Origin of the sequence: Streptomyces sp. NPDC057617, assembly GCF_042800555.1 — a bacterium.
Classification (GTDB): Bacteria; Actinomycetota; Actinomycetes; order Streptomycetales; family Streptomycetaceae; genus Streptomyces.
On record NZ_JBHVGV010000012.1, the window covers coordinates 153,847 to 211,517 of the forward strand.

The window sequence follows — 57,671 nt, forward strand, 5'->3', positions numbered from 1 at the left end:
CGTCGCCAGCGAGAAGCCGACATCGACCGGCCGCAGCCCGGACGGCCGCGACTCGATCAGTGACAGCAGCCGCGCCGCCTGGTCCCGCAGCGCCTCGGGCGACTTCCCCGACAGCACCCACGGCACCACCGCTTCCGCCGCGCCGGCCGGTACCTCCGAGGAGATCCCCGGCTCCGCGGCCTCGGCCGACGGCTGTTCCAGGATGATGTGCGCGTTCGTCCCGCTGATACCGAAGGACGACACACCCGCTCGCCGCGCACGGTCGACCTCCGGCCACGCCGTCTGCTCCGTCAGCAGCTCCACCGCGCCCGCCGACCAGTCGACATGCGACGACGGCTCCGTCACATGCAGTGTCCGCGGCAGAGTCCCGTGCCGCATCGCCAGCACCATCTTGATCACACCGGCCACACCGGCCGCCGCCTGCGTGTGCCCGATGTTGGACTTCACCGACCCCAGAAGCAGTGGACGCGCCGGATCCCGCTCACGGCCATAGGTGGCGAGCAGCGCCTGTGCCTCGATCGGGTCACCCAAGGTCGTACCCGTACCATGCGCCTCCACCACATCGACATCGCCCGCCGACAACCCACCACTGGCCAGCGCCTGCCGGATCACCCGCTGCTGCGAAGGACCATTCGGAGCCGTCAGACCGTTCGACGCACCGTCCTGGTTCACCGCCGAGCCGCGCAGCACGGCCAGCACCTGGTGCCCGTTGCGCCGGGCGTCCGAGAGGCGCTCCAGCACCACCACGCCCACGCCCTCCGACCAGCCGACACCGTCGGCCGACTCGGAGAATGCCTTGGACCGGCCGTCGGGCGCGAGACCGCGCTGCCGCGAGAACTCCACAAAGGTGCTCGGGGTGGACATGACCGTCACACCGCCGGCCAGCGCCAGCGAGCATTCGCCACCGCGCAGCGCCTGCGCGGCGAGGTGCATACCGACCAGGGAGGAGGAGCAGGCGGTGTCCACGGTCACGGCCGGGCCTTCGAGGCCCAGGGTGTACGAGACGCGGCCCGAGGCGATGCTCGGTGCGCTGCCGTTGCCACGGAAGGCTTCGTACTCCTCGCCGGTGAGCATGGGACCGTAGTCGTTGTACATCACACCGGCGAACACACCGGTGCGGCTGTCGCGCAGCGAGAGCGGGTCGATCCCCGCTCGCTCGATCGCCTCCCACGAGGTCTCCAGCAGCAGCCTCTGCTGTGAGTCCGTCGCCATGGCCTCACGCGGTGACATCCCGAAGAAGCCGGGGTCGAACTCGCCCGCCGTGTGCAGGAATCCGCCGTCGCGGACATAGGTCCTGCCGGGCCGGTCGGGGTCCGCGTCGTACAGTCCGTCGATGTCCCAGCCCCGGTTGACCGGGAACGGGGAGATGGCGTCCGTGCCCTCGGTGACCAGGCGCCACAGATCCTCGGGGGAGGTCACCCCGCCCGGGTAGCGGCAGGCCATGCCGACGATCACGACGGGGTCGTCGCCCGCCGGGGGCAGGGCGGCGACCGGAGTCGGGGCCTCGCCGGTCCCCAAGTCGGCTTCGTGGCCGAGGAGTTCGTCGCGCATATGGTCGGCGAGCGCGCTCGGGGTCGGGTGGTCGAAGACCATGGTGGCGGGGAGGCGCAGCCCGGTGACGGTGTTGAGTCCGTTGCGCAGTTCGACGGCCGTGAGGGAGTCGAAGCCGAGGTCCTGGAACTGGCGGGAGGGCTCGACCGCCGCCGGGTCGGTGTGCCCCAGGACATGGGCGACCTGGCCGCGTACGAGATCGAGCAGCAGCTCGCGGCGTTCGGCGGCGTTGAGTCCCGCGAGGCGCTGGGCCAGGCCCCCGGCCGTCTCGGAGACGGCGGCCCGGGCGGCGGCGCGGCGGGCAGGTGCTCGTATCAGGCCGCGGAGCAGCGCCGGGATGTCGCCCTTGGTACGCAGGACCGGAAGGTCGAGCCGTACGGGGGCGAGGGCGGCCTCTCCGGTGGCGAGCGCGGCGTCGAAGAGGGCCATGCCCTGGGTGAGGGAGAGCGGTGGCATGCCGGAGCGTGCGATGCGCTCGACGTCGATGTCGGTGAGTGTGCTGGTCATGCCGACGCTCTGGGTCCACGGTCCCCAGGCGAGGGCGAGTCCGGGCAGTCCGGCGGCCCGCCGGTGCCGGGCCAGGGCGTCGAGGAAGGCGTTGCCGGCCGCGTAGTTGGCCTGTCCGGGGCTGCCGAGGGTGGCGGCGACGGAGGAGAACAGGACGAAGGCTGCGAGGTCCAGTTCGCGGGTCAGCTCGTGCAGATGCCAGGCGGCGTCGGTCTTGGGCCGGAGCACACCGGACAGCCGCTCCGGTGTCAGCGAGCCGATCACACCGTCGTCGACCACGCCCGCGGTGTGGATGACGGCGGTCAGCGGGTGGGTGGCCGGGACGGTCGTCAGGAGTTCGGCGAGTGCGGTGCGGTCGGTGACGTCGCAGGGAGCGACGGTCACCTCGGCGCCCAGCCCGATCAGTTCGGCGGCCAGTGCGCCCGCTCCCTCGGCGGCGAGGCCGCTGCGGCTGACGAGCAGGAGGTGCCGTACGCCGCGCTCGGCGACGAGGTGCCGGGCGAGGGCGCCGCCCAGACCGCCGGTGCCGCCGGTGATCAGCACCGTACCGTCGGCGTTCCATTCAGTGCCCTCGGGGGGGCCGACGGGCGCGGGGACGCGGGTCAGCCGGGCGGCGAGCGGGGCGCCGTCGCGGAGCGCGAGGTCCGGCTCGTCGGGGACGGCCGCCACAGCTGACGCCACTGCCGACGCGACGGCGGCCGGCACGGCCTCCGGGGGGAGTGAGGCCGTGCCGGGGTCCAGGTCCAGGAGGCCGAAGCGCCCCGGGTTCTCGGTGCGGGCCGTCCGTACGAGTCCGTGCACGGAGGCGGCGGCCAGGTCCTCGCCGCCAACGGCGCCGCGGGTCACGAAGACCAGGCGCGAGTCGGCGAACCGGTCCTCGTCCAGCCAGTGCTGGACACGGCCGAGGACGAGTGCGCCGAGGCTGTGGGTCGTCTCGACGACCGAAGCCGCGGCGGTACGGTCGTCCTCCGGCCGGCCGGAGACGGCCATCAGGACCACCTCGGGCACCGGGCCGTCCGCGGCGGCGAGCGACGCCAGGTCGGGGTGGGCCGTCACGGTCGTACCACCGGCGCGCAGCGCGCCGGCGACGCCGAAGGTGTCCGCGCCGACCACGGCCACCGGCCCGCCGGGGCCGGCGGGGGCCGCGCCTCTGAGCCCGGTCCACTCCACGCGGAACAGTGAGTCCGGGTGCACGGCGCCGCTGTCGGGCAGCGGTTCGGCGGGGACCGGGCGGGAGACCAGGGAGTCCACGGAGAGGACCGGACCGCCGGCCATGTCGTACACCGCGATGGTGACGGTGTCGTCGCCGGCCGGGGCGATCCGGGCGCGGACCGAGGAGGCGCCGGAGGCGGTCAGTGACACGCCTTCCCAGGCGAAGGGCAGTCCGCCCGTGCTGATGGCGCCGAGGTCGGTGTAGGCCGCGGCGTGCTGGGCGGCGTCGAGCAGCGCGGGGTGCAGGCCGAAGGCGCTCGCGTCGGGGCCCGCGCCGTCGGGCAGGGCGACCTCGGCGTACACCTCGTCGCCGCGCCGCCAGGCGGCCCGCAGGCCCTGGAACACCGGGCCGTAGTCGAAGCCGAGCCCGGCGAGCCGCTCGTAGCAGCCGTCGAGGTCGACGGGTTCCGCACCGGCCGGGGGCCATACGGTCGCGTCGAAGTCGGGGACGGGGGCGGCACCGGGGGCGAGGAAGCCGCCGGCGTGCTGCGACCAGGGCAGGTCGAAGCCGTCCTCGGCGCGCGAGTGGATGCTCAGCGGGCGGCGGCCGGTGGAGTCGGCGGCGCCGACACGGACCTGGAGCTGTACGGCGCCGTGCTCGGGCAGGGCCAGGGGCGCGGCGAGGGTGAGTTCGTCGATACGGTCGCAGTCGACCTGGTCCCCGGCGCGGACGGCGAGTTCGACGAAGGCGGTGCCCGGCAGCAGTGCGCGGCCCCGGACTCCGTGGTCGGCGAGCCAGGGGTGGGTCTGGACGGACAGCCGGCTGGTGAACAGGGCGCCTTCGCCGTCGGCGAGTTCGACGGCCGCGCCGAGCAGCGGGTGCTCCGCGGAGCCGAGCCCGGCGGCCCGCATGTCGCCGGCCTTGTTGAGGGAGGTGGCGGGCCAGTAGCGCTGTTTCTGGAACGGGTAGGTGGGCAGGTCCACGCGCCGGGCGCCGCAGCCCTCGTACAGGGCGGCCCAGCGTACGGTGGCGCCCCGGACGTGCGCCTGCGCGAGGGCGGTGACGGCGGCGGCTTCCTCGGGGCGGTCCTTGCGGAGCAGCGGTACGGTCAGCGCGCCGTCCGGGAGGGAGTCCTGCGCCATGGCGGAGAGCACTCCGTCGGGGCCCAGTTCCAGCAGGGTGGTGACGCCCCGTCCGGTGAGGGTGCGGACGCCGTCGGCGAACCGTACGGGCTCGGCGACATGCCGTACCCAGTAGTCGGCGGAGCACAGCTCCTCGACGGCGGCGATCCGGCCGGTGAGATGGGAGACGACCGGGATACGGGGCTCGTGGTACGTGAGGCTCTCGGCCACGGCGCGGAAGTCCGCCAGCATGGGCCGCATCAGCGGGGAGTGGAAGGCGTGCGAGACGCGGAGGCGGCTGGTCCTGCGGCCGAGTTCCGTGAAGTGCGCGGCGATCTCCAGTGCGGCGCTCTCGTCGCCCGCGATCACCGTGGACCGGGGGCCGTTGACCGCGGCGACCGACACCTGTCCGGTGAGGAGCGGGGTGATCTCGTCCTCGGTGGCCTGGACGGCGATCATGGCGCCGCCGGGCGGCAGGTCCTGCATCAGTGAGGCGCGCGCGGTCACCAGCCGGCAGGCGTCCTCCAGCGAGAACACGCCCGCCACATGGGCCGCGGCGATCTCGCCGATGGAGTGGCCGCCGACGAAGTCGGGGGTGATGCCGAGGGAGGCGACGAGGCGGAAGAGGGCCACCTCGATGGCGAAGAGCGCGGGCTGGGTCCAGCGGGTCCGGTCGAGTTCGGCGGCGTCGGTTCCCCAGATGATGTCGCGCAGCGGGCGCTCCGGCTCCGGCTGGCCGTCCAGCAGCGCCAGTACGGAGTCCAGGGCTTCGGCGAACACCGGGAAGCGGGCGTGGAGTTCACGGCCCATGCCGAGGCGCTGGGAGCCCTGGCCGGAGAACAGGACGGCGAGCAGACCTTCGTCGGCGACACCACTGGCGGCCTCGGTGACATCGGCGGTGTGATCCGTACCGCTCGGGTCGGCGAACAGCACGGCCCGGTGCTCGAACGCCGAGCGTCCCGTGGCGAGCGAGTGGCCCACATCGACGGGCCGTACACCGGGGTTGCGTTCGATGTACGACAGCAGCCGCGCCCGCTGCGCGTCCAGTGCGGCGGCGGTCCGGCCCGAGAGCGCCCAGGGAACGACCCCGGGCACCACGGAGTCCGTGTCGTCGGCGGCGGCGCTCTCCGCCGTGTCTTCGTCCTCGGCCGGAGCCTGCTCAAGGATCACATGCGCGTTGGTACCGCTGACACCGAAGGAGGAGACGGCGGCCCGCCGGGCCCGGCCGGTCTCCGGCCAGGTGAGGGGCTCGCGCAGCAGCTCCACGGAGCCGGCCGTCCAGTCCACGTCGCCGGACGGCTCGGCCGCGTGCAGGGTGCGCGGCATCAGCCCGTGCCGCATCGCCATGATCATCTTGATCACACCGGCGGCACCGGAGGCGGCCTGCGTGTGCCCGATGTTCGACTTCAGCGATCCCAGCCGCAGCGGGCGTTCGCGGTCCTGGCCGTAGGTGGCGAGCAGTGCCTGCGCCTCGATGGGGTCGCCGAGGGTCGTGCCCGTACCGTGCGCCTCGACGACGTCCACGTCGGCGGGCGTCAGCCGGGCGTTCTCCAGGGCGGCCCGGATGACCCGGCGCTGGGACGGGCCGTGGGGCGCGGACAGGCCGTTGGAGGCACCGTCCTGGTTGATCGCGCTGCCGCGCATGACGGCCAGCACCGGATGCCCGGCGCGCCGGGCGTCGGAGAGCCGCTCCAGTACGAGGACGGCGGCGCCCTCGCCCCAGCCGGTGCCGTCGGCGGTGTCGGCGAACGACTTGCAGCGCCCGTCGGCGGCCATACCGCCCTGCGCGGTGAAGGAGACGAAGGGGCCCGGGGTGGCCATCACGGACGCGCCGCCGGCCAGGGCCATGGTGCACTCGCCGTTGCGCAGGGCCTGGGCCGCCCAGTGCAGGGCGACCAGCGAGGAGGAGCAGGCCGTGTCGACGGTGACGGCGGGCCCTTCGGCGCCGAGGGTGTAGGAGAGCCGGCCCGAGATCACACTGGCGGCGTGCCCGGTCATCGCGTACAGCTCGGTGTCCTCGTCGGACGCCCTGACGACCGTGCCGTAGTCCTGCCCGGCGGTGCCGACGAAGACGCCCGCCCGGCTGCCGCGCAGGGTGCCCGGGTCGATCCCGGCCCGCTCCAGCGCCTCCCAGGCGACCTCCAGCAGCAGCCGCTGCTGGGGGTCCATGGCGACGGCCTCGCGCGGTGAGATCCCGAAGAAGCCGGGGTCGAACTCCGCCATGTCGTAGAGGAATCCGCCCTGCTGGGCGAGGCTGTGGCCGGGTCCCTCACCGGCGAGGCGGTCCAGGTCCCAGCCCCGGTCGGCGGGGAAGTCCGCCATGACGTCGCGGCCCTCGGTGACCAGCTCCCACAGGTCTTCGGGGGAGGTCACCCCGCCGGGGTAGCGGCAGCCGATGCCGACGACGGCGATGGGCTCCTCGGCGGCCGCCACCAGCCGCTGGTTCTGCTGACGGAGCCGCTCGATCTCCTTCAGTGACGACCGCAGCGCCTCGACGTACTTGTTGCTGGACGTGCTCATCGTTCTCTCCAGATCTCTTTCAGTTCGCGTCGCCGGACAGTCCGCGCCAAGCGGTCACTGGATGTCGGTGGCGAGCCGCAGCAGGCTTTCGGCGTCCATGTCGTCGATGTCGTCGAGCGAGCCGTTCCCGTCGGCCGCGGCCGGGGCGGTGGCCCCGTTCGCGGTGTCGGTGTAGGGGGCGGCGAGTTCGAGCACCGTGTCCAGGAGTCCCGCCGTACGGAGCCGGCTGATGGGAACGGAGGCGAGGGCGTCGCGGATCCGCGCGTCCGGGTCGTCCGCGCGGGCCGCGCCGTCGGAGCGGTCCGTGCCGGCCGCGCCGGGGGCGGTTCCGAAGAGCAGCGAGCCGAGGTGGTCCGCGAGGGCCGCCGGGGTGGGGTGGTCGAAGACCAGGGCGGTCGGCAGGGGCAGTCCGAGGGCGGACCGCAGCCGGTTGCGCAGCTCGACGGCGGTCACCGAGTCGAATCCGACGTCACGGAAGGCGCGGCTCGCCGGGATCGCCCCGGCCGACTCGTGGCCGAGTGTCGAGGCGGCGTCGGCCCGTACGGCGTCGAGCAGGGCGCGGCTCCGTTCGGCGGCCGGCAGGGTGTCGAGCCGCTGCCTGAGCGGCGGGGCGGCCGTCGCGCCGTCGCCCTCCGGTACGGCGTCCCCGGCGGCCAGTGCCCGGCCGGCCTCCGGGATCCCGGAGAGCAGCGGGCTGGGGCGGGTCGCGGTGAAGCTGGGGGTGAACCTGTCCCAGTCCATCAGGGTGACGGTGAGCTGTGTGTCGCCGTCCTCCAGCATCCTTTGGAGCGCGGCGATGGCCAGCGGCGGTTCCATCGGCATGACGCCCTGGCGGCGGAGCCGCTCGTGGACCTCGTCGACGGTGGCCATCCCGACCTCGGCCCAGGTGCCCCAGGCGACGGAGGAGGCGGGGAGGCCCTCGGCCCTGCGGTGCTCGGCCAGGGCGTCGAGGAACGCGTTGGCCGCCGCGTAACCGGGCTGGCCGCCGCTGCCCCAGACCGCCGCGCCCGAGGAGAAGAGCACAAACGCGTCCAGGCCGGTGTCGCGGGTCAGTTCGTGCAGATGCAGGGCGGCGGTCAGCTTCGAACGCATCAGCGCGTCGAGCTGTGCCAGTGTCAGCGCCTCTACGGAGTCGTCGCCGTCGGCGACCCCCGCGGCATGGAACACGGAGGTCAGCGGGGTGTCGGCGGGGATCGCGGCGAGTACGGCGGTGAGCGCGTCGCGGTCGGCGGCGTCGCAGGCCGCGATGGTGACCCGGGCGCCCAGCTCCTCCAGTTCGGCGCGGAGTCCGGCCGCGCCGGGCGCTTCTTCGCCGCGCCGGCTGGTGAGCACCACATGCGCGGCGCCGCTCTCGACGAGCCAGCGGGCGACCCGGCCGCCGATACCGCCCGTACCGCCGGTGATCAGCGCCGTGCCGTGGGCTCGCCAGGGGCGGTCGGGGGTGGCGGCCGCGGGCGCGGCGTGCACCAGGCGCCTGGCGTACACACCGGAGGTACGGACGGCGAGCTGGTCCTCGCCGTCCAGACCGGCCAGTACGGCGGTGAGCCGGGCGCAGGCCCTCGCGTCGAGGGTCTCGGGGAGGTCGACGAGACCGCCCCAGCGGTCCGGGTGTTCCAGGGCGACGACCCGGCCGAGGCCCCACAGTGCTCCTTGCACCGGGTGGGCGAGCCGGTCGTCGTGGCCCACGGACACGGCACCGCGGGTGGCGCACCACAGGGGAGCGCGCAGCCCGGCGTCACCGAGCGCCTGGACGAGGGTGAGAGTGAGGGCCAGCCCGGCGGGCACCGAGCCGAAGCCGGTGTGCCGCTCCTCGGCCGGGGCCAGCAGGGACAGTACGCCGGTGAACTCCCCGCCGTCAGCGCCCAGTTCGGCGAGCCGCTTGGCCCAGGCCGCCCGGTCGGCGCCGGGTTCTGCCTCGAACCGTACGGTGTCGGGGCCCAGCGCGGCGAGCGCGGCGGCGGCCCAGGGGTCGTCGTCGGCGCGGCCTGCCGGAACCACCGCGAGCCAGCGGCCGGCGTGGCGCGCGGTGGCGCCGGGGTCGCTCAGCCGGGTCCAGTCGACGCGGTAGCGCCATGCGTTGACGGTGGTGCGCTCGCGCGCCTTGGCGCGCCAGGCGGAGAGGGTGGGCAGGACCGCGCCCAGCGAGGACAGCTCGCCATGCGCGTCGACGCCCAGTTCGTCCGCGAGGGACTCCAGGTCCTGGCTCTCGACGAGCCGCCAGAACGCCGCGTCCGCCTCACTCCCGGATCCGGTGCCGGAGCCGGTGCTGTCGGTTACGGCAGCGGGCTCGGGCCAGTACCGCCGCCGCTGGAACGCGTACGTCGGCAGCTCGACCGGTTCGTAACCGCCCTCGGGGAAGGCGGTGCGCCAGTCGACCGGTGTGCCGTGGACATGGGCCTCGGCGAGGGAGGTCAGGAAGCGCCTGAGGCCGCCCTCGTCCCTGCGCAGCGATCCGAGGACCACCGCTCCGGCCGCGTTCTCCTGGCTCTCCTGGGTCTCCTGGATGGGCGCGGCCAGTACGGGATGCGGGCTCAGCTCGATGAAGACGCGGTGCCCGTCGGCCAGCAGCGCCCGGGTCGCCTCCTCCATCCGTACGGTCTGCCGGAGGTTCGTGTACCAGTAGGCGCCGTCGAAGACCGCGTCCTCCACCCGGCCGCCGGTGACCGTCGAGTAGAACGGCACCTTCGGAGCGGAGGACGTGACCGGAGCGAGGACCCGCGCCAGTTCGTCGCGTACGGCTTCGACATGCGCGCCGTGCGAGGCGTAGTCGACGGAGACCTGGCGGGCCCGTACCCCCTGCTCCTCGCAGACTGCGAGGAGTTCGTCGAGCGCCGCCGTGTCACCGGAGACGATCACCGACGAGGGGCCGTTGACGGCCGCGACGGAGAGCTGCTCGGCCCAGGGGTCGAGCAGTGCGGCGACCTTGTCGACCGGGGCGGCGACCGACATCATGCCGCCGAGACCGGACAGCCGGGGCAGCGCCTGGCTGCGCAGCGCGACCACGGCGGCGGCGTCCTCCAGGGTCAGGGCGCCCGCCACATGGGCGGCGGCGATCTCGCCCTGGGAGTGGCCGACGACCGCCGCGGGCTCGACACCGTACGAACGCCAGAGCGCGGACAGCGCGACCATCATCGAGAAGAGCGCGGGCTGGACCACATCGACCCGTTCGAGCAGTGCGGGGTCCCCCTCACCGGCCAGCACCTCGTGCAGGGACCAGTCGGTGTACGGGGCGAGCGCGGCGGCGCAGGCGTCGACGGACTCCCTGAACACCTCGGAGGTGGCGAGGAGTTCGCGGCCCATGCCCCACCACTGGGAGCCCTGGCCGGGGAAGACGAACACGGGCCGCGCGGAGCCCTCGCCGACGGCGCCGCTCACCACACCGGGCGCGCTGCCCGCGGTGACGACGGCGTCGAGGGAGCGCAGCAGGTCGTCCCGGCTCTCGCCGAGGACCACGGCGCGGTGGTCGAAGGCGCACCGGGTGGTCGCCAGCGACCACCCGATACGCGCGGGCGGCAGCGCGGGGTCGGCGTCGGCGCGGGCGAGCAGCCGGGCCGCCTGCTCGCGCAGGGCCGCCTCGGACTTGGCGGAGATCAGCCAGGGCACGGTGCCCGCTTCCTCCGTGGTGTCCGGGGCATCCAGGGCATCCGGGGCATCTTCCGCAGTCTCCTGAGCGTTCTCCGCCTCGTCGGACTCAAGGGCCTCGGGGGCCTGTTCCAGGATCAGATGCGCGTTGGTGCCGCTGATCCCGAAGGACGACACACCGGCGCGCCTCGGGCGGCCGGCGTCCGGCCACTCGGTCTGCTCGCGCAGCAGTTCCACCGCGCCCGCCGACCAGTCCACATGCGACGACGGAGTCCCGGTGTGCAGTGTCCTGGGCAGGACGCCCTCGCGCATGGCCATGACCATTTTGATCACACCGGCCACACCGGCGGCGGCCTGCGTGTGCCCGATGTTGGACTTCAGCGAACCGAGCCACAGCGGGCGCTCCGGGTCGCGGTCCTGGCCGTACGTGGCGAGCAACGCCTGCGCCTCGATCGGGTCACCGAGCTTCGTCCCCGTACCGTGCGCCTCCACCGCGTCCACCTCGGCGGACGTCAGACCGGCGTTGGCGAGGGCCTGGCGGATGACCCGCTGCTGCGAGGGGCCGTTGGGGGCGGTGAGTCCGTTGGACGCGCCGTCCTGGTTCATCGCCGAGCCCCGTACGACCGCGAGCACCCGGTGCCCGTTGCGCCGCGCGTCCGAGAGCCGCTCCAGCAGCACCACACCGACACCCTCGGCCAGGGTCATCCCGTCGGCGGCCTCGGAGAACGGCTTGCAGCGGCCGTCCAGCGCGAGGGCCCGCTGCCTGCTGAAGCCCACGAAGGCGTGCGGGGTGGCCATCACGGCCGCGCCGCCCGCCAGCGCCAGGGAGCTCTCACCGCTGCGCAGCGACTGGCAGGCGAGATGCATCGCGACGAGCGAGGACGAGCACGCGGTGTCGACGGTGACCGCCGGGCCCTCGAACCCGAAGAGGTACGACACCCGCCCGGACAGCACACTGGCCGCCGTGCCGGTGACCATGTGCACCTCGGACCCCTCGGTGCCGTTCTGCACACTCGACGAGTAGTCCTGGTAGCTGGCGCCGAAGAAGGTGCCGGCCGCGCTGCCGCGCAGGGAGTCCAGTTCGATCCCGGCCCGCTCGAAGGCCTCCCAGGACGTCTCCAGCAGCAGCCGCTGCTGCGGGTCCATGGCGACCGCCTCGCGCGGCGAGATCCCGAAGAAGCCGGGGTCGAACTCCGCGGCCTCGTGCAGGAATCCGCCCTGGAGCGAGTACGTCCTGCCCTGCCGGTCCGGGTCCGGGTCGTAGATTCCGGCTCCGTCCCAGCCGCGGTCGGCGGGGAACTCGGAGATCACGTCGGCGCCGTCCAGGGCGAGCCGCATCAGCTCCTCGGGCGTGCCCGCACCGCCGGGGTAGCGGCAGCTCATGCCGATGATGGCGATCGGATCGTCGTCGGTGCCTGCCGGACCGGTCGGCGCGGGCCGGGCGGACGGGTCGGCGGTACGGTCGCCGCCCAGGGCCGCCGACTTCAGGAAGCCGGCGAGCGCGACGGCGTTGGGGTAGTCGAAGACCATCGTCGACGGCAGCGGCAGACCGGTGGCGGCCACGATGCGGTTGCGCAGGTCCACGGCGGTGACCGAGTCGAAGCCGATGTCGCGGAAGGCGCGCCGCTCGGGGAAAGCCTCGGCCGAGGCATGGCCGAGGACGGCCGCCGCCTCCGTACGGACCAGGGTCAGCAGAAGGCGCTCCTGCTCGGGGGCGGCCAGGTCGCGCAGCCGTGCGGCGAGGTCGCTGGTCTCCGGCCGGGCGGTGGCGCGTTCCTCGTTCTCGGCGAGCCGGCGCGCCACCTCGGGCACCTCGTCGAAGAGACGGGTGGGGCGGCCCGCGGTGAAGACGGCGTGGTACGTGTCCCAGTCGATGTCGGTGAGGCCGATGACGGTCTCGTCGTCGTCCAGAACCTTCTTCAGGCCGTTCAGCGCGAGCTTCGGGTCCAGATAGCGCAGCCCGCTGCGGCGGATGTGGTGCGGGTCGGCCAGTTCGCGCTCGATGTCGTCGGGCCACTTGCCCCAGTGCACCGAGGTGGCGCGCAGCCCGCGGGCGCGCCGGTCGACGGCGAGCGCGGCGAGATAGGCGTTGCCCGCCACATAGGCCGCGTGGTGGCCGCTGCCCCACATGCCGGCCGTGGACGAGTAGAGGATGAAGTCGTCCAGCTCGTCGTTGTCGAGGAGTTCGTCGAGATGGCGGGCCCCGGCGACCTTGGCGTGCACGACGTCGGAGAAGGACTCCATCGTGGTCTCGGCCAGGGTGTACAGCTCGATGACGGCGGCGGTGTGGATGACGGTCCGTACCGTACGGCCTTCGGCCTTGAGTCCTGCCAGCAGCGCGGCGACCGCGTCCCGGTCGGTCACATCGCAGGCGACCGCGACGGCTTCGGTGCCCGACTCGGCGAGTTCCGCGACGAGTTCGGCCGCGCCCGGGGCGTCCATGCCCCGGCGGCTGGCCAGCACCACATGCCCGGCGCCCTGGGCGGCGAGCCAGCGCGCGAGATCGGGGGCGAGTGTCCCGGAACCGCCGGTGACGAGGGTGGTGCCGCGCGGTGTCCAGGTACGGGAGGGGCCCGGGCCGCCGGATCCGGCGCGGACGATACGGCGGGTGAGCACCCCGGAGGACCTGATGGCGAGCTGGTCCTCCGCGCCGGCGGCCCCGGCGAGGACCGAGACGAGCCGGCCGGCGGCGCGGTCGTCCAGGGTCCCGGGCAGGTCGACGACGCCGCCCCAGCGCTGCGGGTGTTCCAGTGCGGTCGTCCAGCCCACTCCGGCCACCTGGGCCTGAACGGGCGAGGTGATCTCGTCGGAGCGGCCGGTGGAGAACGCTCCCCGGGTCAGGAACCACAGCGGGACGTCCACTCCGGCATCGCCCAGCGCCTGTACGACCGAAACGGTCAGGGCCAGTCCGAGCGCGAGGCCCGGGTAGCGCTCGCCCGGCTCCTCGGCCGCGGCGAGCACCGACACGATTCCGGTGATCCCGTTGATCTCTTCAAGCCCGGCCAGCCGCCCGGCGAGCACCTCCCGCTCCACCCATGCCTCGTCGAGGACGAGCCGCCGTACCTCGGCGCCCCGGCCGCTCAGGGCGTTCACGGTCTCGCTGTCGTCGGTGCCCTCGGCGGACACCACCAGCCAGGTGCCGGTCAGCGGTGTCAACGGGACATGGCCCAGCGGGGACCAGGTGACGCGGTAGCGCCAGGAGTCGACGGTCGTACGGTCCTTGCGCGACCTGCGCCACGACGACAGCGCGGGCAGCACCGCCGCCACCGAACCCTCGTCCGTACCGAGCGCCGAGGTCAGCGCGGAGAGGTCCTCCTGCTCGACCGCCGCCCAGAACTGCTCGTCCAGCGGATCGGCGGGGACGGGCTCGTCGGCAACGGACGGGATGTTCCAGAAGCGCTCGCGCTGGAAGGCGTACGTGGGCAGATCCACCCGCCGGGCGTCCGTGCCCGCGAACACCGGAGCCCAGTCGACCTCGACGCCGCGTACGAAGACCTCGGCCGCGGAGAGCAGGAAGCGCGCGAGCCCGCCCCGGTCCCGCCTCAAGGTGCCCGCGACGACGGCCGGTTCGCCGTACTCCTCGATCATGTCCTGTACGGGCATGGCCAGTACGGGGTGCGAGCTGACCTCGATGAAGGCGCGGTGCTCGGCGCCGAGCAGTTCCGTGACGGCGCCGGCGAAGAGGACGCGCTGCCGCAGATTGCGGAACCAGTAGCCCGCGTCCATCTCCTCGGTGTCCTGCCACCCGCCGGTCATCGTCGAGAAGAACGGCACCTCGGACGCGCGAGGACGTACCGGCCCCAGTACATCGAGGAGTTCGTCCCGCAGATCCTCGACCTGCGCCGAGTGCGAGGCGTAGTCGACGGCGATACGACGGACCCGTACCTCCTGGGCGGTCAGCTCGGCGAACAGCTCGTCCAAGGCCCCCGGTTCACCCGAGACGACCACGGAACGCGGGCCGTTGACAGCGGCGACGGAGATTCGGCCGGACCAGGTCTCCAGCCTGCTCTCGACCTCGGCCACCGGCAGCGGAACCGACATCATCCCGCCACGCCCCGCCAGCCGGCGCCCGATCGCCTGGCTCCGCAGCGCCACCACCCGCGCACCGTCCTCCAGGGACAGCGCGCCCGACACCACGGCCGCCGCGATCTCGCCCTGCGAGTGGCCCACCACGGCATCGGGCTCGACACCGTACGAGCGCCACAGCGCCGCGAGGGACACCATCACCGCGAACGAGGCCGGCTGCACCACGTCCACCCGCTCCAGCGAGGGGGCACCCTCGGCCCCGCGCAGCACATCCACCAGCGACCAGTCGACAAACTCACCGAGCGCCGCCGCACATTCGGCGATCCGTGCCGCGAATACCGTTGATTCGTCCAGCAGTTGGGCACCCATGCCCGCCCACTGCGATCCCTGCCCCGGGAAGACGAACACCGTCTTGCCTTCGACATCGGCGACTCCTTCGGCCAGTTCCGCCGAGGAGCGCCCGGCGGCCAACGCCTTGGCCGCGGCGAGGAGTTCGTCGTGGTCCGTACCGACCGCGACGGCGCGGTGCTCGAAGAGCGCGCGGGTCGAGACGAGTGAGAGCCCGGTGTCGGCCGGCCGGGGCCGCGGGGCGGTCTCCAGCCAGGAGACGAGTGCCTCCGCCTGGTCCCGGAGCGCGGACGCACCGCGCCCGGACACCACCCAGGGCACCGGGCCGGTGGCCGGGGCACCCGGCTCGGGTGCCTCCTCGGGCCCGGACTCCGGCTCCTGATCGGCGGGGGCCTGTTCCAGTACCGCGTGGGCGTTGGTGCCGCTGATGCCGAAGGACGACACCGCGCACCGGCGCGGACGGCCCGTATCAGGCCACTCCACCGCCTCCGACAGCAGCCGCACCGCACCCGACGACCAGTCCACATGCGACGACGGATTCTCCGCGTGCAGCGTGCGCGGCAGGACACCGTTCCGCAGCGCCATCACCATCTTGATCACACCGGCCACACCGGCGGCGGCCTGCGTGTGCCCGATGTTGGACTTCAGCGAGCCCAGCCACAGCGGACGCTCCGGATCGCGGTCCCGGCCGTAGGTCGCGAGCAGTGCCTGCGCCTCGATCGGGTCGCCGAGTCTTGTCCCCGTACCGTGCGCCTCCACCGCGTCCACATCGGCGGGCGACAGCCCTGCCGTTGTGAGGACCTGGCGGACCACCCGCTCCTGGGAGGGGCCGTTGGGCGCGGTGAGGCCGTTGGACGCGCCGTCCTGGTTGACCGCGCTGCCGCGCAGCACGGCCAGGATCCGATGCCCGTTGCGCCGGGCGTCGGAGAGGCGTTCCGCGACGAGTACGCCGACGCCCTCGCCCCAGCCCGTACCGTCGGCGTCGTCCGAGAAGGCCTTGCAGCGGCCGTCGGGGGCGAGACCGCCCTGCTTGCTGAACTCGACGAAGACGGACGGTTCGCTCAGTACGGTGACACCGCCGATGACGGCGAGCGAGGACTCACCGTTGCGCAGCGACTGGGCCGCCACATGCAGGGCGACCAGGGAGGAGGAACAGGCGGTGTCGACCGTGATGGCGGGGCCTTCGAGGCCGAGGGTGTAGGCGAGCCGCCCCGACAGCACGCTGGCGGCGGTGCCGGTCAGCGCGTGCCCCTGGAGTTCGCCGGCCGCGGCGGCCGACGGCTGGCCCCAGTGGTAGGCGCCGACGAAGACACCGGTCTGGCTGCCGCGCAGGGAGGTCGGGGCGATTCCGGCGCGCTCCAGCGCCTCCCAGGACACTTCCAGGAGCATGCGCTGCTGGGGGTCCATGGCCAGGGCCTCGCGCGGCGAGATCCCGAAGAATCCGGCGTCGAATTCCGCGGCCTCGTAGAGAAATCCGCCTTCGTGGGTGGCGCTGCTTCCTTCGCCGTCGCCGGTGAGCCGCTCCAGATTCCAGCCGCGGTCGCCGGGGAATCCGGATATGGCGTCGCCACCGGAGTCGACCAGATCCCACAGGGCCTCCGGGGAGCGGACTCCGCCGGGGAGGCGGCAGCTCATTCCCACGAGTGCGATGGGTTCGTTGTTCTTGAGTTCCAGTTCTCCTATGCGCTGGCGCGCGCGGCGGAGATCGGAAGTGACCCGCCTCAGGTAATCGACGACTTTTTCCTGCTGGTCTTCTGGCACCGGTCCGTCCTCGTCATCGGGTCGCGTCGGGTCACGAACGAAAGCAACGAATCTCTAAGTGGTTTCGAACTCTTCATCGATGATGTCGAGCAGCCGGTCGACCGACACCGTCTCGATGTCCTCGGCGGTTGTTTCCGTTTCCGGGGAGGTGAAGGGCGTGGACCGCCGTAGCGAGGAGATGATTTTCTCCAGGCGGTCGGCTATTACCTGGCGTTCGAAACCGTCCGCCGGCACCGACTGGATGACGGACTCGAACCGGGTGAGTTCATCGTCCGCGGAACCCGTCGCGGCGGTGACGGGTTCGGTGAGGACCGCGGCGAGATGGCCGGCGACCAGGACCGGGGTCGGGAAGTTGAAGACGAGCGTGCTGGGGAAGTCGCGGCCGGTGAGGGCGCCCAGCCGGTCGCGGAGTTCGACCCCGGCCAGCGAGTCGAAGCCCATTTCCTTGAAGGCGTGATGGGGACCGACCGCTTCCGGGGTGCCATGGCCCAGGACGGCCGCGGCTTCGGTCCGTACGAGGTCGAGCAGATGGCGGGCCCGCCTGGCCTCGGGCATCTCCGCGAGCAGCCCGATGAGCGTGGGCGTTTCGGTGCCGGCCGCGCCGGGCCGGGCGGCGGGCGGCCGTACGGTCCTGGTGTCCGCGGACGGTGTCCGGCCGCGGGACTCCTGGGCGGCCCGGACCTCCCGGGTCCCCTGAGGCGCGGGGGCCGTCTCCTCCGGGGTGAGCGGCCGTACGCGCAGCTCCTCGACGGTGAGTACCGGCGCCCCCGAGAAGTCGAAGGCCTTCAGCGCGAACGCGCCGTCGTGGCCCGGGGTGAGCCGGATGCGCAGCGCGGTGGCGCCGAAGGCGTGCAGGGACACGCCCCGCCAGCGGGCCGGGAGGGTACCGCCGTCGGTCATGGCGGCGTGCCGGGCGGCGTCCAGCAGGGCGGGGTGCAGCCCGTACGCCTCCGCGTCGGTCATGTCGGCGGGCAGCGCGACCTCGGCGTACAGCTCGTTCCCGTACCGCCAGAGGGCCCGCAGTCCCCGGAAGTTGGGCCCGTAGTCGAAGCCCTGGTCGGCGAGGCGCTCGTAGTGGTCTTCGATGTCGACCGGCTCGGCGCCCTCGGGCGGCCGGCTCTCCAGGTCCTGTCCGGGCTCGCCGTAACCCGGGGTCAGAACGCCGCTGGCGTGCCGGGTCCAGGTCCGGTGGGCGGCCCCTTCGGGCCTGGAGTGGACGGTGACGGTGCGCCAGCCGATTCCGTCCGGCGCGGAGAGGCGTACGTTCAGCCGCACCGCGCCGTGTTCGGGCAGTACGAGCGGTTCCGCGAGGACGAGGTCCTGGACGCGGTCGCAGCCGGCCTCGTCGCCCGCGCGGATCGCCAGTTCCACCAGGGCCGTTCCGGGCAGGGTGATCCGTCCGGCCACGGCGTGCTGGGCGAGCCAGGGGTGGGTGCGGACGGAGATGCTGCCGGTGAACACCAGGCCCTCGCCGGCGGCGAGTTCGAGCGCGAGGCCCAGCAGCGGGTGTCCGGTGGCGCCCGCACCGGTCGCCCCCGCGCCGCCGGGCGGCGGCGGGGCGGGCCAGTAGCGCTCGCGCTGGAAGGCATAGGTCGGCAGGTCCACCCGGCGGGCTCCGGTGCCCGCGAAGAAGGCGGACCAGTCGAGCGGGACGCCCGCGGTGTGGAGCCGGCCCAGGGTGGAGACGAAGGCGGCCTCCTCCGTACGGTCCTTGCGCAGGGCCGGTACGACGGTCATACGGCGGGCGGCCTCGCCGAGGGTGTCCTGGGCCATGGCGGACAGGACGCTGCCGGGCCCCAGTTCCAGCAGGACGTCGATGTTCTCGTCGCGCAGCGCCCGGATGCCGTCGGCGAAGCGTACGGCCTGCCGGACATGCCGTACCCAGTAGCCGGGGGTGCCGAGCTGTCCGGTGGCCGGCTCGCCGGTGAGGTTGGAGACGACCGGGACGGCGGGCTCGTGGAAGGTCAGTGACTCCGCGACGGCCCGGAACTCCGTGAGCATCGGGTCCATCAGCGGGGAGTGGAAGGCGTGCGACACGGGCAGCCTGCTGGTCCTGCGCCCCTGGCCCGCGAAGTGCGCGGCGATCTCCAGGACGGCGCTCTCCTCGCCCGCGACCACGACGGACTCGGGGCCGTTGACGGCGGCGACGGACACCTGGTCCTCGCGGCCGGCCAGCAGGGGTACGACCTCGTCCTCCGCGGCCTGTACGGCGGCCATCGCGCCGCCGGAGGGCAGCGCCTGCATGAGCTTGGCGCGGGCCGCGACCAGCCGGCAGGCGTCCTCCAGCGAGAACACGCCCGCCACATGGGCCGCGGTGATCTCGCCGATCGAGTGTCCGCCGACGACGGCGGGCCGTACGCCCAGCGACTCCACCAGGCGGAAGAGGGCCACTTCGACGGCGAAGAGGGCGGGCTGTGTCCAGCCGGTCCGGTTCAGCGGCTCGGGGTCGTCGCCCCACATGACCGCGCGCAGGGAGCCGTCGAGGTGCCTGTCCAGCTCGGACAGTACGGTGTCGAGCGCGCCCGCGAAGACCGGGAACCGCTCGTACAGCCCACGCCCCATCCCGAGCCGCTGGCTCCCCTGTCCGGAGAACAGCACGGCGGTCGTGCCGTCCCCGGCGGCCCCCCGGGCGACCGGGGTGACCCCGTCCCGGTCGGCGAGCAGAACGGCCCGGTGGCGCATGGCGGCCCTGCCGGTGGCGAGCGAGTAGCCGACGTCGACGGGCTCGGTGCCGGGCCGGGCGGCCACGAAGCCGGTGAGACGGGCGATCTGAGCGTCGAGGGCGGCCTCGGACTTGGCCGACACCAGCCAGGGCACGACCGCGGGTACGACGGAGGCCGGTACGGGCTGCTCGGCCGGGACCGTGACGGGCCCGGAATCCTGCGCGGCGGCAGGGCCGGAAGCGGTGGCCTCTGCCGTACCCGCACCGGAGGGCGGCGCGGGTACGGGACCCTCGCCCGGACCAGGGCTCCCGCCCCGGGTACGAGCGGAATCCGCACGCGGCGCCGGTACGGCCCTCGTGGCCGGAGCAGAGCCGGAGATCCGCGCCGCCGAGAAGCCGGAAGTCTCAATCGGTGGCTGTTCCAGGATCAGGTGCGCGTTCGTGCCGCTGATGCCGAAGGACGACACCCCCGCGCGCCGCGGCCGGCCCGTCTCGGGCCAGGGGGCCGCCTCGGTGAGCAGTTCCACCCCGTCCGACCAGTCCACGTGCGAGGTCCGGCGCCCGGCGTGGAGGGTCCTGGGCAGGACGCCCTCGCGCATCGCCATGACCATCTTGATGACCCCGGCGACACCGGCTGCCGCCTGCGCGTGGCCGATGTTCGACTTGAGGGAGCCGAGCCGCAGCGGCCGCCCGGGGTCGCGGCCGCTGCCATAGGTGGCGAGCAGCGCGTGCGCCTCGATGGGGTCGCCCAGCTTCGTACCCGTGCCGTGCGCCTCGACCGCGTCCACCTCGGCCGGGGAGAGCCCCGCGTCGGCCAGCGCCTGGCGGATCACCCGCTCCTGTGCCGGGCCGCTGGGCGAGGTCAGGCCGTTGGAGGCGCCGTCCTGGTTGATGGCGGAGCCGCGTACCACCGCGAGGACCCGCTGCCCGTCGCGCCGCGCGTCGGAGAGCCGCCGCAGGACGACGATGCCGGCGCCCTCGGCCCAGGCTGTGCCGTCCGCGTCGTCCGAGAACGCCTTGCAGCGCCCGTCGGGCGCGAGACCGCCCTGCCGGGAGTAGCCGATGAAGCCGACCGGAGTGGACATGACGGTCACTCCGCCGGCGAGAGCCGTCGAGCACTCCCCCGCGCGCAGCGAACGCGCCGCCCAGTGCAGGGCGACCAGCGACGAGGAGGACGCGGTGTCGACGGTGACCGCGGGACCTTCGAGACCGAGGGTGTAGGCGAGCCGCCCGGACGCGACACCGGGCGAGAGGCCGGTCATGGCGTGGCCCGCGAGGTCCTCCGCGGAGCGCTGGGTGACGGTGGCGTAGTCCTGCCCGTTGGTGCCGACGAAGACGCCGGTACGGGTGCCACGCAGGCTGTACGGGTCGGTCCCGGCCCGTTCGACCGCTTCCCAGGACGTTTCGAGGATGAGCCGCTGCTGTGGGTCGGTGGAGACCGCCTCGCGCGGTGACATGCCGAAGAATCCGGCGTCGAAGTCGGCGGCGTCGTGCAGGAATCCGCCTTCGCGGGTCACGCTCGCGCCCGGTCCCTCGCCGGCCAGCGCCTCCAGGTCCCAGCCGCGGTCGGCGGGGAATCCGGAGATCGCGTCGCGGCCGGCCAGGACCAGTTCCCACAGTTCCTCCGGGGAACGGACTCCGCCCGGATAACGGCATGCCATCCCGACGACCACTACCGGGTCTTCGTCGGATCCGATCGTCATGACGATGCACACCCCTCGGAAAGTCGGGCCTCGGACACCTCTCCGTGCCGGATCGTATGGGGGGCGGGGCTGTACTTTTCCCTAAGGAATTCAGGGCCCCCGGGCGGAGGACCGCCGAAGACTAGGGATTCTCCGGAGCCTGGTGTGAGACCAAGTAACTGTCCCGCCCGATCGCGCGGCGCGGCCACCCGGCGACCGGCCGGGTGGGTACTTGTGGCGCCGAGCCATCGGACCGTCACTTCCGAAGGGTGTTGTCCATGGGCTCGATCCGGCGGCCGATCCTGTTTGTCAGCTATGCCGAAAGCGGTCTTCTCAATCCACTGCTCGTGCTGGCGGAGGAATTGTCCCGGCGCGGGGTGGAGGATCTGTGGTTCGCGGCCGATGAAAAGGTGCGCGACGACATTGCGGCGGCGGGCAAAGCGGGAACTCCCGTGGAGTTCGCGTCACTCGGTGAGGTCGTCTCCGAGATGTCGGCCGTCACCTGGGACGACGAGACCTACCGCGAGGTGACGCAGCGCTCCCGGTTCAAGGCGCATCGCGCGGTCATCAGGCACTCGTTCGCGCCCGAGGCGCGGGTGGAGAAGTACCGGCGGCTCGAAGCGATCGTCGACGAGGTCAAGCCGGCGCTGATGGTGATAGAGAGCATGTGCCAGTACGGGTACGAGCTGGCGATCACCAAGAACATTCCGTTCGTGCTGGGTGTGCCGTTCGTACCCAGCAACGTCCTCACCTCGCATGTGCCGTTCGCCAAGTCGTACACCCCGGCGGGCTTCCCGGTGCCGCACTCGGGGCTGCCGCTGGAGATGAGCTTCACCCAGCGGGTGGCCAACCAGCTCTTCCGGCTGCGGACGCTGGGGATGTTCATGGCCCCTTCGATGCGGAAGGTGGTCGAGGTGGACAACCGGATCCGCGAGGAGCTGGGGATCGCGCCCGAGGCGCGCCAGATGATGGCCAGGATCGACCATGCCGAGATGGTGCTGTGCTATTCGGTGCCCGAGCTGGACTATCCGTTCCCCATGCCGGAGAAGATGCGGCTGGTCGGCGCGATGGTGCCGCCGCTGCCGCAGGCCCCCGACGACGACGGTCTGTCCGACTGGCTGTCGGCGCAGGAGTCGGTGGTGTACATGGGGTTCGGTACGATCACCCGGCTGACGCGGGAGCAGGTCGGCTCGCTGGTGGAGGTCACCCGGCGGCTGGCCGGGCGCCATTCGGTGCTGTGGAAACTCCCCAAGGAGCAGCAGGAGCTGCTGCCGCCGCAGGACCTGCTTCCCAGGAATCTGCGGATCGAGAGCTGGGTTCCGTCGCAGCTCGATGTCCTCGCCCATCCGAATGTCCGGGTGTTCTTCACGCACGCCGGCGGCAACGGCTACCACGAGGGGCTGTACTTCGGGAAGCCGCTGGTGGTACGCCCGCTCTGGGTGGACTGCGACGACCAGGCCGTCCGTGGCCAGGACTTCGGTGTCAGCCTGACCCTCGACCGTCCGGAGACCGTCGACGCCGACGATGTCTTCGACAAACTCACCCGGGTGCTGGACGACCGTTCCTTCCGCGAGCGCGCGGAGCACTTCGGGGAGCTTCTGCGCGCTGCGGGCGGCCGGGGCGCCGCGGCGGATCTGCTGCTCGGCCTTCCCGTACTCGCCTCCCACTGATCGGGGTATTCCATGTCATTCACCCATCCGGTTTCCCGGCCCTGGCTCGGCGGGCGGGAGCTCGACTATGTGACGGAGGCCGTCAGCGACGGCTGGATCTCGTCGCAGGGGCCGTATGTACGCCGGTTCGAGGACGAGTTCGCCCGGTACAACGGGGTGGCGCACGGTGTCGCCTGTTCCTCGGGGACGACGGCGCTCACCCTGGCGCTGCGCGCGCTCGGGGTCGGCCCGGGCGACGAGGTGATCGTTCCCGAGTTCACGATGATCGCGAGCGCGTGGGCGGTGACGTACACCGGGGCTACGCCGGTCTTCGTGGACTGCGGGGACGATCTCAACATCGATGTCTCGCTGATCGAGGAGAAGATCACCCCGCGCACCAAGGTGATCCTGCCGGTGCACATCTACGGGCGCCGCTGCGACATGGACGCGATCATGGATCTCGCCCTCCAGTACAACCTCCGGGTGGTGGAGGACTCCGCCGAGGCGCACGGCGTGCGGCCGGTCGCCGACATCGCCTGTTTCTCGCTCTTCGCCAACAAGATCATCACGGCCGGCGAGGGCGGTATCTGTCTGACCGAGGACCCGCGGCTCGCCGAGCAGATGGCGCATCTGCGCGCGATGGCGTTCACCAAGGACCACAGCTTCCTGCACAAGAAGCTGGCCTACAACTTCCGTATGACCAGCATGCAGGCGGCGGTGGCGCTGGCGCAGACCGAGCAGCTCGACACGATCCTGGAGATGCGCCGGGAGATCGAGCGCCGCTACGACGAGGGGCTGCGCGGCATCGACGGGATCATCACGATGCCGCCGCGCGACGTGCTGTGGATGTACGACGTGCGCGCCGAACGCCGGGACGAGCTGCGGGAGTTCCTCGCGGCCGAGGGTGTCGAGACCCGGCTGTTCTTCAAGCCGATGAGCCGGCAGCCGGGCTACTTCGACGCCGACTGGCCGTCGCTGAACGCCAGTCGGTTCAGCGAGGACGGCTTCTATCTGCCGACGCACACCGGACTGACCGCTGAGGACCAGGAGTTCATCACCGGCAGGATCCGCAAGTTCTACGGCGCGGCGTGAGGCCCGCGCGAGGCGCGACGGCGCTCATCTCCGTACCGTACGCGCCCGTCTCCGTACCGCACGCGCTCAGCTCCGTACCGCACGGGCAGTTCCGAGTCCAGCACGGGCAGTTCCGATCCCCAGGGGAATCCGAGACATGACAACTACCGACAGGTGCCCGGTCGCCTTCCCGCTGCGGCGGCCGGGCCGGCCCTTTCCACCACTGGAGTACGCGGACTTCCGGCGCACGGACGGGCTGGTCAGGTCGACGCTGCCCAGCGGGGTCCCGGTCTGGCTGGTGACCCGGCACGAGGACGTACGGACCGTGCTGACCGATCCGAGGATCAGCTCCAACCCGTCCCATCCGGGGTTTCCCCGGGCGGCGAAGACGGGCGGGGTGCCCTCGCAGGACCAGGTGCCCGGCTGGTTCGTGGCGCTGGACCCGCCGGAGCACGGCCGGTTCCGCAAGACGCTGATCCCGGAGTTCACGGTCCGCAAGGTCAGGGAGATGCGGCCCGCCATCCAGCAGATCGTGGACGACCGTATCGACGCGCTGCTCGCGGCGGGGAACACGGCCGATCTGATCGCGGACTTCGCGCTGTCCGTGCCGTCCCTGGTGATCTCCGATCTGCTGGGGGTGCCCCATGTGGACCGCGACTTCTTCGAGGCGAAGACCCGCGTCCTGGTCACGCTGACCTCCACGGACGAGGAGCGGGAGTCGGCGACCAAGGCGCTGATGCGCTATCTCAACCGGCTGATCACCATCAAGCAGCGGCGGCCCGGCGACGATCTGATCAGCCGGCTGCTGGCCGACGGCACCATCTCCCGGCAGGAACTGACCGGGGTGTCGATGCTGCTGCTGATCGCGGGCCATGAGACGACGGCGAACAATATCGGGCTCGGTGTGGTCACCCTGCTGAGCAATCCGCGGTGGATCGGTGACGAGCGCGCGGTGGAGGAGCTGCTGCGCTACTACTCGGTGGCGGACCTGGTGGCGTTCCGGGTGGCCGTCGAGGATGTGGAGATCGGCGGGCAGCTCATCGCCGCGGGCGAGGGCATCGTGCCGCTGGTCGCCGCCGCCAACCATGACGGAACCGTCTTCGACCGGCCCGACGAGTTCGACCCGGAGCGGTCCGCCCGGTCTCATGTGGCGTTCGGCTACGGGGTGCACCAGTGCCTGGGGCAGAACCTGGTCCGGGTCGAGATGGACATCGCGTACCGGACGCTGTTCTCCCGTATCCCCACGCTGGAGCTGGCGGTGCCGGTCGAGGAGCTGAGTCTGAAGTACGACGGAGTGCTGTTCGGGCTGCACGAGCTGCCCGTCCGCTGGTCATCGACGGAGGAGTGATGGTGCGCATCAGCGTGGACACCGAACGCTGTGTGGGGGCGGGGCAGTGTGTGCTGTCGGCTCCCGATGTCTTCGACCAGGACGACCACGGCATCGTGACGGTGCTGGAGGAGCCGGCGGACGAGCCGGCGCGGGACGCGGCGCGGCAGGCCGGGATGGTCTGCCCGTCGCAGGCGATCTCGGTCGAGGAGAGCTGACGGCTGTCCGTACCCGCCCCTGACACCGGGCGCCGTACAGCGTCGTACGGCGCCCGGGAACACGGAACGGGCCCTGCCCCCAAAACCATGGGGAGCAGGGCCCGTTCGCCGTTTCCGGAAATCCCTCTTGACCGGAAGTGCCTCGCTGCCGGAAGAGTCTCTACCAGGCGACCGGCAGCTCGGTGAGACCGGCGGAGAGCTGGCCGCCCAGCACCTGGAGTTCCTCCACCGGGAGCGCGAGGCGCAGTCCGGGCAGGCGGGTGAAGAGCAGGGTGTACGCGGTCCTGAGCTGCATCCGGGCCAGCGGGGCGCCGATGCAGTGCCACATGCCGTGGCCGAAGGTGAGATGCGGGTTGGGCGAGCGGTTGATGTCGAAGAGTTCCGGCTCGTCGAAGACCTGCCGGTCGAAGTTGGAGAGGGTGAAGTCCAGCAGGACCAGGTCTCCGGCGCGTATCGTCACACCGCCGATCTCGACGTCCTCGCCTGCGTACCGCGGCAGCACCGAGCCGCCGCCCTTCGCCGAGCGCAGGATCTCCTCGACGGCGCCGGCCATCAGCTTGGGGTCCCCCAGCGCGGCGTCGCGCTGGTCGGGGTGGAGCGTGAACAGGATGATCCCGAGGTCGACATGGCTGGCGACGGCCTCCAGCCCGGCGAAGAGCACCCCGGCCGCGATGGGGCCGATGCGCTCGTCGGAGGGCTCGCTCTCGCAGAGCCGGGAGATGACGTCGTCGCCGGGCTCGGCCCGCTTGCGGCCCGCCAGCTCCACCAGATAGCGGAAGAGGTCCCGCTGTCCGCCCTCGACGGCCTCCGGGTCGTCGAGTCCGCCCATCCGGGAGAGCAGCATGACCAGCAGGCCCTGGTCCTCTGCGGGGATGCCGATCAGCTCGCAGAGGACGGCCAGGGAGAACGGCAGCGAGAATCCGCCGTGCAGATCGGCTGGCGGCCCCTGGGCGATGAAGCTCTCCAGCACGCCTTCCGCGATGGCCTCGACCTTGGGCATCAGGTTGAGAACGCGGCGGGCGGAGAAGTTGGGGGTGAGCAGCGCGCGGGTCTCGGTGTGGAGTTTGTGGGCCAGCGCGAAGTCGTCCGTGACGAGCATGTCAAGGAAAGGGTTCTGCACATAGCGGGGAGCGGTGGCGGGCGTGGGGTGGGCGCGGCCGAGACGCTCGTCGTGGAGCAGTTCCTTGAGTTCGGCGTGCCGGGTCACCAGCCAGCCCTCGTCGCCGGCGGGGGTGCGCACCTTGCAGATGGGGCTCCTGGTCTGGAGGTCGCGCAGCAGCGGGCTGAGCCGCAGGACGGACGGCGGCCGTGCGGTGAGGGCGGGCAGTTCGGGGGATGTGGTCATCGGGGGTCTCCTCGGACGGTGGGTGCCTCTGGGTGCTTGCTCGCCGCGCCCGGCCCGGGGCGGCCCCCGCCGTGGTCGCGTACGACGGTACGGGGGCCGCCCCGGGGTGTCCGTGTGTACGGGCGGAGCCGGCGCGGCGAGTCGGTGCGGAGCCGGGGTTGTCTACGCGGCACCGGCGGGGAGGGCGCCGAGCCACTCCTCCATGGCCCGCGCGGTCAGCGCGGAGTGTTCCTTGGCGAGGGAGAGATGGTTCGCGTCGATGTCCCGGATCTCGTCCGCGGGCACCGAGGCGGTGTCGAAGAGGAATCCGCCGAAGGACTGGGTGCACCGCACCAGCAGGGTCGGGGCGGTGGTGGGCACCGTCTCGATGTCGGTCATGGCCATGAACCAGTGGGCCATCGCCGACAGCCTCGCGCTGTTCAGCGTGACGGACGGCGAGTCGATGTCGGCGAGGTAGTACTGCGTGGTCTTGTCCAGGTCGTTGCCCTCGCCCACCCGGTAGCGGATGCTCGCGGTGTCCAGCAGGACGACGCCCTCCGGCTTGATCCCCCAGGTCTCCTCCAGCACCCCGGCGGCGAGATAGGCGAGCGAGCCGCCCGTCGAGTGGCCGGCCAGTACGAAGGGTTCGCCGTCGCTGGCGTGCAGGACGCTCTCCGCCACCACCCGCGCCGCGGCCTCGCTGGTGGCGGGCAGCAGCTCACCGGGCGCGAAGCCCATCAGCGGCAGGGCGGAGACATGGCGCTTGCCGCGGAAGTGGGCTGCGATACGGGCGTACTGGTGGACACCGCCGGTGGCGCCGGGCGCGCTGACGAAGACCAGACGGGGGCTGCTCGGGCCCTCGGCCAGGGTGACGGGGACCGACAGCTCCTCCAGATCGGCCGGGGTCTCGAAGGTCGGCCGGGTCTTGGCGACCGCCACCAGCATGCGCATCGCCTCGACCAATTTGCCGCCCTGGACCGCACTGTGGAAGAGGCCCTCCAGGGTCTCGCCCGGGTCGTGGGCCTGCCTGGCCGCCGCGGAGGCGCCGGAAGCACCCGCGCCGGAGCCGGGGACCGGGGCGAGCTGCCCGGCGATCTCACCGTGCAGCCACCGGGCGAGTTTGACGGGTGTCTCGTTGTCGAACACCACCGAGGTCGGCAGCCGCAGCCCGAGCGCTTCGGCGAGCTGGTTGCGCAGCGAGACGGAGACCAGCGAGTCGAACCCCAGCTCCAGGAAGCTGCGTTCGGGGTCGATGCCGCTCGCGTCACGGTGGCCGAGGAGCCCGGCGGTGTAGCCGGTCACCAGCTCGACGAGGAGGCTCTCCTGCTCGGCGGGTACGAGGTTCCGCAGCCGCTCCCGCAGGGTGACGGGCGACCGGTCGCCGGCCGAGGCGGCCCGCCTGGTACGGGGCACCAGTTCGCGCCAGAGCGCGGGCAGGGCCTGCTGGGTGCGGAGCCCCGCCACATTGATCCTGGCCGGGACGAGCGCCTCGGCGCCGTGTCCGGTGGCGGTGTCGAAGAGGGCCAGGCCCTCGTCGAGGGCGAGGGCGGGCATACCGCCACGGGCCATCCGCTCCAGATCGGCCTCGCTGACATGGCTGGTCATCCCGCTGCCCCGGCCCCAGGGGCCCCAGTCGAGGGAGAGCGCGGGCAGCCCCTCGTCCCTGCGGTGCCTGGCCAGGGCGTCCAAGTAGGCATTGGCGGCCGCGTAGTTGGCCTGTCCGGGGCTGCCCAGGACACCGGAGACCGACGAGTACAGCACAAACGCCGACAGGTCCAGCTCGCGGGTGGCCCGGTGCAGATGCCAGGCGGCGTCGGCCTTGGGCCGCAGGACGCGCTCCAGCGCCCCGGGGGTCAGTGAGCCGGTCATCGCGTCGTCGAGCACCCCGGCGGTGTGCACCACCGCGGTCAGCGGATGCGCGGCGGGCACGGCGGCGAGCAGCGCGGAGACCGCGTCCGGGTCGCCCAGGTCACAGGCGACGGCGGAGGCCTCGGCGCCCGACCCGGCCAGATCCGCGAGGAGTTCCGCCGCGCCGGGCGCGCCGGGGCCGCGGCGGCTCGCCAGCAGCAGGTGCCGTACGCCGTGCCGCGCGGCGAGATGCCGGGCGAGCTGCCCGCCGAGTCCGCCCGTACCACCGGTGATCAGTACGGTGCCCTCGCGGTTCCAGGTGGCCGGCGCGCCCGGGGCCGTGGCGGCGGGGTCGCTCTCGGGCGCCCTGGTGAGGCGCGCGACGCGGACGGTGTTGGCGCGTACGACCATCTGCTGCTCGTCGAGGGCGAGCAGTCCGGGCAGGACCCCGGCGGACAGGAACGTGTCGTCCATGTCGACGAGGAGGAAGCTGCCCGGGTTCTCGGTCTGCGCGGACCGTACGAGGCCCCACACGGCGGCCGCGGCCAGGTCCTGGACCTTCTCGCCGTCGACGGCGACGGCTCCACGGGTGACGAAGACCATCCGGGAGCCCGCGAGCCGGGGTTCGCCGAGCCACTCCTGGAGCAGGCCCAGCACCGAGGCGGTCAGGGCGCGCACCGCCTCGGGCCCGTCGAGCGCGGGGTCGCCGACCACGGGCACCAGGAAGACATCGGGCGCGACTCCGCTGTCGCCGACCGTTCCGGTCAGGGACTCCGCGTAGGCGCTCACGGTCTCGTCGGCCCGGTGCATGGCGTAGCCGAGGTCGAGTTCGTCGGCGCCGACGACCGCCCAGCGGGTGCCGGTGGCGGGCGCCGCGAGGGCGGCGGGCACCCAGTCGAGGGCGAACAGCGTGCCCTGGTCGGCGCCGCCCCCTGCGGGCGCGGGCCGCTGTTGTCCGGAGGGCGCGCCGAGGCGCAGCGAGTCCACGGTGAGGACGGGGGCACCTGCGGTGTCGACGGCGGTCAGGGCCACCGAGTCCTCGCCGGCCGGGGTGATCCGTACGCGCAGCGCGGTGGAGGCCCCGGCGTGCAGGGTCAGTCCGGTCCAGGCCAGCGGGACCGGGGCGGCGGGCGCGCCCTCCGCGTCCAGGGCTCCGGCGGCGCGGAGCGCGGCGTCCAGCAGCGCCGGGTGGATGCCGAACTCGGCGGTGTCACCGGCTTCGGCGGGCAGGGCCGCCTCGGCGAACACCTCGTCCTCGCGCCGCCACAGTCCGGTGAGGCCCTGGAAGGCGGGTCCGTGGGCGAGTCCGGCGGCGGTGAGCCGCTCGCGCAGGCCGGACAGCTCGACCGGTTTCGCGTCGCGCGGCGGCCACTCCGCGGCGTCAAAGGCGTTCGCGTCCGCCGCTGATCCGTCCGCGGTGGATCCGTCGGCCGGGGAGAGCGTGCCGCGTGCGTGCGCGGTCCAGGGCCGCGCGTCCTGGCCTTCTTCGACGGCGGGCTGGGAGTGGACCGTCACCGGGCGCCGCCCCTGCTCGTCGGCCGCGCCGACCCGTACCTGTACGGTGACCGCGCCGCGTTCGGGCAGCGTGAGCGGGGCGAGCAGGGTGAGGTCCGCCACCCGGTCCTGTCCGGTCTGGTCGCCCGCGCGGACCGCGAGTTCGGCGAAGGCGGTGCCGGGCAGCACGGTCCGGCCCTCGATCCGGTGGTCGGCGAGCCAGGGGTGCGAGCGCACGGACAGGCTGCCGGTCAGTACGGTCTCGTCCGAGTCGGCGATCGTCATGGCCGCGCCCAGCAGCGGATGCCCGGTGGCGGCCAGGCCCAGCCCGGCGGCGTCCCCGGTGACGGCGGCGACGGTGGGCCAGAACCGCTCGCGCTGGAACGCGTACGTCGGCAGATCCGTCCGGCGGGCGCCCGTACCGGCGAAGAGTTCCGCCCAGTCGACCGCGATGCCCCGGACGTACAGCCCGGCGAGCGCGGTGACGGCCGCGGTCTCCTCGGGTCGTTCCTTGCGCAGGACGGGCACGGCGGCGACGGCCGGGTCCTGGAGGGTCTCCGCCACGAGGGCGGAGAGCACTCCGTCCGGGCCGAGTTCGAGGAAGGTCTTCACTCCGCGCGCGGCGAGCGTCCGTACCCCGTCGCTGAACCGCACGGCCTCCCGGACATGGCGTACCCAGTAGTCGGCGGAGCCGAGTGCGTCCGGCGAGGCGAACTCCCCGGTCAGATTCGAGACGACGGGCACGGCCGGGCGCTGGAAGCCGAGGGAGGCCACGACGGCGCGGAACTCGTCGAGCATCGGCTCCATCAGCGGCGAGTGGAAGGCGTGGCTCACCGAAAGCCGGGTGGTCTTGCGGCCCTGGGCCGCGAGCCGCTCCGCGACCCCGTTCACCTCGTCCTCGGCTCCGGAAATCACCACGGAATCCGGCCCGTTGACCGCGGCGAGGGAGACCCGGCCCGTGAGCAGCGGGGCCACCTCGTCCTCGGTGGCCCGTACCGCCACCATGGCGCCGCCGGCCGGCAGCGCGCGCATCAGCTTGGCCCGCGCGGCCACCAGCCGGCAGGCGTCGGCGAGGGAGAACACCCCGGCCACATGGGCCGCGGTGATCTCGCCGATGGAGTGACCGGCCACGAAGTCCGCCTTGACACCCCAGGAGCGGACCAGCCGGAAGAGCGCCACCTCGACGGCGAACAGCGCGGGCTGCGTGAACCCCGTGTCGTTCAGCGGGCTTTCGTCGTCGCCCCAGATCACCTCGCGCAGCGGACGGTCCAACTGCCCGTCCAGCTCCGCCAGTACGGAGTCCAGTGCCTCGGCGAAGACGGGGAAGCGCGCGTACAGCTCCCGGCCCATCCCGAGCCGCTGGGATCCCTGGCCGGCGAACAGGACGGCCAGCGGGCCCTTGGCGGTCACCCCCCGGGCCGCCTCGGCGGGCGGCGCGCCGTCGGCGTGGGCGAGGAGTACGGCGCGGTGCTCGAAGGCGGAGCGGGTGGTGGCCAGCGAGTGGCCGATGTCGAGGGGGCCGGGGGCCGTCGGGGCGTCGGCGAAGGAGCGGATCCGGTGGAGCTGGGCGTCGAGCGCGGCTGCGCTTCTCGCCGACACGGGCCACGGTACGGCGGTGAGCGCCGCCCGCGGAGCCGTCTCTTCCTCCAGGTCGGGCGCGGTCGGCGGGGCCTGCTCGATGATCACGTGCGCGTTGGTGCCGCTGATCCCGAACGACGACACTCCGGCGCGGCGCACCCGGCCGTCCTCGGGCCACTCGACCGCCTTGGTGAGCAGCCGTACGTCGCCGGCCGACCAGTCGACGTGCGAGGAGGGCGCGTCCACATGGAGGGTCTGCGGGAGGACGCCGTTGCGGAGCGCCATCACGATCTTCATCACGCCCGCGGCACCGGCCGCGGCCTGGGTGTGCCCGATGTTCGACTTGACTGTGCCGAGCCACAGGGGGCGGCCGGGTTCGCGGTCCTGGCCGTAGGCGGCCAGCAGGGCGCCCGCCTCGATGGGGTCGCCCAGGGTGGTGCCCGTACCGTGCGCCTCGACCGCGTCCACATCGGCCGGGGTGAGTCCGGCACCGGCCAGGGCCTGGCGGATCACCCGCTGCTGGGAGGGGCCGTTGGGGGCGCTCAGACCGTTGGAGGCGCCGTCCTGGTTGACCGCGCTGCCGCGCAGCACCGCGAGGACGGGGTGCCCGTTGCGCTGGGCGTCCGAGAGGCGCTCGACCACCAGCATGCCGACGCCCTCGGACCAGGCGGTGCCGTCGGCCGCGTCGGAGAACGCCTTGCAGCGCCCGTCGGCGGCGAGTCCGCCCTGGACGCTGAACCCGGCGAAGCTCGCCGGGGTGGCCATCAGGGTCACGCCGCCGGCCAGCGCCAGCCCGCACTCGCCGTTCCGTACGGCCTGCGCGGCGAGATGGAGGGTCACCAGCGACGACGAGCAGGCGGTGTCGAGGGTGACCGCGGGCCCTTCGAGCCCGAGGACGAAGGACAGCCTGCCGGACAGGACGCTCGCGGCGAGACCGTTGCTCGCGTAGCCGCCCATGTCGTCCCGAGAGGCGAGGACGAGATGCGCGTAGTCCTGGGCGTTGGTGCCGACGAACACCCCGGTCCTGCTGCCGCGCAGCCCGCCCGGGGCGATACCGGCGCGCTCGAAGGCCTCCCAGGACACTTCGAGGAGGAGGCGCTGCTGCGGGTCCATGGCGAGGGCCTCGCGCGGCGAGATCCCGAAGAATCCCGGGTCGAAGTCGGGTGCCTCGTGGACGAAGCCGCCCTCCTGGGTGGCGCTGCTGCCCGGGCCGTCCCCGGCGAGGGCCTCCAGGTCCCAGCCGCGGTCGGCGGGGAAGCCGGAGATGGCGCTGCGGCCCGAGGCGAGCAGTTCCCACAGGTCCTCCGGGGACCGGACCCCGCCGGGGAACCTGCATCCCATCCCGACGATCGCCACCGGTTCATGGCGGCCGGATTCGGCTTCCCGGGCCCGTTGGCGGGTCTGGTGCAGATCCGCCGTGACCCACTTCAGGTAATCGACGAGCTTCTTTTCGTCCGGCATGGTCCGAACCTTCCTGAGATGTTTCGCATGCGAAGGGAGTACGGCGGGGATGGTCGGGGGCGGGGGCCGGGGGCGGAGTCCGGGCGGTGCGGCCCGCACAGGGGATCAGAACTCCGCCGACCGGCCCAGCTCGTTGTCGATGAAGGCCAGCACCTCGTCGGCGCTCGCGGCCTCGATCCGTTCCGTGACGACGAGTCCGCCGGTCTCCGGGCCCGGTGCGTCCCATCGCGCGAGGAGCTGACGCAGCCGACCGGCGACCCCGTTCCTGGTGACCTCGTCGAGCGTGCCCGCGGCGAGCGCCTCCTCCAGCGTGCCGAGGGCGGCCAGCGGCGAAGGTCCCGCGCCCGGCGCGGTGTCGCCGAGCAGCTCCGACGCCAGGTGCCGGGCGACGGCGGCCGGGGTGGGATGGTCGAACACGAGGGTGGCGGAGAGCCGTACCCCCGTGGCCGCGGTCAGCCGGGTGCGCAGCTCCACCGCCATCAGCGAGTCGAAGCCCAGCCTGCTGAAATCCCGGTCGGCGGGGATCGCGTCGGCGTCGGTGTGTCCCAGTACGGCGGCGGTCTCGGCCCGTACCAGCTCGGCCAGCCGGGCTTCCGCCTCCTCCTCGGCCAGCCCTTCCAGGCGCTGGGCGAGACCGGTGGCGCGCCCGCGCCCGGCGGCGGCCGTGCGGCGCCGCCTGCGGAGCAACCCGCGCAGGATCGCCGGGATCTCGTCCGTGGTCTCGGCTGCCCGGGCGCCCGCGCCCTCGGCGATCAGGACCGGTACGAGCAGCGCCTCGTCGCGCGCGGTCGCCGCGTCGAACAGCGCGAGGCCCGTGTCCACCGGGAGCAGTGCCAGGTCCGAGCGGGCCATGCGCCCCATGTCGGCGTCGCTGAGACCGCTGGTCATTCCGCCGCCGGTACGCGCCCAGGGCCCCCAGGCCAGGGACACCGCGGGCAGCCCGAGGGCGGCGCGGTGCAGGGCCAGAGCGTCCAGGAAGGTGTTGGCGGCGGCGTAGTTGCCCTGGCCGGGGCCGCCGGTGATACCGGCGACCGAGGAGTAGAGGACGAACCCGGCCAGGCCGAGATCGCGGGTCGCCTCGTGCAGATGCCAGGCCGCGTCCGCCTTCGGACGCAGTATCCGGTCGACCAGCGCGGGGGTCAGCGAGCCGATGGTGGCATCGCCCAGCACACCGGCGGTGTGCACCACGGCGGTCAGCGGGTGTTCGGCCGGTACGCCCGCGAGCAGCCCGTCCAGGGCCGGGCGCTCGGCGACATCGCAGGCGGCGACGGTCACTTCGGCGCCCTGGGCGGCCAGTTCGGCACGGAGTTCCTCGGCGCCGGGGGCGTCGGGGCCGCGCCGGCTGACGAGCAGCAGGTGCTTGATGCCATGGCCGGTGACGAGATGGCGGGCGAGTTCGGCGCCGAGGCCGCCGGTGCCGCCGGTGATCAGGACCGTACCGTCGCGGTCCCAGGACCGGATGCCGCTGCCTGGCGACTGGGTACGTCCCTGGGCGAGGCGCGCCAGCCGGGCCACGTGGATCTCGCCGCTTCGGACGGCCGCCTGGGTCTCCCCGGCGTCGAGCAGAGAGGGCAGCGCGGGCAGGACGGTTCGGAGGGTGGTGGTGTCGGTGTCGTTGTCGTGGGGAGCCTCCAGATCGAGCAGCAGGAAGGCGCCGGGGTTCTCCGACTGGGCGGAGCGGACCAGGCCCCAGACCGGGGCCGCCGCGAGATCCCGGACATCGTCCCCGGCATTGGCGGCGACCGCGCCCCGGGTGACGAACACAAGCCGCGATCCGGTGGTCCGCCGGTCGGCAGACCAGGTGCGCAGCAGGTCCAGTACGGTGCGCATCACGGCCCGCACCCGGGCGGGCAGGGCCGCCCGCTCGTCCTGATGTTCCGTCAGATCGCCGACGGCCGGGGCCAGTACGAGGTCGGGCAGCGGTTCCCCGGAGTCGAGGAGTTCACGCAGCGATCCGGCCCGTACGAGGGAGACGTCGTCCGGTGCGGCCAGGGTGTCCCCGAGGACCGCCCAGCGCAGGCCGGTGGGGGACGCGGGAGTGGCCGGCGCGGAAGCAATGAGCGCGGGCACCCAGTCGAGACCGAAGAGGGGACCCGGCGCGGGCTCGGCGGCCCCGGTCGCCGCGGCCCCGGCTTCGGAGGCGGGGCGCAGGGTCAGCGAGCGCACCGAGAGCACCGGCGCGCCCTCCTCGTCGACGGCGGCCAGCTCGACGGTGTCGGGGCCGGTCGGGGTGAGGCGTACCCGCAGGGCCGTGGCGGCACCCGCGTGCAGGGTCAGCCCGCGCCACTCGACCGGGACGGTTCCGGCGAGCGGACCGGCCGCGTCGGTGGTACTGGCCGCTTCGGTCCTGAGCAGTCCCGCCGCGTCGACGGCGGCGGTCAGCAGCGCCGGGTGCAGCCCGAACGTGCCTTGCGTGACGGCCTGTTCGTCTTCTTCGAGCACGACTTCGGCGAAGACCTCGCCGTCCTGGTGCCAGGCCGCCCGCAGACCGGCCCCGCCGGAATCCGCGTCCGGGTGCTGGTCCAGGTCGACGGATTCGGCCCCGGCCGGCGGCCAGGCCTCCGTACCCAGATCCGTGTCCGGCGCCCGGTGTCCGGCGCTCAGCGCTCCGGTCGCGTGCAGGGTCCACGGCTGGTCGGCGCCGTCGGGGCGGGCGTGTACGGTCAGCGAGCGGCGGCCGGTCCCGTCGGAGGCGGCCACGCGCACCTGCACCCGTACCGCGCCGTCATCGGGCACGACGAGCCCGGTGGCGAGGGTCAGTTCCTCGACCGTGTCACAGCCGGTCTCGTCCCCGGCCCGTACGGCCAGTTCGGCGAAGGCGGCCTCGGGAAGCACCGTGCCTCCGTGAACCTGACGGCCCATCAGCCAGGGATGGGTCCGCGCGGACAGGCGTCCGGTGAGCACCACCTCGTCCGAGCCCGCCACGGTCATCGCCGCACCCAGCAAGGGGTGTTGGGCCGCTTCGAGGCCGAGGCCCGAGGCATCGCCCGGGGCCGCCGAGAGCGACGGCCAGTACCGCTCGCGCTGGAACGCGTACGTCGGCAGCTCCACCCGGCGCGCGCCGGACCCCGCGAGGACCGCGGTCCAGTCGGCCGGTGCGCCGTGCGCGTGTGCCTGGGCCAGCGCGATGACCGCAGTCAGTTCCTCGGACCGGTCCTTGCGCAGGACGGGCACCACGACCGCGCTGTCCGGGACGGACTCGCGGGCCATGGCGGAGAGCACACCGTCCGGGCCCAGCTCCAGGAAGACACCCACGCCCCGCTCGGCCAGGGTCCTTACACCGTCGGCGAAACGGACGGTCTCGCGAACATGCCGTACCCAGTACTCGGGCGAGCACAGCTCCTCGGCCGATGCGAGAGCACCGCTCACATTCGAGATCACCGGAATCGCGGGCTCTTCGTAGCTGAGCCCCTCGGCGATCTCGCGGAACTCCGCCAGCATCGGGTCCATCAGCGGGGAGTGGAAGGCGTGGCTGACCGCGAGGCGGGAGGTCCTGCGTCCGTCGGCGGCCAGGAATCCGGCAATGCTCTGTACTTGCTCCTTGTCGCCCGAGAGCACCACCGAGCGCGGTCCGTTGACCGCGGCGACCGCCACGTCCTCGGACAGCAGCAGCGCGCCGACCTCGTCCTCGGTGGCCTGTACCGCGACCATGGCGCCGCCCTCGGGCAGCGCGTCCATCAGCCGGGCCCTGGCCGCGACCAGCCGGCAGGCGTCGGCGAGCGGGAACACCCCGGCCGCGTGGGCGGCGGCGATCTCACCGATCGAGTGGCCCGCCACGAAGTCCGGTGCAATTCCCCAGGACTGAATCAGCCGGAAGAGCGCCACCTCGATGGCGAACAGCGCGGGCTGGGTGACGGCGGTCCGGTTCAGTGCCGCGGCGTCGTCCCCCCAGATCACCTCGCGCAGCGGGCGGTCCCGGCCGGCCGACTCGGCGTCGAGATGCGCCAGTACGGAGTCGAGGGCGTCGGCGAAGACCGGGAACCGGTCGTACAACTCCCGCCCCATACCGAGCCGTTGGGAGCCCTGGCCGGAGAAGAGCACCGCCAGGGGCTGCCCGGCCGCCTCTCCCCTGGCGATCTCCGGCATGCCCTGTCCGGTCGCCAGCAGCACCGCCCGGTGCTCGAACAGCGAGCGGCCCGTGGCCAGCGAGTGTCCGATGTCGGCCGGGGAGAGTCCGGGGTGTCCGGCCGCGAAGGACCGCAGCCGCTCGACCTGTCCGTCCAGCGCGGCCTCGCTCCTGGCGGAGACCGGCCAGGGCACCACGCTCGGGGCGGGAGCCCCGGCGGCCGGAGCGGCGCTCGCGGTCTCGGTCGGGGTCTGCTCCGCGGGGGCCCGCTCCGTGCGGGCCTGCTCTGTCGGGGCCTGCTCCAGCACCACATGGGCGTTGGTGCCGCTGATCCCGAAGGACGACACACCCGCACGCCTCGGACGGCCGGCATCCGGCCACGCGGTCTGCTCGGTGAGCAACTCCACCGCTCCGGAAGACCAGTTCACCCGGGTCGAGGGCTCGGTCACATGAAGGGTCTTCGGCAGTTCGCCGTGCCGGAGGGCGAGAATCATCTTCATCACACCCGCGACACCGGCCGCGGCCTGGGTGTGTCCGATGTTGGACTTCACCGAGCCGAGCAGCAGCGGACGCTCGGGGTCGCGATCACGCCCGTACGTCGCGAGCAGCGCCTGCGCCTCGATCGGGTCGCCCAGGGTCGTACCCGTACCGTGCGCCTCCACCGCGTCCACATCCGCAGGCGACAGACCACCACTGGCCAGAGCCTGCCGGATCACCCGCTGCTGCGAAGGACCATTCGGAGCCGTCAGACCGTTCGACGCACCGTCCTGATTGACCGCACTGCCCCGCACCACAGCCAGAACCTCGTGGCCGTTACGCCGCGCGTCCGACAGCCGCTCGACGACGACCACGCCGACGCCCTCCGACCAGCCGGTGCCGTCGGCCGAGTCGGAGAACGCCTTGCAGTGGCCGTCGGGCGCGAGTCCGCCCTGCCGGGTGAATCCGGCGAAGCTCGTCGCGGTGGACATCACGGTGACCCCGCCGACCAGCGCCATCGAGCACTCGCCGGCGCGCAGCGCCTGGGCGGCCCAGTGCAGGGCGACCAGGGAGGAGGAGCAGGCGGTGTCCACGGTGACGGCCGGGCCCTCGAAGCCGAAGGCGTACGACAGCCGGCCGGAGATGACACTCGCCGCGAGTCCGGTGCCCGCGTGGCCCTCCACGTCCTCGTTCGCCCGGAGGACGATATGGGCGTAGTCCTGGCCGTTGGTACCGACGAAGACTCCGGTACGGCTGCCGCGCAGCGATACCGGGTCGGTGCCCGTACGTTCGACCGCCTCCCAGCTCACCTCCAGCAGCAGCCGCTGCTGCGGGTCCATGGCAAGCGCCTCGCGCGGCGAGATCCCGAAGAAGCCAGGGTCGAACTCCGCCGCCTCGTACAGGAATCCGCCCACCCGGGTGGCGCTGTGGCCCTGGCCGTCGCCCGCCAGGACATCGAGGTCCCAGCCGCGGTCGGTGGGGAACGCGTCGATGCCGTCGCGGCCCTCGGCGAGCAGTCGCCAGAGGTCCTCGGGCGAGCTGACCCCGCCCGGGAAGCGACAGGCCATTCCGACGACGACGATCGGGTCGTCGTCGGTGGGCCGGGTGTCCGCCGGGACGGGCGCGGCGCCGGCGAGGGCGTCCTCGCCGAGCAGTTCGGCGAGCAGATGGTCGGCGAGGGCGCTCGGGGTGGGGTAGTCGAAGACCAGGCTGGCGGGGAGCGCCAGCCCTGTCGCGCCGGTGAGCCGGTTGCTCAGCTCCACGGCCGTCAGCGAGTCGAAGCCGAGGTCGCGGAAGGCCTTGTCGCCCTTGATCGCCTCGGCTCCGGTGTGTCCGAGGACCGCGGCGCAGTGGGTACGGACGACATCCAGCAGCACCGCGGCGCGTTCGTCGTTCGAGGCGTCCGGGGCCGCGAGGAGGCGCTCCCGTAGCCCGGAAGCCGCTGCCCCGGTCTCCCGCCGGGTCTCCTGAAGCGCCGTCAGCGCGCTGCGGGCGGTGGGCAGTTCGGCGAGCAGGGGGCTGGGGCGCAGGCTCAGCAGGGCGGTGAGCAGTTCGGGGCGCTGGAGGTCGGCGAGGACGACGGTCGGCTCGGGCTCGGCCACCACCCGGAACAGCGCGGAGACCGCCAGTTCGGGGTCGAGCGCGCCGGACGCGCGCCTGCGGTCGTGGGCCTGGGCGCCGGTGGTACGGGCATGCTCCGCGCCGGACGCCATGCCCGCGCCGTCCCACGCGCCCCAGGCGATCGAGGTCGCCGGAAGCCCCAGCGCCGCGCGCCGTTCGGCCAGCGCGTCGAGCACCGCGTTCGCCGCCGCGTAGTTGGCCTGGCCGGGATTGCCGACCGAGCCGGCCACCGAGGAGAACAGAACGAAGGCCGAAAGCCCGAGATCGCGGGTCAGTTCGTCGAGGAGCAGGGCGGAGGCGACCTTCGCGCGGAAGACCGTCTCGAACCGCTCGGCGGTCAGCCCGGCCAGGACACCGTCGTCCAGCACCCCCGCCGTATGCACCACTCCGGTCAGCGGGCAGTCCGCGGGAACGGCCTTGAGGACCCGCTCCAGGTCGCCCCGGTCGGCGGCGTCGCAGGCGGTGACGGTGACCTGCGCGCCGAGGCCGGTCAGCTCCGCGAGCAGTTCGTGCGCGCCGGGCGCCGCCAGACCGCGCCGGCTCAGCAGGACGAGATGCCGGGTGCCCTCGCTCGCCAGACGCCGGGCGACCCGCGCGCCGAGCGCGCCCGTGCCGCCGGTGATCAGGACGGTGCCGGACGGCTCCCAGCGCGCTTCGCCCTCGGCGGGCGCGTCGGGGGCGGGGGCGGGCAGCATCCGCCGGCCGAAGACACCCGAGGCGCGGACCGCGAGCTGGTCCTCGTCGGCGGTGTTGGTGAGTACGGCGACGAACCGGCGTACGGCGTGCTCGTCCAGTTCCTCGGGGAGGTCGACGAGCCCGCCCCAGTGGCGCGGGTGCTCCAGCGCGGCGACCCGCCCGAGACCCCAGACGGCGGCCTGCGCGGGAACGGGCGGCGGCCCGGAGGGTACGGGGGCGACCGCGCCACGGGTGACGGCCCAGAGCGGGGCGGTGACTCCGGTGTCCCCGAGGGCCTGGACGAGGGTGGCGGTGGCGACCAGTCCGGCGGGCACACCGGCCGTACCGGACGACTCGTCCAGAGCGAGCAGCGACAGCACACCGGTGAGGGTGTCGTGGTCCGCGGCGGCGGAGAGCTGTTCGCGCAGAACGGCGGGGTCGGTGGCGTCGATGTCCAGTCGGACCGCCGCGGTGCCGAGTGCGCTGATCAGCGAGTCCGCCCAGGTGTCGGCGGCTCCGGCCGCCGGGGCGAGGACCAGCCAGGTGCCGGGCAGGGTGCCCGAGGCGGCGGTGAGGGCCAGCGGCTGCCAGGACTCCCGGTAGCGCCACGCGTCCACCGTCGATCGCAGCCTGCGCCGGGTGCGCCACGACGACAGCGCGGGCAGTACGGCGCCGAGCGAACCGCCGTCCACGTCGAGCCGGGACGCCAGGGACTCCAGGTCCTCCCGCTCGACCGCCGCCCAGAACTCCGCGTCGACCGGGTCCGTACCGGCCGCGGTCTCCGCCGCCACGGCGACCTCCGGCCAGAAGCGCTCGCGCTGGAAGGCATACGTCGGCAGGTCCACGCGCCGGGCGCCGGTGCCCGCGAAGAACGCCGGCCAGTCCACGGCGGCTCCGGCCACATGGAGCCGCGCCAGCGCGGTGACCAGCGCGGTTTCCTCGCCGCGGTCCTTGCGGAGCGCGGGAACCACCACGGCGTCGGCGGGCAGGGACTCCCGGGCGAGCGCGGACAGCACCCCGTCGGGGCCCAGCTCCAGGAATACGGTGGCGCCTTGGTCGGCCATCGTCCGGACGCCGTCGGCGAACCGTACGGCCTCGCGAACGTGCCGTACCCAGTAGTCCGCCGAGCACAGCTCCTCGGCGGAAGCGAGAGCACCGCTCACATTCGAGATCACCGGGAGGGCGGGCTCCTGGAACACCAGGGTCGCCACCACCGCGCGGAACTCGTCGAGCATCGGGTCCATCAGCGGGGAGTGGAAGGCGTGCGAGACCCGGAGACGGGTGGTCCTGCGGCCGAGAGCCTCCAGTTGAGCGGCAGCTTCCAGCACCGCGTCCTCGGCGCCCGAAAGCACCACGGAGGAGGGGCCGTTGACGGCCGCGACGGACAGACGGCCGGAGAGGTACGGGCTGACCTCGTCCTCGGTCGCCTGCACCGCGACCATCGCGCCACCGGCCGGCAGCGCCTGCATCAGCGAAGCGCGCGCCGCCACCAAGCGGCAGGCATCCGCCAGCGAGAACACCCCGGCCACATGGGCGGCCGCGATCTCACCGATCGAGTGCCCCGCCACAAAATCAGGAGTCACCCCCCACGACTCCACCAGCCGGAACAGTGCCACCTCCACCGCGAACAACGCGGGCTGAGCAAGCCCCGTACCGTTCAGCGGTCCGGCGTCCTCGCCCCAGATCACCTCACGTACCGGACTCTCCAACTCCCCTTCCAGCAGGGCGAGTACGGAGTCCAGCGCCTCGGCGAACACCGGGAACCGCCCGTACAGCTCCCGGCCCATGCCCAGCCGTTGCGAGCCCTGGCCCGAGAACAGCACCGCCGTCGACCGCTCGGCCGCCAGGCCCCGGGCGAGATCCGAGACGCCGTCGTCCGTCGCGAGCAGAACCGCCCGGTGCTCGAACAGCGACCGGCCCGTGGCCAGCGAGAAACCGATGTCCACCGGCAGCGCAGATCCGGGCCCGTGCCCGCTCCCCTGCCCGTGCCCGCTCCCGTGTCCGGCGAATTCCCTGATACGGGCGATCTGGCCGTCCAGCGCCGCTTCGCTCTTGGCCGATACGAGCCAGGGCACCGCGCCCGGCACCCTGTCCGGCGCGGCCGTGGCCGGTCCTGAGCCGCTCGCGGTCTCGGTTGGGCCCTGCTCCAGGACCACATGGGCGTTGGTACCGCTGATGCCGAAGGACGAGACTCCGGCGCGGCGCGCGCGGCCGGTCTCGGGCCAGGCGGTGGTGTCGACCAGCAGCTCGACGGTGCCGGCCGACCAGTCGACATGGCTGGACGGCTCGGTGAGGTGGAGCGTACGCGGCAGAGTGCCGTGGCGGAGCGCCATCACCATCTTGACCAGCCCCGCCGCACCGGCGGCGGCCTGGGTGTGACCGATGTTGGACTTCACCGACCCCAGCAGCAGCGGCCGGTCCGCATCGCGGTCCTGGCCGTATGTGGCGAGCAGCGCCTGCGCCTCGATCGGGTCGCCGAGCGGGGTGCCGGTGCCATGCGCCTCGACCGCGTCCACCTCGGCGGGCGAGAGTCCGGCGTTGGCCAGGGCCTGCCGGATCACCCGCTGCTGAGCGGGGCCGTTGGGCGCGGTGAGACCGTTGGAGGCGCCGTCCTGGTTGACCGCGCTGCCCCGTACCACCGCCAGGACCTGATGCCCGTTGCGCCGGGCGTCCGACAGCCGCTCCAGCACCAGCATGGCCGCGCCCTCGGACCAGCCGGTGCCGTCCGCCGAGTCGGAGAACGCCTTGCACCGGCCGTCGCCCGCCAGTCCGCCCATCCGGGAGAAGCCGGCGAAGTTCGCGGAGGTCGTCATCACGGTCACCCCGCCCGCGAGAGCGAGCGAGCACTCGCCGCCGCGCAGCGCCTGGGAGGCGAGATGGAGGGAGACGAGGGACGAGGAGCAGGCGGTGTCGACGGACATCGCCGGGCCTTCGAGGCCAAGGGCGTAGGCCAGCCGCCCGGAGACCACACTGACGGCGAGGCCGGTGGTCGCGTGGCCCGCCATGTCGTCCTTGGAGCGCATGACAAGTCCGGCGTAGTCCTGGCCGCTGACTCCGACGAAGACTCCGGTACGGCTGCCGCGCAGGGTCGCCGGGTCGATTCCGGCGCGTTCCGCCGCCTCCCAGGAGACTTCGAGAAGGACCCGCTGCTGCGGGTCCATCGCGAGGGCCTCGCGCGGCGAGATACCGAAGAATCCGGCGTCGAAGTCGGCGACGTCCCGCAGGAATCCGCCCTGTCCTTCGACGGCGCCGATGGTCGGGTCGGCCTGCCAGCCGCGGTCGGCGGGGAAGCCGGTGATGGCGTCCTCGCCGGAGAGGACCAACTGCCAGAGCCCTTCCGGGGATTCGACCCCGCCGGGGAAGCGGCAGCTCATGCCGACGATCGCGATGGGATCGCCGGTGGCGGTGCCGTCGTCGGCCGACTCGCGTGCGGTGACGGCGGCCCCGATGTCGTCCGCGCCCACCAGTTCGTCGAGCAGGAAGGCGGCGAGACGGGCGGGGGTGGGGTAGTCGAAGATCAGGGTGGCGGGCAGGGTCAGACCGGTGGCGGAGGCGAGCCGGTTGCGCAGTTCGACGGCCGTCAGCGAGTCGAAGCCGAGCTGCCGGAACTCCCGCTCCACGGCGATGGCCTCGGGCGAGGAGTGCGCGAGGACCACGGCGGCCTCGATACGGACGAGTTCGGTGAGCAGCCGGGGGCGCTCGGTCTCGCGCAGTGCGGCCAGCCGTTCGACGAGCCCCGCCCGGGACACGCTCGCGGCGCCGCTCTTCGCCGCGCGGCGGCCGGTCCGTACGAGACCCCGGAGCAGGGCCGGGACGCCGGCCGACGAGGGGATGGAGCCGCTGCCGATTCCGAGCGGCACCACCAGGGCCTCGTCGCTCAGGGTGGCGGCGTCAAACAGGGCGAGGCCCTGCTCGACGGAGAGCAGCGGCATGCCGGAGCCGCTGACCCGGCGTACGTCGTGGTCCTCCAGAGTGCTGGTCATGCCCGCGCCCTGTTCCCAGGCGCCCCAGGCGAGCGAGAGACCGGGCAGTCCGAGGGCGCGCCGGTGGGCGGCCAGGGCGTCGAGGAAGGTGTTGCCGCCCGCGTAGTTGGCCTGTCCTGGGCTGCCCATGACGCCAGCGGTGGACGAATAAACCACGAAGGCGGCCAGATCGAGATCGCGGGTCAGGTCATGGAGGTGCCAGGCGGCGTCGACCTTGGGACGGAGTACGGCGTCGAGCCGCTCGGGGGTCAACGAGCCGATGACACCGTCGTCGAGGACACCGGCCGTATGCACGACAGCGGTCAGGGGGTGGTCTGCGGGGACCGACGTCAGCAGTCCGGCCAGTGCTTCCCGGTCCGCCACGTCACACGCGGTGATGGCGACCTCGGAAGCGCCCAACTCCCGCAGTTCGGCGGCAAGTTCCTCCGCGCCCTCGGCAGCCGGGCCACGACGGCTGGTCAGCAGCAGATGCCGCACGCCCCGCTCCCGCACCAAGTGGCGTGCCAGCAGACCGCCCAGACCACCCGTACCACCGGTGATCAGGACCGTACCCGCCGCATCCCACACACGCGGCATCGTCAACACGATCTTGCCCACATGCCTGGCCATGCTCATGAACCGGAACGCATCCCGCGCCCGCCGCACATCCCAGGAACGGACCGGCAGCGGCTCCAGCACACCCCGGTCGAACAGGTCCATCAGGGCCTGGAGCATCCGCTGAATACCGGCCGGCTCCACCCAACCGAGGTCGAACGAGCGGTAGTTCACGCCTTCGGGCAGATCGGCTGCCTCGCGGATATCGGTCTTGCCCATCTCCAGGAACCGGCCGCCGGGGCTCATCAGCCGCAGCGACGCGTCCACGAACTCACCGGCCAGCGAGTTCAGAACGACATCGACACCTTCACCATCGCTGACTTCGGCGAAGACCGCTTCGAAGTCGGTGGTACGGGAGGACGCGATGTGGTCGTCCGCCACGCCCAGCCCGCGCAGGACATCCCACTTGCCCTCGCTCGCCGTCGCGAACACCTCGGCGCCCAGATGACGCGCGATCTGGATGGCGGCCATGCCCACACCGCCCGCACCGGCGTGGATCAGGACCTTCTCGCCCTGCTTCAACTCGGCCAGTTCGATGAGGGCGTGATAGGCCGTCAGGAACACCAGCGGCATCGAGGCGGCCGTCTCCCACGACCACTCCTCGGGTACGGGGATCAGGCGGCGCTCGTCGCCCACCACATGGGTGCCGAAGCCGCCGAAGAGCATGCCGGTGACCCGGTCGCCGACACGGAGCTGACTCGCGTCGGGGCCGGTCTCGACCACCACGCCCGCGGCCTCGGAGCCGAACAGCCCGGCGTCGCCGGGGTACATGCCGAGGGCGTTGAGGACATCGCGGAAGTTCACTCCGGCCGCGCGGACCTCGATCCGTACATCGCGCCCGGTCAGCGGCTCCAGTACCTCGGGGAAGGGGTCCAGGGCCAGACCGTCCAGGCTGCCCTTGGCCCGGCTGCCGAGCCGCCAGGGCACTCCGGCCGGCGGCATCAGGCCCGTACCGGACTCCAGGCGCGCGAGCCGGCCGACGCGCAGCGCGCCCGAGCGCACCACGGCCTGAGGTTCGTCGGAGGCGGCGACGCCGGGCAGGTGCGGCAGGGCGGCGGCCGGGTCCGCCGAAGCGTCCGCGTCAAGATCCACCAGCAGGAACCGGCCGGGGTTCTCCGCCTGCGCCGAGCGCACCAGACCCCACACCGAGGCGGCGGCCGTGTCGGTGACACCGTGGGCACCGTCCTCGACCGCGCCCCGGGTGACAAAGACCAGCCGGGAGCCGGCGAACCGCTCCTCGGCGAGCCATTCCTGGACCAACTCCAGTACGGATCCGGCGAGTTCATGCGCGGACTCGGCGGTGCGCGCGGGGTTGCCCTTGAGCGGTACGAGTACGAAGTCCGGCACGCCCTCGTCGTCGAGGCCGGACGGACCGGTGCGTTCCAGGAGTTCGGCGAGGGTACGTGCCGGGGCACGCAGCCGGGCGGCGCCGGCCGAGGCGAGCGCGCCGGTCAGACCCAGTTCGTCGGTGCCGAGCACCACCCACTCGCTGTCCTCGGCCACGCTCCCGGAGGTCGCCGGGACCCAGTCGACCCGGAACAGCGAGTTCGCCGCCTCGCGGCGGGTGTCGACCGCGGACGGCGGAGCGGCGGCCCTGAGGGCCAGCGACTCCACCGAGATGACCGGCTCGCCCTGGATGTCGACGGCGGCGATCCGTACTGCGTCCTGGCCCTCGCTGGTGACGCGGACCCGCAGGGTCGAGGCGCCCGATGCATGGAGGGAGACACCGTTCCAGGCGAACGGCAGCAGGCTTCTGTCGTCGCCGTCCGCGCTGGCGAAGACCGTGCTGTGCAGTACGGAGTCGAACAGGGCCGGATGCACTCCGTACGCGTCCGCGTCCTCGACCTCGCGGTCCAGCGCGACTTCGGCGAAGATCTCCTCGCCGCGCCGCCAGACCGCACGGAGTCCGCGGAAGGCGGGCCCGTATTCGAGGCCGTTGCTCGCGTACCGATCGTAGAGCCCCTCGACATCGACGACGGTCGCGCCCTTGGGCGGCCATACGGTGGTGTCGAAGCCGAGTACGCGCTCGCCGCGGCCGATGCGGCCGGAGGCGTGCAGGGTCCAGTCGTCGTCGGGCGCGTCGGCGGCGCGGGAGTAGAAACGCAGCTCGCGGCGGCCGTCGTCGTCCGCGCCGCCGACGGCGATCTGCACCTGGACCGCGCCGGTACGGGGCAGGATGAGCGGGGCGGCCAGCATCAGATCGTCGACGCGGTCGCATCCGGCCTGGTCGGCGGCGCGGATCGCGAGTTCGAGGAATCCGGTGCCGGGGAAGAACACCATGCCGCCCACAACATGGCCGGCCAGCCAGGGGTGGGTGGCCAGGGACAGCGTGCCGGTCAGCAGCAGTTCGTCGGAGCCCGCGACCGACATGGCGGCGCCGAGCAGCGGGTGGTTGGCGGAAGTGAGACCGAGACCGGCGGCGTCGGCGGGACGGTGGGTGGTCTTGGGCCAGAACCGCTCGTGCTGGAAGGCGTACGTCGGCAGGTCCACCGGCCGGGCGCCGGTGGACTCGAAGAAGGCGGGCCACTCAACACCCGTACCGCGCACATGGAGTTGAGCCAGCGCGGTGACGGCCGAGACCTCCTCCGGGCGGTCCTTCCGGAGCAGCGGTACGGTCACCGAGCCGGCCGGCACCGACTCCTGGGCGAGGGCGGAGAGCACACCGTCCGGCCCCAACTCCAGGAACGTCCGTACGCCCCGCTCCCCCAACACCCGTACACCGTCCGCGAACCGGACCGCCTCGCGGACATGCCGTACCCAGTAGTCCGCCGAGCACAGCTCCTCGGCGGAAGCGAGAGCACCGCTCACATTCGAGATCACCGGAATCGACGGCGTCTGGAACGTCAGCCCCTCGGCCACGGCCCGGAAGCCGTCCAGCATCGGATCCATCAACGGCGAGTGGAAAGCGTGCGAGACCCGCAGCCGGCTCGTCTTACGGCCCAGCGCTTCCAGCTCCGCCGCGACCTCCAGCGCCGCGTCCTCGGCTCCCGAAATCACCACCGAGGACGGACCGTTGACCGCGGCGATCGACACCCGCTCGGACAGCAGCGGCCGGATCTCCTCCTCGGTCGCCCGTACGGCGATCATCGCGCCGCCGACGGGCAGCGCCCGCATCAGCGAGGCCCGCGCCGCCACCAGACGGCACGCGTCCTCCAACGAGAACACCCCGGCCACATGGGCCGCGGCGATCTCGCCGATCGAGTGCCCCGCCACAAAGTCCGGAGTCACCCCCCACGACTCCACCAGCCGGAACAGCGCCACCTCCACCGCGAACAACGCGGGCTGAGTGAACCCCGTATCGTTCAGCAGCTCAGCGTCCTCGCCCCAGATCACCTCCCGCAGCGAGCCCCCCAACTCCCCGTCCAGCAGTGCCAGTACGGAGTCGAAGGCCTCCGCGAACACCGGAAAGCGCCCGTACAGCTCACGCCCCATGCCCAGCCGCTGCGAACCCTGCCCCGAGAACAGCACCGCGCAGGGGGTACGGCCCACGACCGTGCCCTCTACGGTCCCGGGTGCCGTGCCGTGCTCCGTCCAGGCCGCCAGCGCGGCCCGCCCGGCGGTGCCGTCCTCGTCCGCGATCACCGCGAGACGGTGTTCCAGGCTCGCTCTGGTGGTGGCCAGGGAGAGCGCCACATCCGCCGCGCGCAGTCCCGGTTCGCGCTCCAGCCGGTCGAGCAGGCGGGCCGCCTGCTCGCGCAGCGCCTCCGGGGTCCGACCCGAGATCACCCATGGCAGCGCCCGCGCCGGAGTGGTGGCGGTCGTCTCCGGGGCGGGGACCTCCGGGGCCTGCTCGATGATCACATGCGCGTTGGTGCCGCTGACCCCGAACGAGGAGACGCCCGTACGGCGCGCCCGGCCGGCCTCCGGCCAGGCCCGGGCCTCGGTGAGCAGCTCGACCTTGCCCGCCGACCAGTCGACGTGCGAGGACGGCTGCTCGGCGTGCAGGGTGCGCGGCAGCACTCCGTGCCGCATGGCCATCACCATCTTGATGACGCCCGCGACACCCGAAGCGGCCTGCGTGTGCCCGATGTTGGACTTGACCGAGCCGAGGAACAGCGGCTGCTCGCGGTCCTGGCCGTACCCTGCGAGCAGGCTCTGTGCCTCGATGGGGTCGCCCAGCGGGGTGCCGGTGCCGTGTGCCTCGACCGCGTCCACCTCGGCGGGGGTCAGGCCCGCGTTGGCCAGGGCCTGCCGGATGACGCGCTGCTGCGAGGGGCCGTTGGGCGCGGTGAAGCCGTTGGAGGCGCCGTCCTGGTTGACGGCGGAGCCGCGTACCACCGCCAGGACGGGATGCCCGTTGCGCTGCGCGTCGGAGAGCCGCTCCAGCATCAGGATCCCGGCGCCCTCGGACCATCCGGTGCCGTCGGCCGCGTCGGAGAACGCCTTGCACCGCCCGTCCCGCGCGAGGCCGCCCTGCCTGCTGAACTCGACCAGTGAGCCGGGGGTGGACATCACATTGACGCCGCCGGCGAGCGCGAGCCCGCACTCGCCGTTGCGCAGGGACTGTACGGCGAGATGGAGGGCGACCAGCGAGGACGAGCACGCCGTGTCGACCGTGATCGCGGGGCCCTCCAGGCCGAACGTGTACGAGAGCCGGCCCGACGCGGCGCTGGCGGCGATCCCGGTGCCGACATCGCCGGTCGCGTCGTCCAGCGACCTGACCAGGAGATACGCGTAGTCCTGCCCGTTGGTGCCGATGAACGCGCCGGTCCTGGTGGAGCGCAGCCGGGTGGCGTCGATGCCGGAGCGTTCGATGGCCTCCCAGGCGGTCTCCAGCAGCAGCCGCTGCTGGGGGTCCATGGTGACCGCCTCGCGCGGCGAGATCCCGAAGAAGCCGGGGTCGAAGTCGGCGACGCAGTTGAGGAAGCCGCCCTGCTGGCTGACGGAGGTGTCGCGGGCGTCGGTGCCGCTGTCGCGCAGCGCGTCCAGGTCCCAGCCGCGGTCGGCGGGGAACGCGGAGATGGCGTCGGTGCCGGACGCGACCAGATCCCAGAGCCCTTCGGGCGAGGTGACATCGCCGGGGAAGCGGCAGGCCATGCCGACGATGGCGATCGGCTCGCTGGCGGCGGCGACGAACATCCTGTTCTGCCGTCGCAGCCGCTCGGCCTCCTTCATCGCGGCGCGCAGCGCGTCCACCACGCTGTTGTTCCGGGAGTTGTCCGTAGGGGCGTTCTCGGTGGGGGCATTCATCGTCTGCTCCATCGCTCCGTCACTCGCGCTACAGGTCGGACTGGCCGTTGAGCGCGGCCCGCACCAGGTCTGCCACGGCCATCGAGTCGATGGCCTCGCCGGATTCCTCGGTTTCGGCCGGGGCCGTACCGCCCCGGCCGGCGAGCTGGAGCAGTGGCTCCAGTACGCCGATGTCCCGGAGCCGGGCGAGGGGAACGGAGGCGAGCAGGGCCCGGATCTCCGCCTCCTCGGCATCGGTCCCGGTGCCGTCGCCGACGGCGGCAGTGTCGTCGGGCAGGAGCTGCCGCAGGACGTGCTCGGCGAGGGCGGTGGGGGTGGGATGGTCGAAGACGAGCGTCGCGGACAGGCTCAGTCCGGTGGCCGTATTGAGCTGGTTGCGCAGTTCCACGGCTCCGAGCGAGTCGACTCCGAGGTCCCGGAAGGACCGTTCGGCGCCGACGGCGTCCGTGTCCGGGTAGCCCAGGACCTGGGCGGCCCGGGTACGGACCAGCTCCACGACCGTTTCGAGACGCCGGTTCGCGGTCATGGCCAGGAGCCGGTCCCGCAGGCCGCCGCCGTCCGCACCGCCGGTGGGGGCGGCTGCCCGGGCGGCGACCATGTCGCGGTAGCCGGGGAACTCGCGCAGCAGGGCGCTCGGGCGGTTCGCGCCGAAGGCGCCCACGAAGTGCTCCAGGGCGACTTCGGCGACCACCGCGGTCGGTTCGGCCTCCATGACCAGCCGCAGCAGCGCCTCGCAGGCCAGCTCCGGGTCCATGGCGCCGATTCCGGCGCGCTTGGCGGCCTCGTCGGCTCCCGCGCCCTCGGCCATTCCGCCGCCGCCCCAGGCTCCCCAGGCGATAGAGGTGGCCGGGAGGTCCTGGGCCCGCCGCCGTTCGGCGAGGGCGTCGAGGACCGCGTTGGCCGCAGCGTAGTTGGCCTGGCCGAGGTTGCCCACGGCCGCGGAGGCGGACGAGAAGAGGACGAAGGCCGTGAGGTCCAGGCCGCGTGTCAGTTCGTCGAGCAGCAGGGCCGAGGTGACCTTGGCGCGGAAGACCGGGGCGAACCGCTCCGGGGTGAGCCGGTCGAGCACTCCGTCGTCGAGGACCCCGGCCGTGTGCACCACGCCGGTCAGCGGGTGCTCGTCGGGGATGTCCGCGAGGACGGCGGTCACTTGGCCGCGGTCGGCGGCGTCGCACGCGGTGAGGGTGACCCGGGCGCCGAGCCCTTCGAGTTCGGCGCGCAGCGCGTCCGCGCCGGGTGCCCCGGGGCCGCGGCGGCTGAGCAGCACCAGGTGCCGGACTCCGTCGCGGGCGAGCCTGCGGGCGACATGGGCGCCGAGGGCTCCGGTGCCGCCGGTGATCAGTACGGTGCCGTCCGGGTCCCAGGTACGGGCCGGGCGGTTGCCGGGTGCCCGGACCAGCCGCCGGGCGAGGACGGCGGAGGCCCGTACGGCCACTTGGTCCTCCCCGTCGAGTCCGGCCAGCACACCGGTGAGCCCGGCGGCCGTCCGCTCGTCCAGCGTCTCGGGCAGATCGATCAGCCCGCCCCAGCGCTCCGGATACTCCAGCGCGGCGACCCGGCCCAGACCCCAGACGGCGGCCTGGAGCGGGTGGCGGGGTTCGTCCGTACGGTGCGTGGAGACCGCGCCCCGGGTCAGGCACCAGAGCGGGGCGCCGATTCCGGCGTCGCCCAGTGCCTGGAGCAGAACGGCGGTGAGGGCCGTCCCCTCGGGCACGCCGCCCGCCAGGGAGTCCCGCAGGGCGAGGAGCGAGACGACTCCGGCGAAGGGCGCGCCGTCGGTACCAGCGCCGTCGGTACCAGCGCCGTCGGTACCAACGCTGTCGGTACGGGAGCTGCCGGTACGGGCGTTGTCGCCCAGGGCCCTGAGTTCCGCGGCCAGTGCGGCCCGGTCGGGGGCGCCGACCGGGGCCCGTACGACCGAGGTGCCCAGCGCGTCGAGCGCCGCCGACACCCAGGCGTCCTCGGCCAGTTCCGCCGGGACGACGGCGAGCCAGGTTCCCGTCAGCGGTTTGCGGTGCGCGAGGGAGGCGCCGGCCACCGGCTTCCAGACGACCCGGTGGCGCCAGCCCTCCACGACCGACTCGTCGTCGCGCTGCCGGCGCCAGTCCAGCAGCGCGGGAAGCACCTTCGACAGGGCGTCGCCCTCGACGTCCAGGGTGGATTCGAGCGAGGCGAAGTCCTCCCGCTCCACGGCCTCCCAGAACGCCTTGTCCGTCGCGGCGGTCTCCGGTGTCTGTGGCGCCTGCGCGTCGGCCGGCGCGGTGTCGGGCCAGAACCGGCCGTGCTGGAAGGCGTACGTCGGCAGATCGACCCATCGCGCGCCGGTGTCCGCGAAGAACGCGGACCAGCGCGGTCCGGCCCCGTGCACATGCAGCCGGGCCATTGCGGTGACCAGGGTGGTCTCCTCGTCCCTGCCCTTGCGCAGGACCGGTACGGCCAGGGCGGCCGGCGGGGCCGACTCCTGGGCCAGCGCGGCGAGCACCCCGTCGGGGCCCAGCTCCAGGAAGGCGGTGACCCCGCGCCCGGCCATCGTCCGGACGCCGTCGGCGAACCGTACGGCCTCGCGGACATGCCGTACCCAGTACTCGGCGGTGCACAGCTCCTCGGCAGTGGCGAGAGCACCGCTCACATTCGAGATCACCGGAATACGAGGCGCCTGGTAGGCGAGCCCCTCGGCGACCGCGCGGAAGCCGTCCAGCATCGGGTCCATCAGCGGGGAGTGGAAGGCGTGCGAGACCCGCAGCCTGCTGGTCTTGCGGCCCCGCTTCTCCAGTTCGGCCGCCACCTCCAGCACGGTGTCCTCATAACCCGAGATCACCACCGAGGTCGGGCCGTTGAGCGCGGCAATCGACACCCGGTCGGCCCGGTCGGTGAGGAACGGGGTGATCTCGTCCTCGGTGGCCTGGACTGCGACCATCGCACCGCCGGTGGGCAGCGCCCGCATCAGCTTCGCGCGGGCCACGACCAGCCGGCAGGCGTCCTCCAGCGAGAACACCCCGGCCACATGGGCGGCGGCGATCTCGCCGATCGAGTGTCCGGCCACAAAGTCCGGGGTCACCCCCCACGACTCCACCAGCCGGAACAGCGCCACTTCAATCGCGAAGAGCGCGGGCTGTGTGAAGCCCGTGTCATTGAGGGCTCCGGCGTCCTCGCCCCAGATCACCTCGCGCAGCGGGCGCTCCAACTCCCCGTCCAGCACGGCCAGTACGGAGTCCAGGGCCTCGGCGAAGACCGGGAACCGCTCGTACAGCTCCCGGCCCATGCCGAGCCGCTGCGAGCCCTGACCGGAGAAGAGGACGGCGCGCTTGCCGGTCTTCTCCACCCGGTGCTCGGCGAGCTGGGCGAGGGTGTTGCCCTCGGACAGGGCGGCGAGACCGTCGAGCAGCGCGTCACGTCCGGTGACGGTCACGGCGGCCCGGTGCTCGAAGACCGAGCGGGTCGTGGCGAGCGAGAAGGCGAGGTCGGTCAGGTCGAGACCGGGGTGCTCGGTGATGCGGGCGAGGAGGCGGCGGGCCTGGGCGCGCAGCGCGTTCTCGGTCCGGCCGGAGAGCAGCACCGGCAGGGTGGTGGCCCGGCGACCGTCGGCCGGAGCCTCCGACTCGGGGTCCGGTGCCTGTTCCAGGATCAGGTGCGCGTTCGTACCGCTGGCGCCGAACGAGGAGACCCCGGCGCGGCGCGGGCGGCCCGAGTCCGGCCAGGCGACCGGCTCGGTGAGCAGCCGGGCAGCGCCCGCCGTCCAGTCGACATGGGAGGTCGGGGTCTCGGCGTACAGCGACTTCGGCAGGGTGCCGTGCCGCATCGCCATCACCATCTTGATCACGCCCGCGACACCCGAAGCCGCCTGGGTGTGACCGATGTTGGTCTTGAGCGAGCCGAGCAGCACCGGGCGCTCCGGGTCGCGGTCCTGGCCGTACGTGGCGAGCAGCGCCTGCGCCTCGATCGGGTCACCGAGCTTCGTCCCCGTACCGTGCGCCTCCACCGCGTCCACATCGGCTGGCGACAGACCGGAGTTGGCGAGCGCCTGCCGGATGACCCGCTGCTGGGCGGGGCCGCTGGGCGCGGTCAGCCCGTTGGAGGCGCCGTCCTGGTTGATCGCCGAGCCGCGCAGGACCGCCAGTACGTGGTGGCCGTTGCGGCGGGCGTCGGAGAGCCGCTCGACGACGAGCATGCCGACGCCCTCGGACCATCCTGTGCCGTCCGCCGCTTCGGAGAACGCCTTGCAGCGGCCGTCGGAGGAGAGCGCGCCCTGCGCGCTGAACTCCACGAAGCCCGCCGGGGTCGCCATCACGGTCACCCCGCCGGCCAGCGCGATCGAGCACTCGCCGGACCGCAGGGCCTGGGCCGCGAGATGCAGCGCGACCAGCGACGAGGAGCACGCGGTGTCCACGGAGACCGTGGGGCCCTGGAGACCGAAGGAGTACGCCAGCCGTCCTGACAGGAGGCTCGCGGACTGCGCGGTCTCCCACTGGCCCGCCTCGGCGGGCGGCCGGTAGTCGCCACTGCCGCCGCCGACATAGACGCCGGTGGTGGTGCCGCGCAGGGTCGCCGCGTCGATGCCGGCGCGCTCCAGTGCCTCCCAGGCGGCTTCGAGGACGATACGTTGCTGCGGGTCCATCACGATCGCCTCGCGCGGCGAAATACCGAACAGGCCCGGGTCGAAGTCGGCCGCGTCGTAGAGGAATCCGCCCCGGCCGGTGGCGCTGCGTCCGCGTCCGCCCTCGGGCGGGCCGCCGAGCAGGGTGTCGAGATCCCAGCCGCGGTCGGTGGGGAAGTCGCCGACGGCGTCGGTGCCTTCGGTGACGAGCCGCCACAGGTCCTCGGGGGAGCCGACACCGCCCGGGTAGCGGCAGGCCATGCCGACGATGACAACAGGGTCGTTGCCCGTCTGCACCGAAGCCGCGACGGGTGCGATGGTGGCGGGGGCCTCTCCGAGCAGCAACGTCCGCAGTTCCGCCGCGAGTTCGGCGGGGGTGGGGTGGTCGAAGACGAGGGTCGCGGGCAGCCCGAGCCCGGTCGCCTCCTTGAGCTGGTTGCGCAGATCGACGGCGGTCAGCGAGTCGAAGCCGAGGTCACGGAAGGGCAGATCGGACTCGACCGCGGCGGTGTCCGGGTGGCCCAGGACGACGGCGGCCTTCTCGGTGACCAGGGTGAGCAGCGCGTCGGCGCGCTCGGTGGCGGGCAGTCCGAGCAGCCACTGCCGGTACGTACCGGCCCCCGACCCGGACAGCTCCTCCGCACGGTCGCGGGCCGCCGCCTCGACGGCGGTGCGGGCCTCGGGCAGGTCCGCGAACAGGTGGCTGGGGCGGGCCTCGGTGAAGGCGGGTGCGAAGGTCTCCCAGCGCACATCGGCCAGGGTGACCGCGGCCCTGCCGTCGGCGACGGCCCGGCCGAGCGCGGTGAGCGCCGCGTCGGTGTCCATGACGGGCAGCCCGTTCATCCGGAGATGCGCGGCCATTGAGTGGTCGACGGCATCCGTCCAGGCGCCCCAGGCGACCGAGAGGGCGGTGGCGCCCCGGGCACGGCGCTGCCGGGCGAAGGCGTCCAGGAAGGCGCCGAGGGCTGCCTCGGTGTCCCGGCCCCGTACGCCCCAGACTCCGGCGATCGAGCCGAACAGGACAAAGGCGTCCAGCGGCCGGTCGCCGAGGACCGCGTCGAGCTGGACCACTCCGGCCAGTGCCGACGCGAGCGCGGCTTCGGAATCGTCCTCCGGCTCCTCGGCGTGGATCACCGCGGTGAGCGGCGCGTCCTCGGGGACGGTGGCGAGGAGCGCGGTCAGCGCGTCCGGGTCGGCCAGGTCGCAGACGGCCAGGGCGGCCGTGGCGCCGAGCTGCTTCAGCTCGGCTTCGAGCGCCTCGGATCCGGCGAGATCGGAGGGGTGACGGCCGGTCAGTACGAGATGCCGGGCACCCTCGCGGGCCAGCCTGCGGGCGGCCCGGGCGCCCATCGTCCCCGTACCGCCGACGATGAGCACCGTGCCGGAGGGCCGCCAGAAGCCGCCCTCGGCGGATGCTTCGGATGCCCCGGGGGCTTCAGGTGCCGTACGGACCAGGCGCCGGCCGAAGTCTCCGGTGGCACGGACCGCGATCTGGTCCTCGCCGTCCCGTCCAGCCAGAGCGGCGGCGAAGGCGGCGCGCGCCCGCTCGTCCAGCGACTCGGGAAGGTCGATCAACCCGCCCCAGCGGTCCGGGTGTTCGAGCGCGGCGACCCGGCCCCGGCCCCAGACGGTGGCCTGTGCGGAGTTGTGCGGCGGCTCGGACGGGGTTACGGAGACGGCTCCCCGGGTGACGCACCACAGCGGGGCGTCGATGCCCGCCCCGTCGAGGGCCGACAGCAGGACGGCGGGCGTGGCCGAGCCGGCGGGCAGGTCATCGGTTCCGGCGGCGAGCAGCGAGACGACCCCGGCGAAACCGGTCCCGTCCGCCCGCTCGGAGACCGCCTCCGAGGCAGCCGATGCCAGCCGCTCCCGCAGGGCCGCGTGGCCGTCGGCGGTGAGGTCCACTTCCACTCGTACGGTGTCCGGGCCCAGCGCCTCGACGGCGGCGGCCGTCCACTCGTCCTGCTCGCCGGCCGGTACGAGCACCAGCCAGTTGCCCATGCGTTCAGGGGCGGCGGAGAGTCCGGGCAAGTCCGACAGCTCGGTCCAGCTTTCGTGGTATCGCCAGTTCGCCCCCGCCGTCCGCTCGTTCCTGCGGCGGCGCCATGCGGAGAGCGCGGGCACCATCGTGGTCACGGTCTCGCCGTCCAGGTCGAGCGAGGCGGCCAGCGACTCCAGGTCCTCCCGCTCCACCGCCGACCAGAACTCGGCGTCCACCGGGTCCGGCGCGCCGCCTTCGGCACCGTCCGCGAGCGGTACGGCGGCCTCCGGCCAGTACCGCTCGCGCTGGAACGCGTACGTCGGCAGCTCGACCCGGTGCGCGCCTGTGCCCTCGAAGAAGGCGGACCAGCGCGGTCCCGCGCCATGCGTGTGCAGCGTGGCGAGGGCCGCGACCACGGCCTCTTCCTCGCTCCGGCGCGCGCGCAGCAGCGGCACCAGCACGGGCGCGGGATCGGCTCCGTCCAGGCTCTGCCCGGCCATGGCGCAGAGCACTCCGTCGGGGCCCAGCTCCACAAAGGCCGTGACGCCAGCGTCGCGCAGGGTCCGTACCCCGTCGGCGAACCGTACGGCCTCACGGACATGCCGTACCCAGTAGGCGGGCGAGCGCAGTTCGTCCGCGGTGGCCAGTTCACCGGTGAGGTTGGACACCACCGGGAGCAGGGGCTCGTGGTACGTGAGGGTCTCGGTGACCCGGGCGAAGTCCGCGAGCATCGGGTCCATCAGCGGGGAGTGGAAGGCGTGCGAGACCCGCAGCCTCCTGGTCCTGCGGCCGTCGGCGGCGAGGCGCTCGGCGATCTCCAGGACGGCGTCCTCGGCACCGGCGACGACCAGCGCCTCGGGCCCGTTGAGCGCCGCGATCGACACGTTCTCGCCGAGCAGCGGGGTGATCTCGTCCTCGGTGGCCTGGACGGCGACCATCGCGCCGCCCTGCGGAAGGGCCTGCATCAGGGAGGCGCGGGCCGCCACCAGACGGCAGGCGTCCTCCAGTGAGAACACACCCGCCACATGGGCGGCGGTGATCTCTCCGATGGAGTGCCCGGCGACGAAGTCCGGGGTCAGGCCCCATGATTCGGCGAGCCGGAAGAGCGCCACCTCGACGGCGAAGAGCGCGGGCTGGGTCCAGCCGGTCTCGTCGAGCAGTTCCGCCTCGAAGGTGCCGGGATCGGCGAACAGCACCTCGCGCAGCGGGAATTCCAGCTCGGTGTCGAGATGGGCGAGGACCGCGTCCAGCGCTTCGGCGAAGACCGGGAACCTGTCGTACAGCTCCCGGCCCATCGCGCCGCGCTGGCTGCCCTGGCCGGAGAAGAGGAACGCCGACCTGCCGGGCGCGCGGCCCGCCGCTCCGCGGGCGCTCTCCCGTACGCCGTCGGCGCCGGCGAGCAGGACCGCGCGGTGCGGGAAGACCGTACGGTCGGTGGCGAGGGAGCGGCCGATGTCCAGGGGGGACAGTCCGGGGTGCTGGGCGGCGAAGGAGGTGAGCCGGTCGATCTGGGCCTGGAGCGCCTCACGGGTCCTGCCGGAGACGATCCAGGGCACAACGGCCGGCTCCACGCCGGGGGTCACGGTCTCATCCGCGACCGCTTCCGGC

11 protein-coding genes (2 of these 11 only partly in view) are annotated in these 57,671 nt (G+C 73.1%); 4 read left to right on the plus strand and 7 right to left on the minus strand.

Annotation, left to right across the window (positions count from 1 at the left end):
• The 3 genes in view from ACFU9P_RS27395 to ACFU9P_RS27405 are tightly spaced (at most 54 nt apart) and all read right to left on the minus strand, a layout consistent with a single transcriptional unit that may run on beyond the window.
• Positions 1 to 6,852 carry the start of an SDR family NAD(P)-dependent oxidoreductase gene (locus ACFU9P_RS27395; RefSeq protein ID WP_384085673.1) on the minus strand. 26,103 nt of this gene lie to the left of the window's left edge, so 6,852 of the gene's 32,955 nt are visible here — the first part of the coding sequence; it begins with the start codon at positions 6,850 to 6,852; the stop codon falls past the left edge of the window.
• Positions 6,853 to 6,906: 54 nt separating this feature from the next.
• Positions 6,907 to 16,569, minus strand: a complete 9,663-nt coding sequence (locus ACFU9P_RS27400; RefSeq protein WP_384085677.1) for a type I polyketide synthase — start codon at positions 16,567 to 16,569, stop codon at positions 6,907 to 6,909.
• A 54-nt stretch (positions 16,570 to 16,623) separates the two neighbouring features.
• Positions 16,624 to 20,946: a type I polyketide synthase gene (locus tag ACFU9P_RS27405; protein WP_384085680.1), complete on the minus strand. Its 4,323-nt coding sequence runs from the start codon at positions 20,944 to 20,946 to the stop codon at positions 16,624 to 16,626.
• Positions 20,947 to 21,191: 245 nt separating this feature from the next.
• Here ACFU9P_RS27405 and ACFU9P_RS27410 point away from each other — a divergent pair, with 245 nt between their 5' ends.
• The 4 genes from ACFU9P_RS27410 (at position 21,192) to ACFU9P_RS27425 (ending at position 25,178) form a co-directional block, all read left to right on the plus strand.
• The gene (locus tag ACFU9P_RS27410) at positions 21,192 to 22,583 is read left to right on the plus strand and encodes a glycosyltransferase (RefSeq protein WP_384085682.1); all 1,392 of its coding nucleotides are present in this window, start codon (positions 21,192 to 21,194) and stop codon (positions 22,581 to 22,583) included.
• A gap of 12 nt (positions 22,584 to 22,595) precedes the next feature.
• On the plus strand, positions 22,596 to 23,654 hold the full coding sequence (locus ACFU9P_RS27415) for a DegT/DnrJ/EryC1/StrS family aminotransferase (protein WP_376385847.1): 1,059 nt from the start codon (positions 22,596 to 22,598) through the stop codon (positions 23,652 to 23,654).
• A gap of 136 nt (positions 23,655 to 23,790) precedes the next feature.
• Positions 23,791 to 24,981 carry a cytochrome P450 gene (locus ACFU9P_RS27420; RefSeq protein ID WP_384085686.1) on the plus strand — a complete coding sequence of 397 codons (1,191 nt, stop codon included), beginning with the start codon at positions 23,791 to 23,793 and terminating at the stop codon, positions 24,979 to 24,981.
• A gap of 2 nt (positions 24,982 to 24,983) precedes the next feature.
• Positions 24,984 to 25,178, plus strand: a complete 195-nt coding sequence (locus tag ACFU9P_RS27425) for a ferredoxin (protein ID WP_376385851.1) — start codon at positions 24,984 to 24,986, stop codon at positions 25,176 to 25,178.
• Between the two features lie 160 nt (positions 25,179 to 25,338).
• On the opposite strand, the gene ACFU9P_RS27430 is transcribed toward ACFU9P_RS27425, so the two are convergent.
• The 4 genes from ACFU9P_RS27430 to ACFU9P_RS27445 form a co-directional block, all read right to left on the minus strand.
• Entirely contained in the window at positions 25,339 to 26,523 is a 1,185-nt protein-coding gene (locus ACFU9P_RS27430) for a cytochrome P450 (RefSeq protein ID WP_384085689.1), read from the minus strand.
• A gap of 162 nt (positions 26,524 to 26,685) precedes the next feature.
• Entirely contained in the window at positions 26,686 to 32,982 is a 6,297-nt protein-coding gene (locus ACFU9P_RS27435; protein WP_384085692.1) for a type I polyketide synthase, read from the minus strand.
• Between the two features lie 6 nt (positions 32,983 to 32,988).
• Complete coding sequence (locus ACFU9P_RS27440; RefSeq protein ID WP_384085695.1) at positions 32,989 to 49,488, minus strand: type I polyketide synthase; 16,500 nt, start codon at positions 49,486 to 49,488, stop codon at positions 32,989 to 32,991.
• A 28-nt stretch (positions 49,489 to 49,516) separates the two neighbouring features.
• Positions 49,517 to 57,671, minus strand: partial view of a type I polyketide synthase gene (locus ACFU9P_RS27445; protein ID WP_384085698.1) — the final stretch only. Its footprint extends 20,462 nt past the window's final position; the window shows 8,155 of its 28,617 coding nt (coding positions 20,463-28,617); its start codon lies beyond the right edge, outside the window; its stop codon occupies positions 49,517 to 49,519.

Bases quoted from the DNA above. Each gene is read 5' to 3' on its own strand.
- ACFU9P_RS27410 (WP_384085682.1), top strand. From the start codon at position 21,192: ATGGGCTCGATCCGGCGGCCGATCCTGTTTGTCAGCTATGCCGAAAGC.
- ACFU9P_RS27420 (WP_384085686.1), top strand. From the start codon at position 23,791: ATGACAACTACCGACAGGTGCCCGGTCGCCTTCCCGCTGCGGCGGCCG.
- ACFU9P_RS27430 (WP_384085689.1), bottom strand. From the start codon at position 26,523: ATGACCACATCCCCCGAACTGCCCGCCCTCACCGCACGGCCGCCGTCC.
- ACFU9P_RS27415 (WP_376385847.1), top strand. From the start codon at position 22,596: ATGTCATTCACCCATCCGGTTTCCCGGCCCTGGCTCGGCGGGCGGGAG.
- ACFU9P_RS27440 (WP_384085695.1), bottom strand. From the start codon at position 49,488: ATGAATGCCCCCACCGAGAACGCCCCTACGGACAACTCCCGGAACAAC.